Annotated in this window: 57 protein-coding genes and 4 pseudogenes (2 of these 61 cut by a window edge); 33 read left to right on the top strand and 28 right to left on the bottom strand. The window is 66.5% G+C overall.

The window, feature by feature from the left end:
- Positions 1-957, bottom strand: partial view of an efflux RND transporter periplasmic adaptor subunit gene (locus MNOD_RS40575; RefSeq protein WP_012631413.1) — the 5' portion only. It extends 150 nt beyond the left edge of the window; the window shows 957 of its 1,107 coding nt (coding positions 1-957); the start codon lies at positions 955-957; its stop codon lies beyond the left edge, outside the window.
- 33 nt (positions 958-990) lie between these two features.
- On the bottom strand, positions 991-1,590 hold the full coding sequence (wrbA, locus tag MNOD_RS40570) for an NAD(P)H:quinone oxidoreductase (RefSeq protein ID WP_012631412.1): 600 nt from the start codon (positions 1,588-1,590) through the stop codon (positions 991-993).
- 107 nt (positions 1,591-1,697) lie between these two features.
- Here wrbA and MNOD_RS40565 point away from each other — a divergent pair, with 107 nt between their 5' ends.
- The gene (locus MNOD_RS40565) at positions 1,698-2,603 is read left to right on the top strand and encodes a LysR substrate-binding domain-containing protein (protein WP_012631411.1); all 906 of its coding nucleotides are present in this window, start codon (positions 1,698-1,700) and stop codon (positions 2,601-2,603) included.
- A 262-nt stretch (positions 2,604-2,865) separates the two neighbouring features.
- Here MNOD_RS40565 and MNOD_RS40560 read toward each other — a convergent pair whose 3' ends face one another.
- From MNOD_RS40560 to MNOD_RS50920, 7 genes and pseudogenes are all read right to left on the bottom strand, one after another.
- Positions 2,866-3,831, bottom strand: coding sequence for a DUF6925 family protein (locus tag MNOD_RS40560; RefSeq protein ID WP_012631409.1), 966 nt, complete (start codon positions 3,829-3,831; stop codon positions 2,866-2,868).
- The gene (locus MNOD_RS40555) at positions 3,809-4,624 is read right to left on the bottom strand and encodes an ABC transporter ATP-binding protein (RefSeq protein ID WP_012631408.1); all 816 of its coding nucleotides are present in this window, start codon (positions 4,622-4,624) and stop codon (positions 3,809-3,811) included. The genes MNOD_RS40560 and MNOD_RS40555 overlap by 23 nt, the downstream gene beginning before the upstream one ends.
- Positions 4,621-5,667 (bottom strand): FecCD family ABC transporter permease, encoded by a 1,047-nt coding sequence (locus tag MNOD_RS40550; RefSeq protein ID WP_012631407.1) that lies wholly within the window; start codon positions 5,665-5,667, stop codon positions 4,621-4,623. Before MNOD_RS40550 ends, MNOD_RS40555 begins: the two co-directional genes overlap by 4 nt.
- A pseudogene (locus MNOD_RS40545) lies at positions 5,664-6,511 on the bottom strand (ABC transporter substrate-binding protein). Before MNOD_RS40545 ends, MNOD_RS40550 begins: the two are co-directional and overlap by 4 nt.
- 8 nt (positions 6,512-6,519) lie before the next feature.
- A complete protein-coding gene (locus tag MNOD_RS40540) occupies positions 6,520-7,065 on the bottom strand; it encodes a TonB-dependent receptor domain-containing protein (RefSeq protein WP_043754111.1) in 546 nt (181 codons plus the stop codon).
- Positions 7,066-7,325: 260 nt separating this feature from the next.
- Positions 7,326-7,739 (bottom strand): hypothetical protein, encoded by a 414-nt coding sequence (locus MNOD_RS40535; RefSeq protein ID WP_012631406.1) that lies wholly within the window; start codon positions 7,737-7,739, stop codon positions 7,326-7,328.
- Positions 7,739-8,029, bottom strand: a pseudogene (locus MNOD_RS50920) (HNH endonuclease); the annotation flags it as partial. The pseudogene MNOD_RS50920 and the gene MNOD_RS40535, both read right to left, overlap by 1 nt.
- 122 nt (positions 8,030-8,151) lie before the next feature.
- On the opposite strand from MNOD_RS50920, the gene MNOD_RS40525 reads away from it, so the two are divergent.
- The 7 genes from MNOD_RS40525 (at position 8,152) to MNOD_RS40495 (ending at position 12,504) form a co-directional block, all read left to right on the top strand.
- Positions 8,152-9,246: a helicase-related protein gene (locus MNOD_RS40525; RefSeq protein WP_198157703.1), complete on the top strand. Its 1,095-nt coding sequence runs from the start codon at positions 8,152-8,154 to the stop codon at positions 9,244-9,246.
- Positions 9,243-10,178 (top strand): DNA-methyltransferase, encoded by a 936-nt coding sequence (locus MNOD_RS40520; RefSeq protein WP_012631405.1) that lies wholly within the window; start codon positions 9,243-9,245, stop codon positions 10,176-10,178. Before MNOD_RS40525 ends, MNOD_RS40520 begins: the two co-directional genes overlap by 4 nt.
- 5 nt (positions 10,179-10,183) lie before the next feature.
- Entirely contained in the window at positions 10,184-10,432 is a 249-nt protein-coding gene (locus tag MNOD_RS40515; protein ID WP_012631404.1) for a hypothetical protein, read from the top strand.
- Positions 10,429-10,884 (top strand): HNH endonuclease, encoded by a 456-nt coding sequence (locus tag MNOD_RS40510; protein WP_012631403.1) that lies wholly within the window; start codon positions 10,429-10,431, stop codon positions 10,882-10,884. The genes MNOD_RS40515 and MNOD_RS40510 overlap by 4 nt, the downstream gene beginning before the upstream one ends.
- Entirely contained in the window at positions 10,881-11,489 is a 609-nt protein-coding gene (locus MNOD_RS40505; protein WP_012631402.1) for a DUF1376 domain-containing protein, read from the top strand. Before MNOD_RS40510 ends, MNOD_RS40505 begins: the two co-directional genes overlap by 4 nt.
- A 64-nt stretch (positions 11,490-11,553) precedes the next feature.
- Positions 11,554-12,006 (top strand): Ros/MucR family transcriptional regulator, encoded by a 453-nt coding sequence (locus MNOD_RS40500; RefSeq protein WP_012631401.1) that lies wholly within the window; start codon positions 11,554-11,556, stop codon positions 12,004-12,006.
- 72 nt (positions 12,007-12,078) lie between these two features.
- A complete protein-coding gene (locus MNOD_RS40495; protein ID WP_012631379.1) occupies positions 12,079-12,504 on the top strand; it encodes a hypothetical protein in 426 nt (141 codons plus the stop codon).
- Positions 12,505-12,956: 452 nt separating this feature from the next.
- Here the strand turns inward: MNOD_RS40495 and MNOD_RS40485 are convergent, their stop codons facing one another.
- The 11 genes from MNOD_RS40485 to MNOD_RS40435 all read right to left on the bottom strand — a co-directional run bounded on the left by MNOD_RS40485 (position 12,957) and on the right by MNOD_RS40435 (position 25,144).
- Complete coding sequence (locus MNOD_RS40485) at positions 12,957-13,157, bottom strand: hypothetical protein (RefSeq protein WP_012631400.1); 201 nt, start codon at positions 13,155-13,157, stop codon at positions 12,957-12,959.
- A 400-nt stretch (positions 13,158-13,557) separates the two neighbouring features.
- Entirely contained in the window at positions 13,558-14,838 is a 1,281-nt protein-coding gene (locus MNOD_RS40480) for an IS66-like element ISMno2 family transposase (RefSeq protein ID WP_012631399.1), read from the bottom strand.
- Between the two features lie 173 nt (positions 14,839-15,011).
- On the bottom strand, positions 15,012-15,302 hold the full coding sequence (locus MNOD_RS40475; protein WP_012631398.1) for a hypothetical protein: 291 nt from the start codon (positions 15,300-15,302) through the stop codon (positions 15,012-15,014).
- Between the two features lie 195 nt (positions 15,303-15,497).
- Positions 15,498-17,045: a class I adenylate-forming enzyme family protein gene (locus MNOD_RS40470; protein ID WP_012631396.1), complete on the bottom strand. Its 1,548-nt coding sequence runs from the start codon at positions 17,043-17,045 to the stop codon at positions 15,498-15,500.
- Between the two features lie 5 nt (positions 17,046-17,050).
- On the bottom strand, positions 17,051-18,235 hold the full coding sequence (locus MNOD_RS40465) for an extracellular solute-binding protein (RefSeq protein ID WP_012631395.1): 1,185 nt from the start codon (positions 18,233-18,235) through the stop codon (positions 17,051-17,053).
- A 19-nt stretch (positions 18,236-18,254) separates the two neighbouring features.
- Positions 18,255-19,445, bottom strand: a complete 1,191-nt coding sequence (locus MNOD_RS40460) for a CaiB/BaiF CoA transferase family protein (RefSeq protein WP_012631394.1) — start codon at positions 19,443-19,445, stop codon at positions 18,255-18,257.
- Positions 19,442-19,894 (bottom strand): MaoC family dehydratase, encoded by a 453-nt coding sequence (locus MNOD_RS40455; protein ID WP_012631393.1) that lies wholly within the window; start codon positions 19,892-19,894, stop codon positions 19,442-19,444. The genes MNOD_RS40460 and MNOD_RS40455 overlap by 4 nt, the downstream gene beginning before the upstream one ends.
- 215 nt (positions 19,895-20,109) lie before the next feature.
- A complete protein-coding gene (locus MNOD_RS40450) occupies positions 20,110-21,426 on the bottom strand; it encodes an MFS transporter (protein ID WP_244424882.1) in 1,317 nt (438 codons plus the stop codon).
- Positions 21,427-21,528: 102 nt separating this feature from the next.
- Positions 21,529-22,728, bottom strand: a complete 1,200-nt coding sequence (locus MNOD_RS40445) for a four-carbon acid sugar kinase family protein (RefSeq protein WP_012631391.1) — start codon at positions 22,726-22,728, stop codon at positions 21,529-21,531.
- Complete coding sequence (gene pdxA, locus MNOD_RS40440) at positions 22,725-23,735, bottom strand: 4-hydroxythreonine-4-phosphate dehydrogenase PdxA (protein WP_012631390.1); 1,011 nt, start codon at positions 23,733-23,735, stop codon at positions 22,725-22,727. The genes MNOD_RS40445 and pdxA overlap by 4 nt, the downstream gene beginning before the upstream one ends.
- On the bottom strand, positions 23,732-25,144 hold the full coding sequence (locus MNOD_RS40435; RefSeq protein WP_012631389.1) for an FAD-binding oxidoreductase: 1,413 nt from the start codon (positions 25,142-25,144) through the stop codon (positions 23,732-23,734). Before MNOD_RS40435 ends, pdxA begins: the two co-directional genes overlap by 4 nt.
- A gap of 120 nt (positions 25,145-25,264) precedes the next feature.
- Here MNOD_RS40435 and MNOD_RS40430 point away from each other — a divergent pair, with 120 nt between their 5' ends.
- From MNOD_RS40430 to MNOD_RS45430, 5 genes are all read left to right on the top strand, one after another.
- Positions 25,265-26,083: a DeoR/GlpR family DNA-binding transcription regulator gene (locus MNOD_RS40430; RefSeq protein WP_050783643.1), complete on the top strand. Its 819-nt coding sequence runs from the start codon at positions 25,265-25,267 to the stop codon at positions 26,081-26,083.
- 449 nt (positions 26,084-26,532) lie between these two features.
- On the top strand, positions 26,533-26,748 hold the full coding sequence (locus tag MNOD_RS40425) for a hypothetical protein (RefSeq protein ID WP_012631387.1): 216 nt from the start codon (positions 26,533-26,535) through the stop codon (positions 26,746-26,748).
- Between the two features lie 381 nt (positions 26,749-27,129).
- Complete coding sequence (locus MNOD_RS47770) at positions 27,130-27,270, top strand: hypothetical protein (RefSeq protein ID WP_012631386.1); 141 nt, start codon at positions 27,130-27,132, stop codon at positions 27,268-27,270.
- An 863-nt stretch (positions 27,271-28,133) separates the two neighbouring features.
- On the top strand, positions 28,134-28,382 hold the full coding sequence (locus tag MNOD_RS40420; protein WP_012631385.1) for a hypothetical protein: 249 nt from the start codon (positions 28,134-28,136) through the stop codon (positions 28,380-28,382).
- 28 nt (positions 28,383-28,410) lie between these two features.
- Positions 28,411-28,557 (top strand): zinc ribbon domain-containing protein, encoded by a 147-nt coding sequence (locus tag MNOD_RS45430; RefSeq protein WP_083786758.1) that lies wholly within the window; start codon positions 28,411-28,413, stop codon positions 28,555-28,557.
- Positions 28,558-28,844: 287 nt separating this feature from the next.
- Here the strand turns inward: MNOD_RS45430 and MNOD_RS45425 are convergent, their stop codons facing one another.
- Positions 28,845-30,023, bottom strand: coding sequence for a tetratricopeptide repeat protein (locus MNOD_RS45425; RefSeq protein ID WP_012631384.1), 1,179 nt, complete (start codon positions 30,021-30,023; stop codon positions 28,845-28,847).
- A gap of 603 nt (positions 30,024-30,626) precedes the next feature.
- On the opposite strand from MNOD_RS45425, the gene MNOD_RS40415 reads away from it, so the two are divergent.
- The 9 genes and pseudogenes from MNOD_RS40415 to MNOD_RS40385 all read left to right on the top strand — a co-directional run bounded on the left by MNOD_RS40415 (position 30,627) and on the right by MNOD_RS40385 (position 39,390).
- Positions 30,627-31,508: a DMT family transporter gene (locus tag MNOD_RS40415; protein WP_043754314.1), complete on the top strand. Its 882-nt coding sequence runs from the start codon at positions 30,627-30,629 to the stop codon at positions 31,506-31,508.
- A gap of 311 nt (positions 31,509-31,819) precedes the next feature.
- Positions 31,820-31,975 (top strand): hypothetical protein, encoded by a 156-nt coding sequence (locus MNOD_RS47765; RefSeq protein ID WP_157091850.1) that lies wholly within the window; start codon positions 31,820-31,822, stop codon positions 31,973-31,975.
- A gap of 87 nt (positions 31,976-32,062) precedes the next feature.
- Positions 32,063-34,014: pseudogene (locus tag MNOD_RS40410) on the top strand (FAD-binding monooxygenase).
- 16 nt (positions 34,015-34,030) lie between these two features.
- Complete coding sequence (locus MNOD_RS40405; RefSeq protein ID WP_012631381.1) at positions 34,031-34,933, top strand: alpha/beta hydrolase; 903 nt, start codon at positions 34,031-34,033, stop codon at positions 34,931-34,933.
- Between the two features lie 432 nt (positions 34,934-35,365).
- Positions 35,366-36,241, top strand: a complete 876-nt coding sequence (locus tag MNOD_RS40400; RefSeq protein WP_012631380.1) for a bifunctional helix-turn-helix transcriptional regulator/GNAT family N-acetyltransferase — start codon at positions 35,366-35,368, stop codon at positions 36,239-36,241.
- 229 nt (positions 36,242-36,470) lie between these two features.
- Positions 36,471-36,755 (top strand): MucR family transcriptional regulator, encoded by a 285-nt coding sequence (locus tag MNOD_RS45420; RefSeq protein ID WP_425277534.1) that lies wholly within the window; start codon positions 36,471-36,473, stop codon positions 36,753-36,755.
- Positions 36,756-36,827: 72 nt separating this feature from the next.
- On the top strand, positions 36,828-37,253 hold the full coding sequence (locus MNOD_RS40395) for a hypothetical protein (RefSeq protein ID WP_012631379.1): 426 nt from the start codon (positions 36,828-36,830) through the stop codon (positions 37,251-37,253).
- Between the two features lie 801 nt (positions 37,254-38,054).
- Positions 38,055-38,258 carry a hypothetical protein gene (locus MNOD_RS45415; RefSeq protein WP_083786753.1) on the top strand — a complete coding sequence of 68 codons (204 nt, stop codon included), beginning with the start codon at positions 38,055-38,057 and terminating at the stop codon, positions 38,256-38,258.
- A 448-nt stretch (positions 38,259-38,706) separates the two neighbouring features.
- Positions 38,707-39,390, top strand: a complete 684-nt coding sequence (locus MNOD_RS40385) for a TerC family protein (protein ID WP_012631378.1) — start codon at positions 38,707-38,709, stop codon at positions 39,388-39,390.
- A 286-nt stretch (positions 39,391-39,676) separates the two neighbouring features.
- Here the strand turns inward: MNOD_RS40385 and MNOD_RS48580 are convergent, their stop codons facing one another.
- A complete protein-coding gene (locus MNOD_RS48580) occupies positions 39,677-39,832 on the bottom strand; it encodes a hypothetical protein (RefSeq protein ID WP_012631377.1) in 156 nt (51 codons plus the stop codon).
- Positions 39,829-40,335, bottom strand: a complete 507-nt coding sequence (locus MNOD_RS47760) for a hypothetical protein (RefSeq protein ID WP_157091849.1) — start codon at positions 40,333-40,335, stop codon at positions 39,829-39,831. The genes MNOD_RS48580 and MNOD_RS47760 overlap by 4 nt, the downstream gene beginning before the upstream one ends.
- A 305-nt stretch (positions 40,336-40,640) precedes the next feature.
- On the opposite strand from MNOD_RS47760, the gene MNOD_RS40375 reads away from it, so the two are divergent.
- Positions 40,641-41,294 carry a phytochelatin synthase family protein gene (locus MNOD_RS40375; RefSeq protein ID WP_012631374.1) on the top strand — a complete coding sequence of 218 codons (654 nt, stop codon included), beginning with the start codon at positions 40,641-40,643 and terminating at the stop codon, positions 41,292-41,294.
- 548 nt (positions 41,295-41,842) lie between these two features.
- Here the strand turns inward: MNOD_RS40375 and MNOD_RS40365 are convergent.
- On the bottom strand, positions 41,843-42,478 hold the full coding sequence (locus tag MNOD_RS40365) for a DUF938 domain-containing protein (protein WP_012631372.1): 636 nt from the start codon (positions 42,476-42,478) through the stop codon (positions 41,843-41,845).
- Between the two features lie 217 nt (positions 42,479-42,695).
- Here MNOD_RS40365 and MNOD_RS45405 point away from each other — a divergent pair.
- Positions 42,696-44,340 (top strand): annotated as a pseudogene (locus tag MNOD_RS45405) (ISL3 family transposase).
- A gap of 441 nt (positions 44,341-44,781) precedes the next feature.
- Here MNOD_RS45405 and MNOD_RS40350 read toward each other — a convergent pair.
- The 3 genes from MNOD_RS40350 to MNOD_RS40340 form a co-directional block, all read right to left on the bottom strand.
- Positions 44,782-45,063 carry a hypothetical protein gene (locus MNOD_RS40350; protein ID WP_012631371.1) on the bottom strand — a complete coding sequence of 94 codons (282 nt, stop codon included), beginning with the start codon at positions 45,061-45,063 and terminating at the stop codon, positions 44,782-44,784.
- Between the two features lie 44 nt (positions 45,064-45,107).
- The gene (locus MNOD_RS40345) at positions 45,108-45,701 is read right to left on the bottom strand and encodes a hypothetical protein (protein WP_015932755.1); all 594 of its coding nucleotides are present in this window, start codon (positions 45,699-45,701) and stop codon (positions 45,108-45,110) included.
- 120 nt (positions 45,702-45,821) lie between these two features.
- The gene (locus MNOD_RS40340; protein ID WP_012631369.1) at positions 45,822-46,172 is read right to left on the bottom strand and encodes a phasin family protein; all 351 of its coding nucleotides are present in this window, start codon (positions 46,170-46,172) and stop codon (positions 45,822-45,824) included.
- 1,238 nt (positions 46,173-47,410) lie between these two features.
- Here MNOD_RS40340 and MNOD_RS40335 point away from each other — a divergent pair.
- Complete coding sequence (locus tag MNOD_RS40335) at positions 47,411-48,859, top strand: DUF1254 domain-containing protein (RefSeq protein ID WP_012631368.1); 1,449 nt, start codon at positions 47,411-47,413, stop codon at positions 48,857-48,859.
- Positions 48,860-49,079: 220 nt separating this feature from the next.
- On the opposite strand, the gene MNOD_RS40330 is transcribed toward MNOD_RS40335, so the two are convergent.
- Positions 49,080-50,414: an IS1182-like element ISMno8 family transposase gene (locus tag MNOD_RS40330; RefSeq protein WP_012631188.1), complete on the bottom strand. Its 1,335-nt coding sequence runs from the start codon at positions 50,412-50,414 to the stop codon at positions 49,080-49,082.
- Between the two features lie 552 nt (positions 50,415-50,966).
- On the opposite strand from MNOD_RS40330, the gene MNOD_RS40325 reads away from it, so the two are divergent.
- The 8 genes from MNOD_RS40325 to MNOD_RS40285 all read left to right on the top strand — a co-directional run.
- Positions 50,967-51,626: a hypothetical protein gene (locus MNOD_RS40325; RefSeq protein ID WP_012631367.1), complete on the top strand. Its 660-nt coding sequence runs from the start codon at positions 50,967-50,969 to the stop codon at positions 51,624-51,626.
- 329 nt (positions 51,627-51,955) lie between these two features.
- Positions 51,956-52,126 carry a MucR family transcriptional regulator gene (locus tag MNOD_RS42495; RefSeq protein WP_012631366.1) on the top strand — a complete coding sequence of 57 codons (171 nt, stop codon included), beginning with the start codon at positions 51,956-51,958 and terminating at the stop codon, positions 52,124-52,126.
- A 303-nt stretch (positions 52,127-52,429) separates the two neighbouring features.
- Positions 52,430-53,391, top strand: a protein-coding gene (locus MNOD_RS45395) for an IS630-like element ISMno11 family transposase (protein WP_076611772.1) whose coding sequence is annotated in 2 segments (ribosomal slippage) — positions 52,430-52,769 and positions 52,769-53,391 — 963 coding nt in all. Because the reading frame shifts where the segments join, the coding sequence is not laid out codon by codon here.
- A 41-nt stretch (positions 53,392-53,432) separates the two neighbouring features.
- On the top strand, positions 53,433-53,777 hold the full coding sequence (gene nusG, locus MNOD_RS40305; RefSeq protein WP_050783642.1) for a transcription termination/antitermination protein NusG: 345 nt from the start codon (positions 53,433-53,435) through the stop codon (positions 53,775-53,777).
- A gap of 226 nt (positions 53,778-54,003) precedes the next feature.
- Positions 54,004-54,156, top strand: coding sequence for a hypothetical protein (locus MNOD_RS47755; RefSeq protein WP_012631362.1), 153 nt, complete (start codon positions 54,004-54,006; stop codon positions 54,154-54,156).
- A 104-nt stretch (positions 54,157-54,260) separates the two neighbouring features.
- Positions 54,261-54,983, top strand: a complete 723-nt coding sequence (locus tag MNOD_RS50470; RefSeq protein ID WP_341874510.1) for an HNH endonuclease — start codon at positions 54,261-54,263, stop codon at positions 54,981-54,983.
- Positions 54,984-55,077: 94 nt separating this feature from the next.
- Complete coding sequence (locus MNOD_RS40290; protein WP_012631360.1) at positions 55,078-55,350, top strand: hypothetical protein; 273 nt, start codon at positions 55,078-55,080, stop codon at positions 55,348-55,350.
- On the top strand, positions 55,350-55,548 hold the 5' portion of the coding sequence (locus tag MNOD_RS40285; protein ID WP_425277533.1) for a ubiquitination-like system serine protease family protein. 17 nt of this gene lie beyond the right edge of the window; 199 of the gene's 216 nt are visible here — the first part of the coding sequence; its start codon is at positions 55,350-55,352; the stop codon falls past the right edge of the window. Before MNOD_RS40290 ends, MNOD_RS40285 begins: the two co-directional genes overlap by 1 nt.

Raw genomic sequence — 55,548 nt, 5'->3', positions numbered from 1 at the left:
CCGTCCCGTGGTGACGGAGACCTGCGCGACGTGGCCATGGCCGTCCGCGTCGAGGTCGCGCACCACGAAGGCCGTGTCGGTGGCTGCGCTCGCCACGATGGCGGTCTCCGGCACGGTGACCACGCCGCGCTCGGGCGCGAAGCGCAGCGTCGCCGTGACCGAGGCGCCCGGGCGCAGCGAGCGGTCCCGATTGTCGAGACGGGCGCGCAGGCGGATGTTGCGGGTCCCGGGATCGATCTGGGGCTCGATCGTGTCGAGGCGCGCCAGGACGGTCCGGCCTCCCGCTGCGTCGCTCGCCACCTCCACGGCCTGCCCCTCGCGCAGGTCGGCGAGGTATCGCTGCGGGACCGCGAAATCGACGTAGAGTGCATCGAGCGCGGTGAGCGTCACGATCGGATCGCCGGCCCGCAGGTAATGGCCGGGATCCGTGCGCCGCAGGCCGAGTTCGCCGGCGAAGGGCGCGCGCACCACCCGTTGCGCGAGGGCGGCCTCGGCGGCCTGCCGCTGAGCGACGGCCTGGTCGAGGCCCGCCTGGCGGCGGTCGACCTCCGCCTGCGCCGTGGCCTCCCGCTGCAGCAGCGCGCGCGCCCGATCGAGCTGCAGCCGTGCCAGCGTTTCCTCGGCGCGGCTCCGGTTCAGCTCCGCCTGCTGCGGATCCCGGAACAGGTCGAGGATCGGGGCGCCGGCCTCGACCCGTGCGCCCTCCTGGAAGTGGATCGCGACCACGCGCCCATCGACTTCGGGCGACAGGGTCACCTGCTGGACCGCCCGGAGCGACGCGACGGCGGTGACGCCGCGGCCGAGGGGCGTGTCGGAGACCCGGCTCGTCTCGACGGCGAGCGGCTTGACCGGCTGGTCCGGGTCCGGGCGAGCCGGCGCGCCGCCCGTCCCGGCGAGCAGCAGGGCGCCCGGCGTCGCGACCGCGAGGCCGAGCAGGATCCGTGAGGTGCGTCTCATGGCGGAAGCTCCTTCGGCGCGACGCCGGCCCGCTCACCCGAATAGGCGTGCGGCGGTCTCAGCCACCAGGCGGCCCTGGAAGTGGGCTCCCTCGATCTCGGTGGCGCTCGGCCAGCGGCTGCCGTCGCCGCCCGTGATCGTGGTGGCGCCGTAGGGGCTCGCGCCGCTCACCGCCTCGATGCCGAGCTGGCCCTGGAAACTGTAGGGCAGCCCGACCACGACGAGCCCGAGATGAAGCAGGTTGGTGATCAGGGAGAACAGGGTCGTCTCCTGGCCGCCATGCTGGGTCGCGGTCGCCGTGAAGGCGGCGCCGACCCGGCCGTTGAGGGCGCCGCGCGCCCACAGGCCGCCGGTCTGGTCGAGGAAATTCGCCATCTGGGCCGAAACGCGGCCGTAGCGGGTGCCGCAGCCGATGATGATCGCGTCGTAGTCCGGCAACTCCTCGACACTCGCCAGGGGCGCGGCCTGGTCGAGCTTGTAGCCGGCCTGCCGGGCGACCGCATCGGGCACCGTTTCCGGGACGCGGCGCAGCGCCACCGTGGCCCCCGCTTCGCGTGCGCCCGCCGCGACGGCCTGCGCCATCGCCTCCACATGGCCGTAGGCCGAATGATACAGGACGAGAACCTTGGGCAACCGAGCCTCCTCCGGGGGGTTACGTCGGTGCCCGAAATCTACGCGCGCCGGATCTTGCCGGGAGGCAGCCGGAATGGCACGGGTCGTTCCAGAATTGGGACGTGACCGTGCGGAACCTGACGGATCTCTACTACTTCGCCAAGGTGGCCGAGCATGGCGGCTTCTCGGCCGCCAGTCGGGTGCTCGACCAGCCGAAATCGACGCTGAGCCGCCGCATCGCAGCGCTGGAACGCGACCTCGGGGTCCGGCTGATCCAGCGCACCAACAACCGCTTCGCGCTGACGGAGATCGGCAGCGCCTATGTGGCGCATTGCCAGGCGATGATCGCCGAGGCGCAGGCGGCGCAGCAGGTCGTGGAGAACTGGCGCGCTGAGCCGACCGGGACGCTGCGCGTCAGCTGCCCGATCGCGCTCGCCCAGGCCCGCGTCTCCGAGATCGTCGCGCGCTTCATGATCGCCCATCCGGGCGTTTCCGTCCGCTTCATCGCCACGAACCGGACGGTCGACCTGATCGAGGAGGGCATCGACGTGGCGTTGCGGGTGCGCTTCCCGCCGCTCGAAGAATCGGATCTCGTCATGCGGGTGCTGTCGGACAGCACCCAGGCGATCGTGGGGGCGCCGGCCCTCCTCGACCGCCTCGGCCGTCCCTCCGCCCCGGAGGCTCTGGCGGGTATGGATGCGCTCGACCTGATCCGCCAGGACCGGAACCATGTCTGGCACCTGACGCACCAGGACGGGCGCAGCGTCGCGATTCCCTTTGCGCCGCGCCTTGTGTCGGACGACATGCTCACCCTGCGCCAGGCCGCCCGGGAGGGGGTCGGGGTCGTCCGCCTGCCCACCTATCTGGTGCAGGCGGCCCTGGACAAGGGCGACCTCGAAGCCGTGCTTCCGGCCTGGACGCCGCGCAGCGGCATCATCCACGCCGTCCTGCCGTCCCGTCGCGGTCTCGCGCGGGCCACGCGCCTGTTCGTCGACAGCCTGGTCGAGGGTTTCAGGCAGCCCGCACGCAGATAGGGGGACCGTGATCCCGGCCGAGGCCGTGCGGGTTCGCCCGAGCCGGACGGTCCCGCGCCGCAGCATCGTGATGCGGCGCTCCAGCGCGCTCCCCGCCGCAGTGGATGCCGGTTCGGCGCAAGGGAGCGCGAAAAATCAAAGACTGAAGAGCCGTACCCGTTTCAACCGAAACGGGCACGGCTCTAGCGCGACCACCTCTGCCTCCTCGTTCGCCTTCGCGCTCACGGCGGCCAGGCGCTGCCCGTATCCACCCGCGACACAGTCAGGCGTGCACATCCGTCGCCTCGTCCTCATCCTCGCCGGTTCCGGCCTCGATGGTCTCCCCTCGCAGGTAGCGCGCCTGCGCCTCGGCCACGCGCCTCACCGCTTGCACATGGCGGATCGACACCGTGCCGGCGGATGTCGGGGCCGCTCCCCGCTTGATGGCGAGAAGCTCCGGGTCGCCCCAGCGGTCGAGCAGGACCTGGAAAGCTTCGTGCCGGGATGCGTCGAAGGCGATGCGTTGGCCCATCATGTCCTTGTACGGATGGGCTGGGTGGATGCCCGCGCAGGGGACCCAACCCGTTGGAATCGGGGTCGTCGCCGCATGCGTACGTCCGCTCCGCAGGAGCTTCGGCAGTACGTGCGTATGGGGCCCCTCAGGGCTGGTGCCGCCGGGCCCGGGGATCGGGGCATAGACTTCGACACGGCCGATGCGAGCGAGAAACACCCGGTGCGGGCTCATCGCCACGAGATGCGGCCCAATCGGGTTGCCTGGATCGAACAGAGGCCGTCCCGCGCCCGCCCGCAGGCATGCGATGGCGTCCGGGTCTCGGGTGCGCACGCAGGCATCCACCGCGAGCAGGTCGAGACCGAGGTCAAACAGCACCCCGTCCCGGTCCTGTTCCCGGGCCGCGTTACGGTCCGGACCAAGTTCCGTCACCACGCCGCGCCGGCTCATGGCGCAGGCATCCTCCGGCAGGCAGAGGGCAACGGCGTGGTTCCAGCCCGAGGCGACGGCGGTCTCGTAGGCAACCGGCCGCAGGTCGGGACACGCGGTCAGGGCGATGGCGCCTCGGGTGGTCGCCATGCCCATCCGCTCGTCCGGCAGAGCCATGACCGGTTCGTCCGGATCGCGCATGAACTCCGCAATGGCGCCGAAGCTGCCGAGGCTCCATGCGGTGCCGGGATCGGCCAGCGCCTCCCGCAGGAGCGCGGCAACCTCCTCATGGCGGGATGATTGCGCCATCGCTCTCCTCCTTGACCGCCCCTGAACGTGCCCAGGGCAGGATGTATCTCGTTCCGTCCGGGGCTCGTCCCCGGCGTGCCGTCACGCCGAACACCTCGGCGAGCAGCGCGTCCGTCAGTGCCTCTTCCGGATGGCCGTCCGCGACGAGCCGGCCGCCCTTCAGCACGACGATGCGGTCGCAGAAGCGGGCTGCGAGCCCGAGGTCGTGCAGGACGGCGACCACGCCGGCGCCGTCGCGCGCGACAGCCCGGAGCAGGGCCATGGCGTCGAGCTGGTGCGCCGGGTCCAGGGCCGTGACCGGCTCATCGGCCAGCAGCCACTCGGCCTCGACCGCGAGCGCCCGGGCGAGCAGCGCGCGCATGCGCTCGCCCGAGGACAGGGTCGGCTCGGGCCGGTCAGCGAGATGCTCGACGTCGGTGCGCACCATCGCGCGCGCGATGGCGACCTCGTCGGCATCGGTGAGAGGCGCGAAGGCGCGGCGATGCGGCAGCCGGCCGAGTGCCACGATCTCGCGCACCGTCATCGGCCACCCGACCCCCGCTCCTTGGAACAGGGCCGCAACACGACGGGCGCGCTCGTCACGGCACATGCCGGACGTGCTGCGTCCCTCGAGGGTGACGCTGCCCTCCGTCGGGGCGACCAGCGCCGCCAGGACGCGCAGGAGCGTGGTCTTGCCGGCGCCGTTCGGGCCGACCAACCCGACGAAACGGCCTCGTTCCAGAGCAATGCTGACGTCGGAGAGAACCGTCCGGCCGTCGAGCGTCACGCGGATGTCCCGTGCGGCCAGGCTCATGCCCGGCTCCCGCGGTTGCGCAGGAGCAGGACGATCAGGAAAGGCGCGCCGACGAGCGCCGTCACGACCCCGAGCTTGAGTTCGGGCCGGGTGGCGAGCAGCCGCACACCGATGTCCGCGGACAGGACCAGCGCCGCGCCCGCCAGCCCGCTCGGCCACAGGCATGCGCCGGGACGCGCCCCGACCAGCGGACGCATGAGATGGGGCACGACGAGGCCGACGAAGCCGATGGCGCCGCTGACCGCGACCCCGCTGCCGACCGCGAGGGCCGCACCCGTGACCAGGCGCAGGCGTGCGGAGACGAGACCGACACCGAGACTCGCCGCAGTGTCCTCGCCGAGCGCGAGGGCATCGAGGGCCGATGCCGTCGAGAGCATCAACCCCCAGCCGATGGCCATCAACGGCAGGCAGAGGAGGACGTGATCCATGCTGCGGTCGGCGAGCGAGCCCATGAGCCAGAATACGATCTCGAGCGCCGCGTAGGGGTTCGGCGACAGGTTGAGCGCGAGCGCGGTCAGGGCGCCGGCAAGGCTCGACAGGCCGACGCCGGCCAGGATGAGGCCGAGCGTGCTGCTGCCGCGCGCCGCGAGGAGGTTGAGGAGGAGCGCCGCACCGGCCGCACCCGCGATGCCCCCGAGCGGCAGGGCAAGGCTGAGGGAGGCGGCGAACCCACCGTAGAAGACGACCACGGCGCCGAGCGCAGCGGCCGACGAGATGCCGAGGATGCCGGGGTCGGCGAGTGGGTTGCGCAGGTAGCCCTGCATCACCGCCCCCGTGAGGCCGAGGCTGAACCCGACGACGCCCCCGAGCAGGGCGCGCGGGATGCGCAGCTCCCACAGCACCAGGGCCGGGAGCGTGGTTCTGCCCGCGAGGAGGTCCGCGAAGGCTGCCTGGACGTCGAAGGGCGCGTACCCGATGGCGATGGAGGCGAGCGTCAGGGCGACGACCGTGACGGCGAGGAGAACGACGACGGTCCGGCCGGCCGCCGACGTGCCGAACCGCCGCGATGCGGAGCGAGCGAGGGTCGGGACGGCCGCATTCATGGGAGGGGCGCCATCTCGTTCGCCGCCTTGGCAAGCCGCGCCACGACCTCGGCGACCTGAGGGCCAGGGCAGGTCCAGAAGCGGTTCGGGATCGCGACCGTTCGGCCGTCACGGCTCAGGGCCCGGAAGACGGGATGGTGCAGGAGCGTGTCGGCGAGCGAGGGCGCCCTGGGCTCGCTCTCGTCGACGACGATCAGGTCCGCGCCCGCGAGCGCCGCGGCTTCGAGCGGCACCTGCCCGAAGCGGTCGCGGCCGAGCTCGGCCGCGACGTTGACGAGGCCGGCGGCACGGATGAGCGCGTCGCCAGGCTGCCCGGAGCGACCGTGAAGGCGTTCGGGCGCATCACCAGAACCCTCAAGGGACGAGTGGAGGGGGTAACGGCGGCGAGCTTCGCGTCGAGTTCCGCGACCATCGCCGCGCCCCGCTCGGACCGACCCAATGCCGCCGCCATGTGCCGGATCTGCGTGCGCACGCCGTCGAGGTCGGCCGGCGCGCCGAGTTCGAGCACCGGGAAGCCGACGCGCTTCAGCATGCCGACGGTCGTGCGCGTGGTGAAGGCACCCGCAATGACGAGATCGGGACGGAGCGCGACGATCTCCTCCGTGAGGCCGCGCGTCACCGGTACGCCGGCGGCCTCGGCCGCGACCGTCGAGCCGCGCGGGTCCCGAGCGAGATAGCTGACGGCCGAGACCTGTGCGCGGTCGGCGAGCCGGAGGACGAGTTCATCCGCGCACAGGTTCATCGAGACCACGCGTGCCGGCACCTCCGCCGTGCCGGCGGCGCGAGCCGCCGCAGGCACGGCGGTCAGCAGGACCGAGAGAATGAGAGCGCCTCGCAACGGCATCGGCATCCTCAGAACGAGGTCAGGCGTACGCCACCGTAGACGGCGAGCCCCGGGCCGAGGAACCCGGTTGGGTTCTGGTAGCGCTGATCGAACAGGTTATCGATGCGCGCGAACAAGGTCGTCGTTTCCGAGCACGCGTAGTTGGCCGACAGGTTGACAAGGGTGAGGCTGGGGTTCTTCAGCCGCGTCACCGAAAAGTCCCGGTTGCCATCGACGAACGAGCCGATGGAGATCAGCGTGCCGGTGAGCGTCAGGTTCGGCAGTGGCGTCCAGATGCCGGTGAGGCTGACCTTATGACGGGGACGCCGCAGCAGCTCCTGATTCGCGACTTCGTCCTTGGTCACGGTGTTGGTGTAGTCGACCCGGGCGCTCAGCGTATCGGTGAGCTTGACCGAGACGAAGCTCTCCGCGCCGTAGGCGACGGCTCGGCCGACATTCACGTTGGTCGCGTAGGTCGGGAGGTAGGCCGTCTGGATCAGGTTGCGGAAATCGGTCTCGAAATAGGTCGCCCCAACGAGCACACGCTCGCCCAGCTTGCGCTCAAGATCCGGCAAAGTCTTTTTCCTTCAGAGATTTACGACTTGGCCGCCTTGTCAGTTCGGGACTTTATTCGGGAGTTCGTGCGACGGGAAGCAGTATCGGCGGCGGTCTCGACCATCGCTTGCCGCAGGTCGTCCAGGTCCGCGTGAGCATACTTCTCCGTCACGCTCAGGTGCGGGTCAGCGTGAAGCGGTAGGCTCCGCAGCGCGAGATGTCCGCGCTGCGCTTGATCATGTCGGCGAAGGCAACGCCGAACAGGTCCTTGGCCCGGAGGTCAGCGAGCATCGGACGTCTCCGGTGGCTCGCCGTAAGCCTCGACTGTGCGCCGCAGGGCTTGCGTGCTGATGCTGCGACGGAACCCGACGACGATGACCTCGCCGATCTCGCCCTCCATGCCCGCGATCAGGGCGTAGCGGGCGTACTCCACGAAGGGCTTTAGCGCCTCGCGCAGGCGGACGATCTCGTCCACTCGGTCGCCCAGATCGCACAGCACCTCCTGGTGCTCCGTTCTGAGTGCGGCGAATGCCGCCTCCGTCGCTGCGACGAGCTTCTTGTGCTCGGCGACGGTCAGTTGGCCTTGCCGGGCGGCCTCCACCGAGAGCCGAGTATGGTGGATCGGGCAGCGGCCGAGCCAGAGCCAGAAGAGGGTCTTCCAGCCTCGGAGAGTGTGGGGCCAGCGGTAGCGCATCAGCGGTGCTCCGACACGTACAGGGACCGCCGCGGCGGCAGGGATTTCACGAGGGGCGTGGTGGCGCGGTGCGCGGGGCGCCCAGCGGGCATGGGCCGCCCGCCGGCGAGCGGTCGTGCGTGCGGGTCACGGATGCCGTTGTGGGCGTCAGCTTGCCGCTTCGCCTTGTCGATGTGCGCCCGGTCCCGCTTCGTCTTGGCGGTATGGCAATCGGTGCAGAGCACCTGAGCATTGGCCAGGATCGACGGGCCGCCGAGGGCATCCGGTAGGATGTGGTCAACCTGGAAGCGGCCGGGCTGGAGTTCGCAGGGGCAACGCTCTCCGGTTGTCCGCCGCCGTCGAGCGCGGCAAGGGCTTCGAGCCTGCCGATTCGCGCTCCGGCTACCTCCCGCTCCGCCGCGAGGCGTGAGCCATGCGCTCCATCACGCTTTTCCCGATCCGCCGGCCACCACCTGGCCCTGCCGGCGGCGCGCCCGGGCCGGCCACCCGCCCCATCCAGTCCCGGCCCGGGCGCAATCCTGATCGCGTCGCCGACAGCGGTGATGCCCCGGAGCCTGCTGCCCCCAGCAGGCGGTTCAGCGCCACGCCCTATCGGCTCTGCTGTACGGCGACGCCGGCTCCGAACGACCACACCGAGCTCGGCCAGCACAGCGAATTCCTCGGTGTGCTGCGCCCGCCGGAGATGCTGTCCCGCTGGTTCATCGCCGACCAAGTCAACGCGGGCCGCTACCGGCTGAAGAAACCCGCCGTTCGACCTTTCTGGGACTGGGTTGCCTCGTGGGCCCGGTGCGTCTCCCTGCCGTCCGACCTCGGCTTCTCGGACGAGGGCTTCAGGATGCCCGAGCTGGTGGTCCGCCGGCACATCGTCCAGGCGGACCGCTCCGTTGATGCCGGCGAGGAGAAGAGCGGGCAGGGGCGCCTGTTCCGCATCCCGAGCGCCTCGGCGACCTCGATCCACCAGGAGAAGCGCCTCACCGAGGACGAGCGGGCGCTGCGCGTCGCCGAGCTGGTGCGCGCCGAGCCGGCCGAGGCGTGGATCTGCTGGGTTGAGACGGACTACGACGCCGACGCGTTGCGCGAGGCCTTGCCGGAGGCCGTCGAAGTTCGCGGCAGCCACCACATCGACCTGAAGGAGGAGCGGCTGGCCGCCTTCTCCTCCGGCCAGATCCGCATCCTGATCACCAAGCCGAGCATCGCGGGATTCGGGCTGAACTGGCAGCACTGCGCCCGCATGGCCTTCATGGGCCTCTCGTTCTCCTACGAGTCCTTCTATCAGGCCGTGCGCCGCTGCTGGCGCTTCCGACAGACGCGGAACGTGCATGCCCATGTGGTCTGTGCCGACACCGAGGCGTCGATCTGGGACGTCGTGAACCGGAAGTCGGGCGACCACTCAGCGATGAAGGCCGAGATGGCCGCCGCCATGGCGCGCGCCGCCCGCTCGCACCGCGTCCTCGAAACCTACGATCCGCAGCAAGGGGCACGCCTGCCGGCGTGGATGGTGCCGTGACCGCCAACGTCTTCGCCTCGCACATCAGCCAGCGCTTTGCCGCCTACCACGTCGACACGGTCGAATTCACAAAAGAGATGCCGGACGACTGCGTCGATTTTTCCGTGTACTCGCCGCCGTTCTCCTCTCTGTACATCTACAGCGAGAGCGAGCGCGACATGGGCAATGTCGGCTCGGATGATGAGTTCCAGGCCCACTATCGCTATCTCGTGAAGGAGCTTTTCAGGATTACGAAGCCCGGACGCCTGACTGCGATCCACGTCAAGGATCTGGTCTACTACTCGAACGCCAGCGAGCGCGGTGACCGCGGCATCCGGGATTTCACGGGTGCCTGCATCCGCACTCACGTGCAGGAGGGCTGGAGCTTCCACCGTCGCATCACCATCGACCGCTGCCCGGTCCGGGAGATGCAGAAGACGAAGAGCGATCGGCTCCTCTACAAGAACTTCCGCACCGATGCGGCGCGCACAGGCGGAGGCCTGCCCGAATACATCGTCGTGTTCCGCAAATGGGCCGATGGCATGGATGCCGTGCCGCCCGTGCTGCACGATCCGGCCGAGCACCCGCTGGAGAGCTGGCAGGACCTCGCCCAGCCGATCTGGATGACGAGCGGGATCTGGTACGACACCGACGAGACCGACGTGCTGAACGTCCGGGTGGCGCGGGACGCGGAGGCCGAGAAGCACCTCTGCCCGATGCCGCTGGACCTCACCGAGCGGCTGGTGCGCCAGTACACCAACCCGGATGAGACAGTCTATTCACCGTTCATGGGCATCGGCTCTGAAGGCTATCAGAGCTTGTTGCAGGGGCGCCGCTTCATTGGAACCGAACTCAAGCAGTCCTACTACACGCAGGCGGTGCGCTATCTTACGGAGGCCGAGCAGCGCGGCACCACCGCGACCCTGTTCACGCACATGGCCGCCGCCGAGTAGCGGCCATGAATGCGCCGTCGCATCCCACCATCCAGCAGCAGATCGACGAGGTGCTGTGCTGCGCCTTGTCGATCGAGGCGGCTGTCCGCGCCTGGGAGCAGGCCCCAGAGAAGCGCCGCGCCGTCGAGACCGGCTGTTGCCGGTCCAAGATCGAGCCGCTCCGCGCTGCGGTCCGCACGCTCGAACTCGTCCGCGACAACGCTGACGAGTTCCGGGCCGCCATCATCGCCAAGCGGGGGAGGGATGCTGCGTGAGCAAGGTCTCTCGCCGGCAGCTTGCGCTGCTCGCATCTTGCCCGCAGTGCGGTGCACGCCGCGGCATGGCGTGCCAGGGTGTGCGGGGAAATCGGAAGGCTCCGCATCAAGCGCGACTGAAGAACCTGCTCGCACGCGCGACGAAGGAAGCCGGCCACCTCGGCGACGAGGTGCCTCCAGCCCGCATGAAGCGGCAGGGCTTCTACTGGTCCGACGAGTGGCGTGCCGTTCGGTATCAGGCGCTCAAGCTGCACGGCGGGGCCTGCCAGTGCTGCGGCGCTCGCGGCACGAAGCGCGCCCCCCTGCACGTCGACCATATCAAGCCCCGATCGCGCTATCCGCACCTCGCGCTGGAGATCTCGAACCTCCAGGTGCTCTGCGAGGACTGCAACCTCGGCAAGGGCGCGAGCGACGACACGGATTGGCGTCCGGCTCCGGCGAGGCTGCAATGAGCGCATATCCGAGCCTGCCACTCTTCACCGACGCCTTCATCGCCGACACGGGCCATCTCTCGGCTGCGGAGACCGGCGCATACCTGATGCTGCTCATGGTGGCCTGGCGATCGCCTGGCTGTAGTCTGCCGGTCCTCGCCACGCAGGCTGTTGGCGAGGGCGGTCGCACCCTCGCCAAGGGGCTCTACCTCTCCGTTCTCGCCCGCTATCCCGCTTGGGCGATCGAGCAGGCCTGCAATCGGTTCGCTCAAGGCTTCGCGGGCGATCGGAAGTTCATGCCCTCGCCCGGCGATCTGGCGCACGAGGTGCGGCGGCTGATTGAGCCGCAGGTTGCCGAGCGTGCGCGCCTGAGCCGCGTGCTCGATGCCGAGGTCATCCCCGATCCCGATCCAACCATGGCCGAGAAGGCCCGCAAGGCCGCGGCCGACCTCGCGGCGCGGCTGGCGATGCCGGGCGAGGAGCGACCGACACCGGAGGCCGAGGCTGAAGCCGCCACGAACCATCTCGAGCAGCTGAAGGCCCAGGGCCTCGGCGGCCTGAAACTCTCCGAGGCAACGGTGGCCAAGATGCTCGGCCGGCCGGCGCAGCACGCTGAGCCGGCCTAACCCCATCCCGTTTCCACGGGCTCACCCCGAGGCTCAAGCGCCTCTCTCACAACAGGACAACACCATGTCCGACACCACGACCTCCCCGTTGCCCACCCAGGACCTAGTCAGCCTGACCGCCGGCATCGTCGGCGCCTACGTCGCCCACACCGCCGTTCCCCCTGCAGAGCTGCCCGACCTCATCGCCTCGGTGCACGGCGCACTCGCGAGTCTCGGCCAGCCCTCCGAGCCCGAGACGCCCGTCCTCGTCCCGTCGGTGCCGATCAAGCGGACCGTCACGCCGGACGCGATCATCAGCCTGGAGGACGGCAAGCCCTACAAGTCGCTGAAGCGCCACCTGCGCACCCACGGGCTCACGCCCGAGCGGTACCGGGCCAAGTGGGGCCTTCCGCTCGATTATCCGATGGTCGCGGCGAACTACGCGGCGCAACGCTCCGAGCTGGCCAAGAACTCTGGGCTGGGCCGCAAGGGTGCAGCTGGGCGCAGCGGCGGCCGTTCGCAGGCGAAGGCGCGCTGAGGAGCCCTAAGCAGTGTGAGCCTGCAGGGGAGCCCTGGAGCGAACGGCAGAGGCGGCGAGGAGCCGAGCGAGGTGGCAGAGCCCCCTGAGCCTGCTGATCCGCTCCCTGCGTGGACCGCCAAGGACATCGAGCGGTGGGTCATCATCCCGATGCGGCTCCTGCGGGAATCCGCGGTCGCCACCAGGCCCGGCAATGCGCTGCGCTCTACCGACCTGGAGCAGCCGAGCGCCAGCTTCGACATTCTGGCGTTTGCCCACACGGTGCTGACCGACAAGGACGAGTTCCTGGCGCTGACGACTTACGCGCGCATCCGGGCGGCCGGCGGGGACGCGGAGGCCTCGATTGCGGAGTGGTGCCGTGAGAAGGGTTGGCAAGAGCGCACCTTTCACCGACGGCGCGTGCGGGCTTGTGAGCGGCTCGCCGCGGCAAAGAACGCGGCGAGCTTGGCCGAAGGCGAAAATCGGTCTGGGTTCGGAACTCGACCAGCTAGACGGTGAGAGGCGGCTGTCGGTGACTCTCTGCCTTTCCTACCCGCTGCTGCATTCCTCATCCTGCCGCCCGACAGCGTGGTCCTGGCTCAGGATGAGAGAACCGCGGCAGAGAACAGCGGCCGCGACGAAGAGCTCGACAGCGAGCCCCTGTTTGGCTTCACCGAAGGCTCCGACATGGGCGAGCCCGGCGAGAAGGAACCGGAGCTCCTGGCGCAATCGGCTGTCCGTGGTGATGCCCACGGGCAGGTGTCAGACGAGGACCGGTGGCCCCCTCCGGCTGACCGGCCCCCGTCCCTTTGCGAGGAGTCTCGCTGGCGGCGCGGGGACGTGCGGGGGAGACACCCGCGCCGACCGCCGGTAACTCGCCGGCCGACCAATCAGTTCCGATGGATCGCGCAGGAGGCCACCAGCGGCCGATCGTGCCTGTCGAGTCCCCGCCCCCGGCACCGCCGGCCCCCTCAAACGCCGCCTGCGACTCTCCTGCGGCCCGGGGCGGGCGTCCAGGCGCATCGGATCGCGCGGGCGGACTTGCGCTCGGCGGTCACCTCGACGCGGAGCAACTCCTCCGTCGACCGGCGGAGTTCAGCCGCCTGACGGTTCCACTCCGTGATCGTCTCTTCGACCTGCCGCAGCACCTCGGCGAGGTTGGGGTCCTTCATGACCGGTTGCCATCAATCGTTGGGGCACAAGGCCCACGAGTCGACGTCCGGTTGCTCGTCTGGTTCCGCTGCGCCGGCCGACGGTCACCTCTGCCGCGTCCTCAACAAGCGATCGACAAGCTTGAGCACGGCGCGCCATAATGCTCCCGATAACGCGGATGAGCAGATAATAATCGCTTTTTTAAGGCGAGGTCAGGTTCTATAGAATAAATCTATAATCTAAGTGCTTATAAGACAGACGATGGGACGATATTATTGCAGATTGCGAAGAAGAATGTGACTCCAGCGAGGAGAGCGGTTGGAACGGCTATCAGGGGCTGAAAACAAGAAAAGCCCGCCACAGTAAACCGGGCGGGCGAAGGCAGCTCGTAGGTAATTACCCACGCCCGTGGCGGTAGGATCAGGCGCGGATGATGTTGAGGATAGTGGCGAAGGTGCCGGCCCCCGAGAGGCGGGCCGTGTCGACGACGGTGCGCACGTCCGCCTCACCCGCGGCCGCCCACATGGCCCGATAGCCGTTCGTCACCTTCCGCTGCACCACTGCCGGGCGCAGCGCGCGCTCGCAAGCGTTGTTGGTGACCGCCACGCGGCCGGGATGGTCGAGGAAGACCAGGAGCTGGTCGCGGGCTCGGCCGATCTTGGCTTGCAGAGCGCGGGTCAGATCGCAGCGGCTTGGTGCAGCGAGGATGGCGGACAGCTGCCGATCCAGGGCCCGGCGCTTGGCCGAGAGCGTCGAGGCGGCCAGGTCGGTGACGCGCTCGGCCAGGCTGAACACGCTTCCCAGCCAGAGTTGTAGGCGCAGCGGCACGGGGTCGTCGCTGACCTCGACCGCGTAGGCGACGTCACGGGCCAAATGCGCCAGGCAGGTCTGGTGATGCTCACCGTGGCCCTGCTGGGCGGTGTAGCGGTCCGACAGCCACACGGACGGCCGGTGTCCGTCCATCATCGCGTGCACCACCGCGGCGGCCCGCGTCGAGGCCGCGTGATGAACGACCGCTGCGTCCGAGCGGAACACCCAATGATACGAGTTGCTGCCCTCGATGCGCACGCCGGTCTCATCCGAGGCGACTACCGCGGCCCGGCGCAGCGCCGAGACCGCAGCTTCGCGATCGGCACGGAACTGCCTCTGGGCCCGACGCAGCAGGTTCATCAGCCCGCCCTGGCTCAAGGTGAGCCCGAACAGGTCCGACAACGCGGCCTGCAGCCGCTCGTAGGACAGAGCCTGGAAGGTCTTCAGATACACCGCCACCGCGTGCAGGCGCGGGCCGAACGGCGTGCCGCGTGCGGCCTGCGGCACTGGAGCGACGACGCGCGTGCCACAAGCCGGGCAGCGGACGGCGAGCCGTTGATGCTGGGTGACCATCGGTGCCACCGCGGGCAAGTCGATCTGCTCGCACACGCTGACGATCTCGGCCGGCAGATCCGGAGCCAGAACACCTCCGCAGCAGGGGCAGTGACCCGGGCGGTGAGCGACGATCTCGTCGGGATCGGGGCTGAGCGTTCGGCTATGTCCCTCGTGACCCGGCTTGGCGCCGCCGGGCTTGGCCTGCTCGCGCCGCTCCTTGCGGTCGGTCGAGGGCGGCTTGGACGAGGTGCGCGAGGTCTTCTCGGGGCGCTGCAGCCGCAGCACCAGCTCGATCAGCTCCTGCTTGCTCAGGCGTTCCAGCTCGCTGCGGCCCATCCCACGAGGGAATCAGCCAAATCGCCTCCCGGCAAGAGGCGCGGCGAACTCCCTCTAGCGGCCTCGCTTGTGGGTCACGCCGCGCTCGCGCGCACCCCGTGGGTAATTACGCTCGTAGACAAGTGGCACTAGAAGTACACGCCTCAGGCGGCGAGGCAATCCTGCCGTTTGGACTAGGCCGGCGCGGTTTGCATGTTGCACAGCACCAGCTCATTCACCCAGTTCAGGGCACGCTGGATGTGAGCGCCCGTCGTCGCCGGAAATGCGCCCGCCCGCGTGAGGCCGGCCCCATTCGCATAAGAGCGGCGTATGGAATCGGCCTTGGCCACGTAGAGGACTGACCGTCCATCGAGCACGCCGACCTGCGCCGTCTCGCTGGCCTCCTGCATCACGGCCTTGGCCGTCGAGACAGCGATGTCGCCGAAGTCGAGCTGCCTCTCGAAGGCGCTCCCCTGGACCAGCACCTGAGGCCCAAGCGCGACGTCGCCGTTCTCGAAGAACCCGGATGGCCCTGTGAGTGGAGAGCGTGTGGACGATCTCGTAGGTCGCGCTCCGCGGCAGGTCGAGCGCCTACGCGATCTCGTCGACCCGCATATAGCCGCCGCGCTCGGCGAGGAGCGCCAGGCTTCGCAGGCCGCGATCGAGCGCCGGGACCAGCCTCATGGCGCGTAGGCTCCGGCCAGATAGAGCTCGCGCAGGCGGCGCTTGTCGACCTTTCCCGTGCTGATGCGCGGCAGGGCAGGGACGAAGCGGATCTCGGTCGGCTTCTTGTAGGCGGCAAGATGATCGCGGCAGGCCGCGAGGAGCTGATCCGCTCCGACCTGCGCCCCGGCCTCGCGCACGACGACGGCCACGACGGTCTCGATCCAGCGCGCGTGGGGCGCGCCGATCACCGCGGCCTCCGCGACGCCGGGCACGGCCGCGATCACCCGCTCGACCTCGGCGGGATAAACGTTGAACCCGCCGGTGATGATGACGTCCCGCCTTCGCCCGACGATCTCGATGCGTCCCGAAGGGTCCTGCCGTCCGAGGTCGCCGCTCGCGTACCAGCCTTCCGCATCGAGAACCTCGCGGGTCTGATCGGGATTGTTCCAGTACCCGATCATGACGTTCGGGCCGCGGACGCGGATCTCGCCGACCTCTCCCGGAGGTGCGCAAACCTCCACGGCAGCGCCCGGGACGGGCGACCCGGCGCTCGACAGGCGCGCGCGCTCCCCATCGCCGGCCCGATGCTCGGTCGTCGCGAGCGCCGTCACGGGGATCAGGGCCTCGCTCATCCCGTAGACCTGGAGGAGCGTGTCTCCGAGAACGGCTCGGGCCCGCACTAGGGCATCCGCCGCGATGCTCGATCCGCCGTAAGGCAGCACCTTCAGGCTCGGGAGGAGCGGCCCCTCGTCCCGCCCGGCGATTAGGTCGAGCACCATGGTGGGAACCAAGGGCATGCAGGTCGCCCCAATCTGCCGCGCAACCGCGACGGCGCGCGCGGGATCGAACCGGCGCAGGGTCGCGATGGCGGCGCCGTTCGCCGCGTAGGCGGACGCGACCGAACCGCTGAAGTGGCTCATCGGGGCGACATGGAGAAGAACGTCGCCCGGCCCGATTGGCGGGAGGATGGAGGCCATGCGCGTCGCCATCGCGTGCCAGTTGCGATGCGTGTTCATGGCGCCCTTCGGTCGTCCCGTCGTGCCGGACGTGTACATCAGGGACGCGAGGTCGTCAGGGCCGATCGCCGGCAGGGCCGGCGCGGTGGCCTCCGCCATCAGTGCGTCGAGGGAGAGGGTGGCAGCGGGGTGCGGCTCGGCACTCACGACGGTCGCCTCGCATCTCAGGGCACCCGCGACCGCCGCCTCGCAGATCACCACTGCCGCCTCGCAATCCGCCGCGATGAAATCGATCTCCTCGGGATGCAGGCGGGGGCTCAGCGCGACGCGGACGAAGCCCCACAGGGCGAGCGCGCGCTCGATCACGACCGTCTCGGGCCGGTTGTCCAGTGCGATCACCACGCGCGCCCCGCGCGTCACGCCAAGGCCAGAGAGCCGGCCCGCGCAGCGACTCGCGGCGCCCAGGACGTCCGCGTAGGACCAGGCGCCCTCCGGCCTCACGACGGCGACCTGCCCAGCGAAGTTCGCGTGCGCGGCCAGAAGAAGGGCCGCCCAAGTCTCCAGATGGGACGAGGCCTCTGGTCGGCCCGGCGCTTCCTCTGCCATGCTCGTCAGACGTCCCGTTCGCGGATCTCGCTCCACAGCGCATTCATAGCAGCGATCATCTCGTCGTCCGATGCGCCCTGCCGCAGGAGGCGGTGCAGCACCTCCCCGCCTTCGCGCTGGAAGGCGGGGTAGCCCGGGAGGCGGGGCCGTACGAAGGACGCATCGAGGGAGGCAAGGGTCGGCGCAAAGAAGTTCGGGCAGATCGTGTTGACCCGCTCGTCGATCCAGGCTTCCCGATGGGCAGGCTGGCCGCCCGCTTCCGTGTAGAGGCCGCGCTGCGTTCCGCTGGCGGCGACGAAGCGCAGCACGGCGGCCGCGGCTTCGAGGTCGCGACACTGCCGGGAAACGCACAGGCCGACGCCGCCCAGCATCCCACCGATCACCGCCCCGTCCATCGACGGCACGCCGCAGAAGCCGAGCGGCCGCTCGTAGGAGGAGGGCCGCGCGTAGTTGGAGTAGCCGAAGGCGATCGGCGTGTAGACCACGTCGTCGTTCCCGACCATGTGGTCGAAGATCTGGATGGGGTCGCTGTCCCACGACATGGGATGCAGCGCGTCGAGGAGCGAGCGCAGGAGCGCGAGCGCCGCCCGTGCCGTCTCCGGGTCGAAACCGTCGTCTCGCCACCAGCGCGGGCGCAGGTCGGCCTGGGTGCTCCGGTCCGCGGCGACCGCATGGCAGATCGTGCCGAAGGCGAGCAGGACGTGCGTCGGATTGGCCGGCATCGCCACCGACCTCCCGGCCGGCAGCGCGTCCACGAGCGCCCGGACCTCCGCCCAGCTCCGCGGCACCGCGCGGCCGAGATCGGCCAAGAGGTCCGCCCGGAAGGCCGCGACCTGTGCCGCCGCATCGACCGGGATCGCCCAGAGCCGGTCCTTCCAGAGGTAGCTCTGGAAGCTCGGACCGACGGAGCTTGCCCGCAGCTCATCGACAAATGCCTCGCCCACGATGCCGTCGACCGGATGGAGGGCGCCCTGCCGGAACGCGTCGCCCAGGAAGGGGTGGTCGATCGCGATGAGGTCGTACTGCGTGGCGAGGTGCTGGATCGAGGCTTCCTCGAACCCCTGGAGGGAGCGGGCATCCCAGGTCACCGCCACGCCGCGGTCGCGCAACGGCGGCACGCAGGCCACGAGCGGATCGAGGCCCCGGGGATGGCTCCAAGTCATCCCCCGGAGCGAGGGTTGCTGCGCCATGATCGGTTGCCCCCGCTTCTCAACCCTGCGGCTTGCGGCCAGCGAGCGCCTGCCGCACGACCGCGTCATGCTGGCCGATCGTCGGCACGGGAAGCCGGTTCGCGCCGTGGACCCCGCTTATGCGGAAAGGCAGGCCGACCGCCTGGACCTGCTTGCCGCCGGGCGCATCGATCGCCTCGACGTAGCCGTTGGCCTCGACCTGCGGATGGCGCACCATCTCGGCGACGGACTGGACAGGCGCGACCCACATGCCCTTCTCGGTCAGCTCGGCGATCCACTCGTCCGACGTCCGGGTGCGCAGCTTCTCGACCAGGATCGCGTTGATCTCGTCGCGGCGCAGGAACCACTCGTCATCGGTGCACGCGACGAGCGACGGATCGAGCGCGAAGATCTCGGCGAGCTTCGCGCGCGGCGTCATCGACATCGCCATGAAGCCGTCCCGCGTCTGGTAGACGCCGTAGGGCGCATCGGTCCACGGGGCCGCGATGCCCGAGGAACTGCGCTCCCACGTCAGGTCGGTGTTCATGGAGACGAGGGCCTCCTGGCACTGGATCATGAGGGAGGTCCCCAGGAGGCTCGCCTCGATCTGGCGCGGCGTGCCGTTCTCCCGCGCGTCGAGGACCGCCGACGCGATCGCGAAGCTCAGGAGGAATCCCGTGGAGGCGTCGAGGATCGGCGCCGCGACCGGGACGGGCGGACCGTTCCCCGGGCCGCTGTTGGCGGCGAGCCCGCTCATCGACTGGAGCAGCATGTCCTGCCCGGGCCGCTTTACGAGCGGCCCCTCGGCCCCGAAGCCCGAGCCGGACGCGTAGACCAGACGCGGATTGTGCTTCACCAGGTCGTCGTAGCCGAAGCCGAGCTTGTCCATCACGCCGGGGCGGAAGTTCTCGACCACGACGTCGCAGGACTTCACGAGATCGAACAGGAAGCTCCGGTCGGCCTCGTCGTTGAGGTCGGCCGTGACCGCCAGCTTGTTGCGGTTCATTGCCAGGAAGTAGGGGGACTCGCCGTGGAGCCGGCGGCCGCGCGGCATGTAGCTGCGTTCCCACTCCCCGTTGACGGGCCGTTCGACCTTGATCACCACGGCCCCGAGGTCGCCGAGCAACTGCGTGGCGACCGGGCCCATCATCATCTGGGTGAAGTCGAGGACGGTGACGTTCCGAAGCGGACCCTTGCCACGGTACTCACTGAGGAATTCGGTCGTGCTCATGCGGCGCTCCGGCGATCGACGGCGAGGATGTGAAGGCAGCTGAAGACCGTCGCGCCGTCCTGGTTGAGGCCCGTGTACTGCTTGGTGACGAGGCCGATCTCGGGCCTGCGGTGCGGCTTGAGGTCGACTACCTCCGAGCGCGCCACCAGCGTGTCGCCGGCCCGCAAGGGACCAGGAAAGCGCATCTTCTCGTAGCCGTACGAGATCGCCCGCATGTTGTACTCCACGTTGAGCCCGGTCACGAGTGCGAAGGTCAGCACGCCGTGCACCAGGCGGCCGCCGTAGCGGGCGTCGGCGAAGGTGCGGTCGATGTGCGCGGGATGGAAGTCCAGCGTCAGACCCGCGAACATGTTGATATCCGCTTGGTCGATCGTGCGGCGACGCTCCACGTCCCGCTCACCCAGCGTGTAGTCCTCGAAGAATCGTTCGACGGTCTGCCAGCCTGGCATGGCTCTGGTCCTTCTAGGAGACGAATAGGGCGAACGGCTTGTGTCGCCGATCGGTCGGCGCTTCGACCCTGGACCCCACGTCGCGGAGGTGGCCGAGGCGTTCGGCCACGGTGAGAGGCGGATCGTGGAGCGCCAGCTTGCCCCGCCGCGGAGGTGATTACCTCCGGGGGCAGGCACCGCTCGACGACCCGCAGGCTCGGCGTGGTCGCGCCTCTTCAGGCCTCCGTGAGCGACCGCGCGCGGCCCCAGACCCCGACGGCCACGACGCCGACGATGCAGATCGCGGCCGACAGGCCGAAGGTCAGGACCCAGGACTTCGTCTGGTCCACGATGACGCCGACGATCAGCGGCGCGAGGATTCCCGACGTGTTGGCGATCAGGTGAACGAAGCCCACGACGCCGCCGAGCTTCTCGCCGGGAATCGTGTCGGAGATCATCAGGAAGTACTGGGCGCCCGTCAGGTAGAGCAGGAAGATCACGCCCGACATGAGCAGCACCGCCGCCGTGATCGTCTCGACGTAGCCGACGCCCGCGAGGAGCGCTGCCGTACCGACGAGCCCGACCAGGATGACGCCGCGCCGCGCCGCCGCCGGACGGCCGGTCCGCGCCGCGATCCAGTCCGTGAGCACGCCGCCCAGCATGTAGCCCAGCACGCCGAGCGCCCAGGGAAGCGCGCCCACGATCGCGACCTCCTTGATGTTCACGCCGCGCGCTTCCACGAGGTAGACCGGAAACCACGACAGGAAGGTGTAGAGCACCCAGGCGTAGCCGAAGAAGGCGATCGACGTCGCGAGAACGTGCGGCTGGCGAATATAGTAGCCTACCGAGTGTGGGGCGCCACCCGGCGACGCCGGGCTCTGGGCGACAACTGCGGCGTCGGCCTTCATCTCGTCCACTTCGGCCTGGCCGGCCCAGGGATGCTGCCCGGGCGTGTCGCGCACGATGACGAACCAGCCGATCGTCATCAGGATGCCGATGACACCCAGGACGATGAAGGGCAGGCGCCAGTCGCCATTGTAGGCGATGAGGCCGGCCACGAGCGGCGTCCCGATCAGGCCGCCGAGCGGCGTGGAGCCCTGCGAGATCCCGACCGCCAGCCCCATCTGCTTCTGCGGAAACCAGTTCCTCATCGTCTTGATGGTGACGGAGCCCTGCGGACCCTCGCCGAGGCCGAAGAGCAGCCGAATGATCAGGAAGCTGACGTAACCGGCTCCGGCTGCGGTCAGCCCCGTGAAGATGCTCCACCAACCCACGGCGGCGCCCATCACGGCGCGTGGTCCGTACTTATCGGCGAGCCAACCGCCGACGAAGCAGAACGGCGCGTACCCCACGAAGAAGATGCTTGAGATCAAGCCGAATTCGGTCTTGGTCAGGTTGAATTCATGGATGATTGAGGCGCCCGCCACTCCGAGAGCCGACCGGTCCGCGTAGTTCAGGATCAGGACGCCGGCGGTAATGGCGAGAACAGCCCAGCGGATTCTCATCACGCCGGTCGACGCCGTGCTGACGGCCAGCTTGCCTGGTGATGCCATTGTCTTCCCCTCCCTTATTGTCTGATATTTCAGACAGTTTTCAACATTTCAGACAAGTTGAAGTGGTAATGCCGTCCAACTGTCAAGATTGGTTCCGCCTCGTCAGCTCATCCGACGATCCCTCACGAAGCGCCGCGCGACACACAGGGCATCGTCGGTCCCGAAGGAACCGGGTTTGGTGACGCAGCGCAGCCCGTCGTGGCTCCCTCCCAGGATGCGGGCGACAGGCACGCCGGGCAGCAGCTCGCTGCCTGACAGGACGAGTCCATGCGCTCCCATGAGGACGAGGAGGGTGTCGGCCGTCGAGCCACCGGAGACGATGAGACCGGACACGAGCCCGAGGAGCGGTTCGGCGCAACGCGCGATCCTCTCCTCCATCGCCGACGCGGCCGCGCGGGTCGGTGGCGCAAGCAGGCGGGCGGCCGATGGCCCGAGAGTGTCCGGGCGCGCGCACAGCACCACGTCGCGGCCGGCGGACAAGGCGCGGCGGGCCTCCTCCGACGTTGACGGGGCATCGACGGACAGGAGCGTACATTCGCCCTCCTCACGAAGGGCGAGCACCTGACGGTGCGTCGCCTCGCTGAGCGAGCCGGCGATAACGAGCACGGGCATGCCCGCGTTGCGACCGAGGAGGCGAGCGATCGAGGCGCCCATCCCGTAGGTGCCGAAGAAAAGCCGCACGTCGGCGGCAATTGCCGCCGAGACAGTCCGGTCGAGATCCGATTGCGTCTCGCAGTCCGCGATCGTGATGCGGCCGGACCACTCGCCCGTCTTGATCTCGCCAGCCCGAACGGTATCGAGGTCGAGATGCCGCAACGGCCGTCCGCAGGCCAGGAAGAAGCTCCCGACCTCGTCGGTGGCGAGGGACGCTCCCGGATCGAGCGCGGCGATGACGTCCAGTAGCGGCCTACCGTCGACCAGTTGGCGGCCCGCGCGCGTCGTCCTTCCCGTCGGGGGCGAGGCCGTCACGACCAGCGCGCTGTCCGCGCCGGCGGCCGCCATTGTGGCGGCCGCCTCGACGGCGATCGGCCCGCGTAGCAGGCTGTCCAGCTTCTTGAACAGGTAGGCCGGCTGCAGGGTCACCGCTCGCGTCAGGGCGTCGCGCGTGATCGCATCCGCCTCCTCAGGAGAGCGGTTGCGCGTATCCGTGGTCACGACGATGATCTCGGGGCCGTACCTCACGGCGGCGTCGACCTCGGAGACCCGCGCGACCAGGGTCGCGAGCCCCTGGCGCGCGAACTCGGCGCCGACGCTGTTGCCGCCCGACAGATCGTCGGCAAGAACGGCGACCTTGATGCTCATCGCGCCCGCGCCGCACGACTGGCGGCCAGCTCGGCCGCCAGCACCACCGCGCGCTGCATGACGTTCGCGCGCCCGATGCCCTTCCAGGCGATATCGTAGGCCGTGCCGTGACCGGCTGTCGTGCGGATGATCGGCGTGCCGGAAATCACCGTGACGTAGCCGTAGCGCTTCAGCGGGATCACGCCCTGATCGTGATACATGCCGATCACGCCGTCATAGGCACCGCGGTCCGCCCGGTCGTAGACGCTGTCCGCCGGGCCGGGGCCTTCGATGCGGATGCCTTCGGCGCGCAGGCGCTCGAGCACCGGAATCACGTGCTCGATCTCTTCGCGACCGAACAGGCCACCGTCGCCGGCGTGTGGGTTCAGGCCGGCCACGCCGATCAATGGGTCATCAATGCCCCACAGCTCCTTCAGCGAGGCCACCGCCTTGCGGATCACGAGTTCGATGCGCGGCTGGGTCACGAGTGCGATCGCCTGAGAGAGCGATACGTGCGAGGAGACGAGGAAGACCCGCATCTTCCCCCCGGTCAGGATCGTGAACGGGTCCGTCGACCGGCTCTCCTCGGCGAAGATCTCGGTCTGACCTGGGTAGATCTCGCCGGCCGCGTGCATCGCCTCCTTGTTGGTCGGCGCCGAGGCGACGGCGTCGATCTCGCCCGAGAGGGCCATCCGCGCGGCGCGGCGGATGTACTCGACGAAGGCGCGCCCGCAAGCCGCGCTGATGCGTCCGGGCTCGAAGTCTGAGCGGGCGATGTTGCGAAGGTCCAGGACGTCGATCGTGCCGTCGCGGAATTCTGCCTCCGCGACGGAGGAGACCGCACGGATCTCGCACGGCAGGCCGGTCAGCGCGACGGCGTCCCGCATGATGCCGGCGTCGCCGATGACGATCGCGTGGCAGGCCTCGCGGACCTCCGGCTCGACGAGGGCTCGGACGACGATCTCCGGGCCGATGCCGGCGGCATCGCCCATCGTCACCCCGATGACGGGTTTTACGGCGGCGCTCACTGAACGGCCCCGTTCAGCGCGAGCTTGCCCGGATTGAGGATGCCCTCGGGGTCGAGGGCCGCCTTCACGAGCTGAAGCAGGCGATGGCCACCGTCGAGCTCCTGCGGGAGGAAGGGCGCACGCTGGCGGCCCACGCCGTGGTGATGGGCGAGGCTGCCGCCGAAGGCGAGCGCCTTCCGCATCACCCGGTCCCAGACCTGCCGGTACTGCTCTAGCACCGACGCGGTGTCGGCGCCTTCAAGCAGGACGATGACGTAGAGCGCACCGCCCGTCGAGTAGAAGTGGCTGTAGTGGCTCATCACGGTCGCGCAGTAGGGCGCCACCTCGGCCGTGATGGCCGCGTGGGCCTCCGCGAGCGTGCTCCAGGGCAGCGCGATCTCGATCGCGTCCGCCATGCGGCGCGGCCCTTCGTTGCCGGCCGTGAGCCAGTTCGCGTCGAATCGGTGCGCCTCCCACGCATTCCCGATGTCGGGGCCGAGCGAGATGCCGCCTTCTGCCTTCGCGATGGCCGCGAAGGCGGCCTGCTCCGCCGCCGCCACGCCGGACAGACCCTCGAAGCCCGCGATCAGCAGGGGCGGACCCGAGTCGCGTCCCACGCGGCGATACAGGTTTGCGGCCTCGGTCTCATCGTAGAGGCGCAGCACGGCCGGGCGCAGATGTGCCGCGTAGGCCTTGCGGACCGCCTCGACGCCTGCCGCGACGGAGGGGAACTGGTAGCCCTCGAAGATGCGTCGCTCGGCGCGCGGGAAGACCCGCAGCGTCGCCTGCGTGATCACCCCCAGCGTGCCTTCCGCACCGATGAAGAGCTGCTGCAGCGCCGGGCCGGACGAGTTGCGCGGCGTGTTGCGGAAGGCCGTGACCGACCCGTCCGCTCCGACGACGCGAAGCGCCAGGACCAGTTCTTCGATACCGCCGTACTTGTTGGAGAACGTTCCGGTCGAGCGCGTCGAGATCAGGCCGCCGATGCTCGCCAGATGCAGAGACTGCGGATAGTGGCCGAGCGTGAAGCCGCGCTCGTTCAGCCAGTTCTCGAGCTCGCCCCCGAGACAGCCTGGCTCGACCGTCACGAAGCCGTCCGTCGCATTGAAGGCGACGATGCGGCTCATGCCGCGCATGTCGATCACGACCGAACCGCTGTCGGGGACGGCCGCGCCGACCACGCCCGAGCCGGCCCCGTAGGTCACCAGCTTCGTGCCGGTGTCCCGACAGGCCGCGACGACGGCGATGCAGTCCTCCTCGCCGGTCGCGAAGACGACCGCATCGGGACGATGCCGGTCGAGCTCCTCGTCCGTCCACTTGGCCGCGCGCGGCCACCAATCGCGCGCGTGCGCCGTGCGGTCGGCCGCGTCCGCCGAGATCCTGAGGCTCGGCCGGGATGAGGCCAGGGCCTGGCTGAACGTCACCGTCATCGCTCTTCGCTCATGTTGGTATTTGTTCGTTTTTGTTCGTTTGTGTTATAACGCTGATCGGCCAGACGTTGTCAACCCTCCGATCGCCCAGGGCGGTGGAAGGACGGCCCGGGACGTGAGATGAGGCTATCGGCCGCGATCGGCCGCATGGAGGGACCGACCTTGCTGCGCGACGTGCGGCTGAATGGGATCGTCGATGCTCTACGCGACGGAAGGGTCCGCTCGACCGCGGAGCTGGCCCTTCAGTTCGGCGTCTCGGAGATGACCCTGCGGCGCGACCTCGACCACCTCGGCCGACGCGGCCTCGTCCGGCGCGTGCACGGCGGCGCCAGAGCGGCCGCCGGCGCCGATCCGGGGTACCACCGACGTGCCGAGGAGAATGCGGCCGCGAAGCACCGAGTCGGCCAAGCCGCAGCCCAGCTCGTGACACCGGGATCCTGCGTCTACCTTGACGCGGGGACGACGGCGCGGGAGGTCGGCCGCGCGATCGCGGAGCGGGCGCGCGCAGAAGGGCTGACGGCCCGGATCGTGACGCATGCCGTGAACATCGGCGCGGAGCTCGCCGGGATCGTCGGCCTCTCCGTTCATCAGCTCGGTGGCGAGGTCGATCCCGGCACCCTGGCGGCGACCGGCCCCGCGCTCGTCACCGAGCTACGCGGCCTCAACTTCGACCTCTACTTCATGGGTGTCACCGGCATTGATCCAGAGCGCGGTATGACGAACAGCACCCCGGTTGGGCTCGAGGTGAAGCGAGCGGCCATGAGCCGGGCTCGCGAGACCTGGGTGGTAGCGGATGTTAGCAAATGGCGCCAAGTCAGCGCCTACTACATCGCCTCGATGGACGCGATCACGGGGCTTGTAACCGATGCGGCACAAAACAGCAGGCCGCACTTGGAGATTGAGCGGGCTTCGCTAAAGCTCAAAGTCCTATCATCCTAGAGCGATATCCGATAGGTCGCGCTATAGGTGGCGAAACAGTTGCGTCATTCGGCTGGGCAAAAGCGGGTCAACACCTGTCCGTTGAAATGCCTAGAGGTTCGCTCGTCCGCGCTTTGCGTGGAATGGTATCAGCGACGCAGGGGTGCCGGGCTGCGCGGTTGTTCCAATTAAATCAATTCATTCCAAGCACCCGTGTCCGCTTTCCGGTCTCGGTCGTCCGAAAGCAGACCGACTGCTCTCGGCCACCATCAATCATTCGAGGCAATGAAATTGAAGTGCCCGAAAGCGAACGCTCTCAGAGTCCGCAACTGGTCAAGAGCACCGGTTGGCCCGGCCCGCCTCGAGGCTCGACGGCGGGTCGGAAGCAGATGCACCTGCGGTCACTCTGATCGCCGGTCGACCTGGAGCAGCCGAGCGCGAGCATCGACATCCTGGCGTTTGCCCACACCGTGCTGACCGCCAAGGACGAGCTCCTGGCGCTGAAGACTTACGCACGGATCCGAGCGGCTGGCGGGGACGCGGAGGCCTCGATTGCGGAGTGGTGCCGGCTTAAGGGCTGGCAGGAGAGCACCTTCCACCGGCGGCGGGTGCGGGCGTGCGAGAAGCTTGCTGTTGCGAAGAATGCCGCCGACCGCGCGCAGGGCCGCTGCGCACCCGAGGCGTGATCTCTTCCCTGGTGTGGGTGGCAGCCAATCACGGCTCCTCGTCCAACCGGAATGGCCGAGATGCGCCACGTGCCGACCTTCGATAGGTGCCGTCGGAAGGTACCGTCGGAATGGCCGCTCGTCACCCGACAGTGGACCTCTCGAAGCCCCTTCGGACATGCCCGCTGGCCCTCTTCCGGTTCGCATAAGGGTCGGTATGGGACGAGAAGAGCCCGCCATGGCAGGACCGGGCGGGCTAGAAGTTCTGGTTCGATAGGATCGACCCGATTCAGAGGAACACGCCTGCCGGCGCAGCGCTCTAAACTTTGCTAGGCGAGCGCCGTCTGCGCTCCGAGATTGCGCTGGAACGTTTCAGGAAGGTTGTCGTGAAGGAGAGCAGGGATGTCTGAGGCAGAAAGCCCGGTTATCAACCAGACCGGCCCCATTGTGGATGCTCTTTCTGCATCAGTCATTCCACTGGGTGCTGTTATAAATCTGCTTATCAAGCACAATGCAATACCTAAAGAGGAGCTGACTCAATAGTTAAGAAATCTGATCCGTTTCGTGGATACGATGCTGCCTCATTCTCCGGTGGTGAAGACGGCATGGGAGGGTCTTTAAGCCAGGCCGAAGAGGCCAGTCCTGACGAGAGAGAGTAGACGGGAGGCTTACACCCCGCCGGCTACATCGCATTCACCCTGGTCGATGGCACGACGCTGATCACGCCCGTGACGTGAACGGATCGAGCGCATCTGCCGTGAGTCACGGCGGATCGGCTCATGTCGCGAATGTGAAGATCAATGATGTGCTCCGGCCGCAAGCGCGACCACTACAGTTGCAGGCGGTGTTTTCGTTGGGCGTTCAGGGCGGTGGCCTCACGGGGCTGACGTCACACAGATCGGGCGAAAAAGCCGCCTGCAGCTGTAAAGCTAGACCCCTCCCAAGCCGTGCAAGAGCAGCTTCAAGCGCCGATTCTGGCTCGCCTCGGACCTTCTCGCCCAGAATCAGACCGGTTCCCGGTGAGCTTTGCTTATGGGCGACCTGAGCCGTTGGCATGGCTCTGGACGGCGCGGGGAGGCTTACAGGCGGGCGCAGCGGCGCGGGAGTGCATCCGCCGGCGAACTGGCGCCGGGGCTCCACGGGCCCGCCGTGCCCGCGCGTTGGCCGCAGCGAAGACGGGCGAACAGTCGGAGCCGACGCGGCGTTGCTGAAGAAGGTGCAGACGTTGCTGCAGGCACGGGAGCCGCCGTATAGGTCTGCCTCAAAAATTCCTAATCACGCGTACTCTGGTGTGAGACTGCTCACAATAATTCATGATAGATACTTGCATTGCGCCTCTGCAATCACCAACTAAATTTCGCCAACGCGGCATGCGTGTACCACCAGCGCCCGTGCAAGGAGCCTCTATGTTTGTGCGCCTTCTCGCTCTGCCGGCCTGTGCCGGTCTGCTTGCCGCCGTCACACCCCTGCAGGCGCGTCCCCTGATTGAGACCTACGCTCCGACCGCTTGCTTCACCTGCGGGTACAATCAGCGCGCAGAGCCGCTGGTGGTGTCGGGCCCTTACGGTGCGCGCGAGAGTGTGCGGCCCAGTGGGCGTCAGCGCTTCACTCGGTTCGACATCGAAGCGCTGCGTCTGATGACCCGCATGCGCTGACAGAGGCGGGGGTCGCCGGCCGTCTGATCTGAGCTACAAGCTGGAAGAGCGTGGCGGTTACCTGCTGACCGTCGATCCCCGGCACACATCGCAGACTTGTACGAACTGCGGTGTTGTTGAGGCTGCGATCCAATGCTCACACTCTCAATTCGAGTGCGTATCGTGTGGTCACTAAAGTGAATGTCGGCCTCAACGCGGCACTCGCCATCCTTCACCGCGGACAGTCCGCGGGCGTGGAGCGGGGCGTGCCTCCCGCGTCGAAGCGCGAAACAAAGGGTCGCAAGACCCCGAAAACCTCGTCTGCGGACGAGGCGCAGCTAACCCGGGTACACATGAGCGGACCCGGAAAGCACCTGCGCCCTCAAGCGCTTGCGGGTTAAAGTTTGTCCCTACGTGCGTGGGCGAAGGCTGCTACACTGATACATTTGATTTGAGGTATACTCGATTGGATAGACGTGGCTGCTACGGCCGCCGGCGCTGCTCTTGAGAGCGGGTCAGAGCCGCCTGCGCATCGGCACGCGCCTTCAGAAAGTTGTCGTTCTTCTCCAGTTCCGGTTTAAGCCGGACAGCCTCAGCAAAGTCGGTAAGAGATCGTCTAGGTTCATTTTTATTGAGGTATGCCAACCCACGATTAAAATAGGCCAGTGCGTACTTGGGATCGATCCTGATAGCCTCGCTATAATCCACCGCTGCCCGGTCGTATTCAGTTTTGTCGTAGTAAATACCACCACGAATGAAATAGCTATTTGCGTGTTTAGGCTTTATGCGAATGGCATTATTACAATCTGTTATTGCTAGATCGTAATTGTTCTTGTTCTGGTAGATGAGAGCGCGATTGATGTAGGCTATTTCATGGTTTAGATCGAGTAGTATTACATTCTTGTAGTCTATTAATGCTTTATCTATATCTCCTATGATGTCGTTGAGATTTGCTCGATTAATATAGGCGCTTGTGTAACTTGGATCAATTCGGATAGCTTCATCATAGTCTGATATTGCTCGATCATACTCACCCTTGCCAAAGTAGGCGAGACCACGATTGTTGTAGGCGCTCTTATGATTAGGTTCTATCCGAATGGCATTGCCGTAGTCTGCTATTGCTAGATCGTAATTCCCCATGTTGTAGTAGATGAGACCACGGTTGAAATAAGCCGATACGAGCTCAGGGTTGATCCGGATTGCCTCATTGTAATCTGCGATTGCACGATCGTACTCATGTTTGTTTTGATAGATGTAGCCACGGTTGTCGTAGGCATCTGTGTACTCGGGATCAATTCTGATGGCCATACTGTAATCGGCAATTGCCCGATCATACTCGCCCTTGCTAACGTAAACATTTCCACGATAATTGTAGGCGATCGCGTATTTAGGGTCGATCCGAATAGCTTTATTGTAGTCAGCCATTGCCTGATCGTACTCACGCCTACTTTCATACACGCTTCCACGTCCCAAGTAGGCCAGCGCGAGACCGGGTTCGATCCGAATAGCTTCATTGTAGTCCGCTATTGCCTGCTCGTACTCACGATTACCGTAGTAGGTGATCCCCCGGTTGAGATAGCCAGCCGCATCCAAAGCTTGAACAGCTGATGTTGTCAGCGCTAGCAAGGCTAATGATGACGTCAATACATAAATCTGCTGCATGGTACCGACCTGACTGGTATTTTGTACCAGGCCGGAAACGAACCCATTGCAAGTGGTTGGCTGTCTCACGGACCCTGGGGTCAGTCTAACTGAGAGCTTTAAGTTCGGCCATAGCCTCAGGCTGGATTGTGTCCCCTGCAGTGATGTAGCTAGACAGTAGCAAAGAAGTCCGCCGGCGTGTCCCAAACTCTGAAACAGGCCGCAGAACGGAGCTGAGCTGCCCCGGTTACATGCTTTGTTCATTGAAGCGAAGCCGGAGCAATGAGCGGGCAGCTGGTTCTGCTCACGCACGATCCATGCGCCGGGCCAGGTTGAACGAGCGAGAGCCCTCGACCTGCGGCATCACTCTCTTTAGCGATCTACAGAAATCCGCCCCCGAGGGGCCTGTCGCAAACGCGAACGCGTCGGTGTTCACGGGTCGTCAGGCATACCTGCCCAGCTTGCCGCCTTCGCCCGGGAGCCCCGCGTTGAGGTCCGATTTCGATTTCTGAGGCAGGCCACAAACACTGGCTCGTGGGCACCTGAGTGGTTCGCATTAGGCGGGGTGCACAGCCGTGCTAGAGGATCTCCGTCGTGCAGACAAACTCACGCTGGGAGTGTCAGTTGAAAGCCCCCCTCAGCGCCCGATGGATCGGCTTTCTCTGCCTGGCTGCAACCGCACTTGGCTGGGCCCTGAACTGGCCTGCCATGAAGTTCCTGCTGCGCGAGTGGCCACCCCTGTTCGCACGCGGCGTCGCCGGAGCGGCCGCCGCATTTCTCTTGACCGGCGTTGCCGTGCTGTATGGCGAGAGCCTCAAGGCTCCTCGGCACGTCATTCCCCGGCTGCTCTTCGCCGCCTTCACCAATGTCTTCGCCTGGATGGGCTTCTCCACCCTCTGCATGAAGTGGCTCGATGTCGGCGAAGGCGCCCTCCTCGTTTACACGATGCCGATCTGGGCGACGCTCTTGGCCTGGCCTATCCTGGGCAGCCGGCCAACACGCCGCGGCACTGGCGCCCTCCTGCTCGGCATGGCGGGCGTGAGCGTCCTCTTGAGCGCACGGGGGTTCAACCTGGATACGGGCAAGCTCCTGGGTATCGGCTTTGCCTTTAGCGCCGCTGTGCTTTTCGCGCTCGGGACAGTCCTGAACTGCACGCCTCTCCCGCTGCCGCCAATCACAGCCGTGGCGTGGCAGGTCGGGCTCGGCTGTCTGCCAATGATCTTGATTGGCCTTGTGTTCGAGCGGCCGAACCTCGGCGGTCTGAACTCGGCCGGATGGTCGGTTCTGGCCTACATGACGCTCGTCCCGATGGGCCTCTGCTATCTCGCGTGGTTCGCGACTCTGCGCCGGCTTCCACCCGCCGTCGCCTCAACCGGGATGCTTCTCGTGCCATTGATCGGAGTGCTGTCAGCTGCGGTGATCTTGGGAGAGCCGCTCGGCCCCCGTCAGTTCGTGTCCCTCGCCCTCACGCTTGGCGGCGTGACCTTGGCTCTCCAGACCTCCTGATTCCTCGAACGCGTGATCCTTACATGTCTAGAAAACAACCGATTCCTGACAGTTCAGGAGGCCGCCCCCGCTGACATGCTTGACGCGAGAGCCCCGCGTAGCGGCGGATGCCAGGAAACCGTGTCAGGAAATCAAATGTCTGGAAAACGCTTGCTTCCGGAGATTCCTTACACGTGGCACGAAGGGCCGCTTTGGGTCAGAAAACTAAACCGCTTCCGCGGTAGGGCGTTTTGCAAGCAGTTGGCGTGATCGGCCCGGCGCGGCCTGTCCGAAGATCGCGGGGTCCCCCTGGTCTCGGACAGGAGCCCCTCATGAGCAACCAACCCGTCAGCCCGCTGCGCCGTCGCATGATCGAGGATACGACCATCCGGCTTCGGCACCAAGACGCAAGCCGATTACATCCGTGCCGTCAGGATGTTGCGCCCGATCCGCGTCGTCAGGATCGACACGGCAAATTTGTTGATTAGCATAGCCAGCAGCAACGATCAGCGTATTGGACCTGACGCATCGCACAGCAGATTCCCGGCCTAGCCACAAACCGAGAGATTGCGCCCATGCAATTCCACCTCAACGGCTACAAGCCCGGAGATCCAGGCATTTCCGAGCCGGCGCGTCAGGATAATGCGATGCAACCAGGGGGCGGTCTGCCCGAGCACGTGGACGTTCTCATCATAGGCTGCGGACCGACAGGTCTGACGCTCGCGACGCAACTCGCCGCCTTTCCCGACATCACGACCCGGATCGTTGACCAAAAGCCGGGCAGGCTCCTCGTCGGCCAGGCCGACGGGATCGCGTGCCGGACAATGGAGATGTTCGAGGCGTTCGGCTTCAGCGAGCGCGTCCTTAAGGAAGCCTACTGGGTTAACGAGACGTGCTTCTGGAACCCCGACGACAGTCAACGGACCACGATCGTCCGCACCGGCCGGATCCAGGACACCGAGGATGGCTTGTCCGAATTCCCGCACGTCATCATGAACCAGGCGCGGGTGCATGATTTTTATCTTGACGTCATGCGCAACTCTCCCAGCCGACTGGAGCCGAGCTACGCGCGCAGCTTCTTGGATCTCAGCATTGCGCCCCTTGGGCTGGGTTGCTCGGGTGAACCGAATGGCTCTTCCCGTTACCCTGTAACGGTCAGGCTGGAGCGGCTCGACGACGCGCACAGGGGCGAGGTGGAAACTGTACGCGCGCGGTGCGTGGTCGGGTGCGACGGAGCCCACAACAGCGTGCGTAAGGCGCTTGGACGTGCGGTTCACGGCGACTCCGCCAATCAAGCCTGGGGCGTCATGGAGGTCCTGGCGCTTACGGACTTCCCCGACATCCGCCTCAAGACGGCCATCCACTCAGCGAACGAAGGCAGCCTTCTCATCATCCCTCGCGAGGGCGGCTACCTGGTTCGGATGTACATCGAACTCGACAAGCTCAATGCGAACGAGCGCGTGGCGGATCGCGCCATCACGGTCGACCATCTGATCGCGGCGGCGCAGCGCATCCTGCACCCCTACACCCTCGAGGTGAAGGAAGTCGCGTGGTGGTCAGTCTACGAGATCGGCCAGCGGCCCTGTGACAAGTTCGACGACGTGCCGGAGGAGGACATCGATCGGCGCTGTCCCAGCGTGTTCATCGCCGGCGATGCGTGTCACACCCACAGCCCCAAGGCCGGACAGGGCATGAACGTCTCGATGCAGGATGCGTTCAACCTTGGCTGGAAGCTCGCCGCCGTCATCCGCGGGCACTGCTCGGCAGGCATCCTCCACACCTACTCGGCGGAACGCCGCGCGGTCGCCCAGGAACTCATCGACTTCGACCGCAAGTTCGCGCGAATGTTCGGCGCCGCGCCTAAGCGCCCCGGTGAGGCTGGGGGCGACGGCGTGGATCCGGCCGAGTTCCAGAGATACTTCCTCAAGCAAAGCCGCTTCACGGCGGGGACGGAGACCTGCTACGCCCCCTCGCTCATCTCCGCCGAGCCTACCTACCAGCGCCTGGCCGAGGGTCTGGTGATCGGCATGCGCTTCCACTCGGCGCCGGTGATCCGTCTGGCGGATGCCAGGCCGCTCCAGCTGGGTCATACAGTCAAGGCCGACGGTCGCTGGCGTCTGTTTCTCTTCGCCGACGCGGAGGAGCCCGATGCCCCGTCATCGAAGTTGCGTGCGCTGTGCACGTTCCTGGCCGAGGCCCCGGGCGCTCCCGTCCGGCGCTGCACGCCGGCCGGCGCCGACATCGATTCCGTCATTGACGTGCGGCGATCTTCCAGCAGGGCCATCGCCAACTGGCCCCTGGTGCGATGCCGCCCCTTCTCCGGCCCCGGAAGGGCCACTACGGCCTCGTCGATTACGAGAAGGTGTTCTGTCCCGACTTCAAAGCTGGCGACATTTTCGAGACGCGCGGCATCGTGCGGGCGACCGGCTGCATCGTCGTCGTGCGACCGGACCAGTATGTCGCGCATGTCCTGCCGCTCGATGCTCATACCGAGCTGCCGGCTTTCTTCGACAGGTTCATGACGTGAGCGACGAGGCAGTGCGATGACGGTTTCCGAAATCGATGCCATTCGGCACCTTCTGCTCGCGCAGCCGCGGCCGACGGACCCCGCCGCACGACGGGAGCGGATGAACAGCTTCGGCCGACGCTACGCGCTCCCCGCGGACGTGAGCGTCACCGCTGCCGACGCAGGAGGCGTCCCAGCTGAGTGGACCGTCACTCCGGGTGCGGACCCTAATCGCGTCCTCATCTTCCTCCACGGCGGGGGCTACATGGCAGGCTCCCTCGACAGTCATCGCCACGTGGTCGCGCAGGCCGGACGTGAGGCCCAGGCGCGCACGCTCGCGCTCGATTATCGTCTCACACCCGAGCACCCGTTTCCCGCTGCCCTCGACGACGCTCTCGCGGGCTACCGCTTCGTCATAGAGCGCGGGGTTGCGCCCCGTCGCATCGTTCTATCCGGCGAGAGCGCAGGCGGGGGTCTTGCCCTCGCGACGTTGCTCCGTCTGCGCGAAGCTGGGGAGCCCTTGCCAGGGTGCGTGTGGCTCAGCTCACCCTGGGTTGACCTTACCTTGAGCGGTGACAGCCTGATCACCAAAGCGGCAGTCGATCCACTGATCCAGAAGCCCTACCTTGCTGAACTGGCGCGCGCCTACCTGAACAGCGCTGATCCGCACGATCCCCTGATCTCGCCTCTTTACGCTGACCTACGCGGCCTTCCCCCTATGCTGATCCAGGTCGGCTCTTCTGAAACACTCCTCGATGACGCTGTGCGCCTCGCAGGAGCGGCTGGAGGCGCGGACGTTAGCGTCACGCTCCGGATCTGGCCTGAGATGATCCACGCCTGGCACCTCTTCTACCCACAGCTTGCAGCAGGTCGAGCAGCCCTGGCTGAGGTAGGCAGGTTTGTGGATACTTGCATCAATTATGCCGGCGAGCGAAGATAATAATCCGCCTCGAACTGCACCTTGGCACAGACTGGGGCCCGCGTGGGGCTCCAGCCATTGGTCGCTTGTTTTCGGAAACCGTGTCAGGAAATCAAAAGTCCGAAAAATACTTGCAACCGGACGTTCGCCTCGCGAGCCGCGAGGGGCCGCTTTGGATCACGAGTTAGCGTTCAGCATTCGGTCAGTACTGCGGCCTTGCTGTACGCTGTTCCTGCCGCCGCACGCCAGCTCCCACGACGCTGCCAGACTGTCGGTTCTCAGCACGTCGCCAGCAACCATCAGGCGGAATGCGGGTTTGGTTTAGCGCGCAGCTTCAGAAGCGGTTTTCGCTGAGCAGGATGAGTCTCCCAGGATAAGGAATTTTGGGCCACGAGCGCCGCTGCCTGCTGACAGCCTTTGACACTGCATTTTGTCTGACTAAAGTCAGATACCATGCCGCTCGATCCCGTTGCCCGATTTCGCCGTTTTAGCCGCGCGGTCACCCTGGAGGTCGGCGCGCTCGACACCTCGTTCCTTGGTCGCGGCCGTCCGCTCGGCGCGGCCCGGGTGTTGAACGCGATCGGCCAGGGACGGTCGGACGTGGCCGACCTCCGTGATTGTCTTCGGCTGGACTCGGGCCTGATGAGCCGTTTGCTCAGGAGATTGGAGGATGAAGGTCTCGTGAGGATCGAGCCACACCCCGACGATGCACGTCGTCGTATGGCCATCCTCACCGACGCAGGCCAGCGCGAATTCCAGATCTACGAGGATCTTTCAAATGCACAAGCCTCATCCATCTTGAGCAAGCATCCTGATCAAGAATTGCTCCTGTCCGCGATGGATATCGTCGCTTCCGCGTTGGGGCGCGACCGAATTAAATTGGATGAGGTCGATCCGCGAAGCGATGCGGCGCGCTACTGCCTCCAGGAATATTACGCTGAACTCGCGCAGCGGTTCGCGAAGGGATTCGACGTTTCTCTCTCGCGCGATCCGGACGCCGCCGACATGATCCGCCCTCGAGGAACGTTTGTTGTCGCCCTATCGGATGGTCTTCCGCTCGGCTGTGTCGGCCTGAAGGGGACGGGGGGCGATACCGCGGAGATCAAAAGGCTTTGGGTGTCATCCTGCGCACGCGGCCTTGGAATCGCCCGACGCCTGATGGCTGCCGCCGAAGACACTGCACGCGCATTGTCCATCAAGACACTTCGTCTGGATACCAATAGCGCACTGCCCGAAGCTGTACGCCTCTATTGCCAGTCAGGCTGGGTGGAGATCGACCGCTTTAATGATGATCCTTATCCGGATCGTTTCTTCGAGAAGAAGCTCTGATCAGTCCTGATCTGCTGTTTTTGTGAGTGACATCTGAAGATATTCGAGTCGAGTAATGCGCGGTCTCGGGCGAGGCGAGGCTGACCATGGCGGTCATGCGCAGGTGCTCGGCGCGCGGTAGGCGACCACGGCGCCGAGCATGGCGAGCCATCTGTTCGGGCGCGATTGACAGCGTTATCGACGGCACGGGAACCGTACGGACAGCACCATAACACCGGGACCTAAGCCGTTGACCGCTCCCGCGATGACTTTGGAGACCAGGCCAACCTCCATTCTTTCATCTGCCAAGCGGCACCGGCAGGCGCTTGATCGCAGACAGAAGCTTCTCACGCGCCATCGGGCGCGGGGCGCATCGCCCGAGCGGTACCGGGCCAAGTGGGGCCTTCCGCTCGATTATCCGATGGTCGCGGCGAACTACGCGGCGCAACGCTCCGAGCTGGCCAAGAACTCTGGGCTGGGCCGCAAGGGTGCAGCTGGGCGCAGCGGCGGCCGTTCGCAGGCGAAGGCGCGCTGAGGAGCCCTAAGCAGTGTGAGCCTGCAGGGGAGCCCTGGAGCGAACGGCAGAGGCGGCGAGGAGCCGAGCGAGGTGGCAGAGCCCCCTGAGCCTGCTGATCCGCTCCCTGCGTGGACCGCCAAGGACATCGAGCGGTGGGTCATCATCCCGATGCGGCTCCTGCGGGAATCCGCGGTCGCCACCAGGCCCGGCAATGCGCTGCGCTCTACCGACCTGGAGCAGCCGAGCGCCAGCTTCGACATTCTGGCGTTTGCCCACACGGTGCTGACCGACAAGGACGAGTTCCTGGCGCTGACGACTTACGCGCGCATCCGGGCGGCCGGCGGGGACGCGGAGGCCTCGATTGCGGAGTGGTGCCGTGAGAAGGGTTGGCAAGAGCGCACCTTTCACCGACGGCGCGTGCGGGCTTGTGAGCGGCTCGCCGCGGCAAAGAACGCGGCGAGCTTGGCCGAAGGCGAAAATCGGTCTGGGTTCGGAACTCGACCAGCTAGACGGTGAGAGGCGGCTGTCGGTGACTCTCTGCCTTTCCTACCCGCTGCTGCATTCCTCATCCTGCCGCCCGACAGCGTGGTCCTGGCTCAGGATGAGAGAACCGCGGCAGAGAACAGCGGCCGCGACGAAGAGCTCGACAGCGAGCCCCTGTTTGGCTTCACCGAAGGCTCCGACATGGGCGAGCCCGGCGAGAAGGAACCGGAGCTCCTGGCGCAATCGGCTGTCCGTGGTGATGCCCACGGGCAGGTGTCAGACGAGGACCGGTGGCCCCCTCCGGCTGACCGGCCCCCGTCCCTTTGCGAGGAGTCTCGCTGGCGGCGCGGGGACGTGCGGGGGAGACACCCGCGCCGACCGATCGCGATGTTACTCCCGGCTCCTCGTCGCGCGCCAGTAGCTCGCCGGCCGACCAGTCAACTCGGATTGATCGCGCGCTTGCCCTGATGCCGCGCCGGCACGCCGCAGACGAGGACCGGTGCCCCCTCCGGCGCACCGGCCCCCGCCCCCTCGCGAGAACGCGTCCGTACCCTCCTGCGATTGTTCGGACCCGGCGGGCAAACCGTGTCATGGCGGTCCTGGACACCGACAGGTAGGAGCATCACTAAACATTTCGATAAGCGTAGCTGCATCCGATGTCGCTGCGTGAGCAGCCAAGCTTATGACTTTATAATTGTCGCTCGCAGGGCGAAACATTGCGTTCACCCCGAACAAATATGCAGCCTCCATTTCAAGGATGACTAAACTTGCGAAGCGCATTATCATGGGCTGCACATTCGGTGCGTAATTTTTAGGAGCTGGGAGGGATCCCGCATGTCTGGTCATTCAGTACATTGCAAAATGGATGGGAGGACTTATTCCGGCATCTTCAAGGTTGATCGTGGCGTTATGACGGTTACTACATCATATGGGAAAAAATCGGCGCCGGTTGATAAGTCACAGTACGTTGTAATGGCCCAAAAACTTCTTGAAGACCTTGTAAGGCAGGAGAAGGCCAGGAAGGGTTCAACGCTGTGAAGCAGCCTACGTGTGTGCAGGGCTCAAAAAGTGGATGGCTGCTGCGCTCCGGAGACGCATCAGAGTCGAAGCCGTCCGGTAGTTTTTCAAAGATCGAGCATAGTTTGTCTATGATCTTGAAGTAAATCTCACGCTAATCGAGATCGTGTTTCATAGCTACAAGAACGATCGCGGCCACCGACTGCGTGGTCAGCCGCTCCGTGCCCCGCACGCGCCCTGAACGCGACACCGGCGGGGTATGGCGACCATCTCGGTGTGGCTCCTGTTCATCGTCATCGCGTAACCGCGATGCCGCCCGTCTCCAGGGCCTTCAGGAGCAAACGTCGCCTCCAGCGCGCCCGTGGATCTTTCGATCCGCACCCGTGCGGCTGCCGACGAGCACGAGGTTCTCCTGAGACATGGTGCACGACATTTCCGAGCGCGGCCGTCTTATCCCGGGGCTTTCGTCATGAGTGAACTTCTGACTGCCGAAGCGCTGTCGGCCCTCTTCGAGGTCATCATGATCGACTTGGTCCTAGCCGGCGACAACGCGATCGTGATCGGCCTGGCAGCGGCAGGCCTGCCGCGGGAGCAGCGGAACAAGGCAATCCTGATCGGGATCGCGGCGGCCACGGTTCTGCGCATCGTCTTCGCAGGACTGGTCTCTCAGCTCCTTGCCATCGTGGGCCTGCTCCTGGCCGGCGGCATCCTGTTGCTGTGGGTCTGTTGGAAGATGTGGCGCGAGTCGCGGGCTGGCCACGTGGAGAAGGATCTTGAGGCCGATGAGGCTCTTGAAGATCGTGATCTCGGCCAAGACGGCCTGATCGCCGAACATGCTCCGCGCAAGACCTTCGGTCAGGCTGCCTGGCAGATCGTCGTGGCGGACGTGTCCATGTCGCTCGACAACGTGCTGGCCGTGGCGGGGGCCGCACGGGAGCACCCGGTCGCTCTCATCTTCGGCCTTGGCCTGTCGATCGCCCTGATGGGGATCGCCGCCAGCTTCATCGCGCGTCTGCTGCAGAAGTACCACTGGATTGGCTATATCGGCCTGGCCATCATCCTGTACGTGGCCCTCGATATGATCTACCGCGGATTCCTCGAGGTCTGGCCCGTGGTCAGCAGCGTTGTCGGAAGCGGCATTGATCTATCATAGATGACCTGCCACTGAGTTTTTCCTCCACGTTCAACTGGAGTCCGCTCCCCTGAATGGAAGCTTCGCGGCGCGGCGGCGAACTACGTAGGCCAGGAACGGCCGGCAGGTCCGGCACTGAGCTGATCGGTATCGGCGCCCCTTCGGTACTCGTCGCCAGGCGCACTGAGCCGGCCGGATCATCCCCCGCGCCGGCTTCTCTTTGTCTGCACTGGAACAGGGCGCCTACCATGAAGGTTGGCCACCCACGTATGATGTGTCTCCAGGCGAGCGAGCGCCCGGCAAGGTCCTACCCCTCCGCCGGGCGTTCGTGCGTCTGGCGGCGCCCCAGGATGCGCTCGGCGCACCACCCGACCACGGCGAAGGCGAACAGCGCCAGCCCGACATCGTGGTAGAGGACCGCGTGGTCCGCGCGGCCGAACAGCCACGAGAGTGTGTCGATCATAGTACAGACTTCTCAGGTCCGGGTTCGTCGGGCGCCATGACGGTGGCGTCCTGCTTGATCACCTCGACAACGCCGGTCGTGTCAGGGCCAAGCTTAGTCGCGCCGTCGCTGAACATGCGCGCGTTCATAATTGAGGTCAATGAGCCATGAAGCCTCCGTCGTTCGCCGAGCTGCAGAGGCAAGGCGAAGAGACGATCGCGGACTGGAGTCATCAAGCGGCTGAACTCCACCGGGCGGCTGAGGAGTTGCTCCACGGCAAGGTGATCGCCGCGCGCAAGATCATCCGCGCGATCCGATGCAACCTGACGTCCACCAAGGGCAGTAGTAGGCGTGCTGGCGGGCATTGAGAGTGCCGGAAGTGTCGGGGACTCCTCGGCCACGATCGGCCGCTGGCGGGCCTCCTCAAGCTTCACCTTCGCCAGCTTCGTCACGTCCTGTGTCATGGTGAGGACGGGACCAGCGAACGAGAGCACCCGCCGCGAGCCAGCGTTGTGCTTGATCATGAAGGCGCGCATGCCGGACGTGGCGAGCCAAGCGTCCTTGGTCAGGCATCCTTGGTTGAGAGGACGTTCGGATCATGGGCCGGCTCTGGGACGGGGGCGGCAAGCTGGGCGGGTATGCCTCACGGCGCGTGAACGCGCTCACGTTTGCGACAAGTGTGGACGGCCCCGATGGTGCAAGTGGAAAGCAATGCAGCACGGTCGGGTTCTGCACACGACGCCAATCGGTCCTAATCTCCGGTGCCGCGACTGCGCCCCCGATGTAAGCTGGTGATCCGGCCGTGTGCCCTGGTTGGCGAGAAGCCGCCATGAAGCTCAAGCTCATCGCCACTGCTTGCTTAGCTCTCGGCATCCCGGGAGCTATAGCGCTCGCGCCGATCTCACCACGGGTTTCACCAGAGGCCATCCAGTCGGCGGTCACGCGCTCCGGGCCGCTTCTTGATCGGGCCTGGCAGCTTCCCGTTGCAGCAAGCTTCCGGCGTGACCTGGTTTGGCAGTCCAACGTCTCTCTCTGCGGGCCGGCGAGTGTCGCCAGCGCTTTCCGCTCGCTGAACGAGCGTGCGGACACCGAGTCAGCTGTTCTCGCGGGTACCGGGCGTTGCTGGACCGGGTTCTGCGTGCTCGGATTGACTCTCGACCAATTGGCCGATGTTGCGCGCACGCATACGAAGCGGAAGGTCATCGTTCTTCGTGATCTTAGCGCTGACGAGTTCCGTGAGCACATGCGCCGCGCCAATGACTCGGGGCGTCGCTACATCATCAACTTCAGCCGCGCGTCCATCTTCGGCGGAGGCGCGGGCCACCACTCGCCGGTTGGCGGCTATATGGAGGCCGAGGACCTCGTTTTCGTCCTGGATGTGAACCGCAACTACCAGCCATGGCTCATTGAGCGGCCGCGCCTTTACTCGGCTATGGACACCCTGGATGGCGACAAGAAACGCGGCCTTCTCCTAATTGAGTGACATCGCTTGATTGCCTCTGGTGTGAGCCGGTTTAACATGCTTGATTTCCAAACACGCAAACCGAACAGGTTATAAACACTACGGTTGTGCCCAACGGAACCCGTGCCGCAGCAGTGGTCTGCTTTCCTGTGTGCCGCTGAGCAGGCTCAGGGTGAGGGGAGCCGCCGCGACTGCCAGGAGCAGGGCACGGTCCTGCTCCGGGATCTTCGGTGTCCCGAGCGCGAGCGCGGCCAGGCAGGCCGCATGGATGGCCGCAGGCGGTTGTGCTGCCGGAAGCTCATCCACGGCCGGAGAACCGGCGGCGGGTAGTTGGTGGTCAGCAGAGCGCTGCCCTCCAGGCCGTTAGGGCCAGGAGGCCCGGAAACGCCAGCATGTCGAACCGGCGATGGGCCTGGGCCGAGATCGGTTTCGGAATCCTGAACTCCATGGTGACCCTCCGCTGCCGCAGGCTAATCCTTTGGGGTGACGGACTGGGCTTCGGCGATACACCTGTCCGCACAGGTATACCCCAACAGACACGATTTGAAGGATAGAAGCTAGCCGCTGACTTACCGTGAGTATACCAAGCTAAAGTTGTTGGCTGGCATCGGGATGCGGTCCAAGAGGGTCAAACCCTGCGCGAGTGCCGCCGCGGAGACCGCCTCCACATCCCGGACTCCCCAAGCGGGATCCCGCGCCCGCAGATCCGCGTCGAAGGCTGCATTGCTCGGAGCAGTGTGCACCCCAGCTACTCTGAACGGACCATAGAGGTACAGCAGCCCGCCTTCTGGCAGGACGCGGCCAGCTCCCGCCATCAATCCCTCTGTTGCGGCCCACGGGGCAATGTGGACCATGTTGATGGCAAGCACCGCATCCGCGCGCGCTACAGGCCAACGCTCTTCGCGCACGTCAAGCGGCATGGGCGACAGGATATTCGGCACGCCAGAAGCTTGCGCATGTGCCGCGATGCTCCTGAGCGCTTTCGGGTCTGCATCACTCGGTTGCCATTGCAGATCGGGCAGTGCAGATGCGAAGTGCACGACGTGTTCGCCTGACCCGCTTGCCACTTCCAAGATTAAGCCGGTGGGCGGGAGCACGCGCCGTAGGACGTCGAGAATAACCTCCCTGTTTCGAGCTACGGCCGGTGCGAACAGAGCGTCGCCGGATGAACCGGTCTGGCCCAAGACAGCGTCCCATTCCAGCATGGCGCACCTCTCGGCAAGCATGGGCTCCCATGAGGTAAGCTGAGAAAGGACCAGGGCCAAGCAGAGCCATAGCGCAACTGCAACCTGCGCCGCAGGCTTTTGTCCGCAGGGGTATACTGATCGGCCCCCATGAGGTGGTTCATCGCCGAGTTTGGTGGATCTGGGAGGGTGACGGCGAGCTTCTGGTCGATGCCGGCACCGATCCGCAGATCAGGGCATGACCCTGCTCTGCCATCTTCCCGGCTGCCGCCTGCTTCGTGTGGGGCGTGACGGCCAAAACGCCCTCAGCGTCGCCGCAGAAGGCGAACGCGATCAGGCCCGCTGCCCAGCCTGTCGGACGCTTAGCTCGGCTGTCCATAGCCGCTGTCAACGACGGCCCGCCGATCTGCCCGCCAGCGGCAAGATCGTGCGATTGCACCTGACGATCCGACGCTTCTACTGCCATGCCCCCGGTTGCCCGCGTCGCACGTTCGCCGAACGCTTCACGCACCTGCTCGGCCGCGACGCTTCCCGCACCCGCCGGCTCGCACAGGCCCAGGTGCGAACCGGGGTCGCGCTCGGCGGCCAGCCTGCCGCCCGGCTGCTCTCGCATCTGGTCATGCCAACCACCGCCACGACCCTGCTGCGAACGATCCGGGCTCTGCCGCTGCCGTCCGCAGGTCAACCGCAGGTCGTCGGGGTCGACGACTGGGCCCTGCGCAAGGGCCGGACCTACGCGACGATCGTGATCGATCTCGAGCGCCATCGCCCCGTCGACCTGCTGCCGGATCGTTCGGCCGCGACGCTGGCCACCTGGCTTCGGCACGAGCCACAGATCCACCTCGTGGCGCGCGACCGCTCGACCGAGTACGCCCGGGGCACCACGATGGGAGCGCCGGCCGCCCCGCAGGTCGCCGACCGCTGGCATCTGCTGCTCAACACGCGGCAGATGCTCGAGCGCTGGCTCGCCCGGGTCCACCCGCGCCTGAGGCAGATGCCGCTGACGGCACTCCCAGCTTCCTCGCTCCGCCGGACGACGGCCTAGCCGCGTGCCCCCGCTGAGGTGTTCACCCGGGCTGCAGCCGTCGGGCGATGGGAGGCCCTCTACGATGATGTCCGTCGCCGGCGCGCCGCGGGTCAGGCGCTCCGGCGCATCAATCGCGAGGCCGGTCTGGCCCGCGCCACCGTGCGCAAGTACGCCTTCGCCGAGCACTTCCCGCGTCATGGCCTGCGCGGGCCGGGGCCGAGCATCCTCGATCCCTATCTCGATCACCTGTCCGCCCGCCTCGGTGAGGGCTGCGAGAAGGCCATGCAGCTCTGGCGCGAGCTTCGCGATCTCGGTTATCCCGGTACCCCGAAGCAGGTGCGACGCTGGCTGAGCGAACGGCGCACGCGCCCGGCCAAGACCACGATCCGGCGCTGGCAAACACCGCCGGCTGCAGCGATGATCGCGCCATCGCCACGGCCGCCCCTCCCTTCGCCTAAGCAGCTGTCGCGGCATCTCCTGCGCGAGCCCGACGAGCTCGATCCCGGGGCCGTGGCCGTGGTGGCGCGGGTGCTTCAGGACGGCGAGACTGCCAAAGTCGTCGGTCTTGCTCGCCGGTTCTGCCGGATCGTCCGCTGCGGCGGCAAGGGTGCGGAGCCCGCCGCCCTCGCGGCCTTCGACACGTGGCTAGCCGAAGCGCAGCTGCGGCGTACGCGTGGTCGAGAGTTTCGCCGCCAGCCTCGCTCAGGATCAAGACGCCGTGCGAGCCGGGCTGGAACTGCCGTGGAGCCGCGGACAGGCGGAAGGCCAAGTCAACCGCCTGAAGCTGCTGAAGCGGACCATGTACGGGCGAGCCAAGCTCGACCTCCTTCGACGCCCCTTCCTCCTCGCAGCCTGATCCACCAAACTCGCCGATGAACCACTCACAGGGGGGGGCGGATCATCGGGGCCGAGGTCGCTTACGAACTGGGTTCTGACGGCGTGCGGTGCACGATCACCCTGCCGGTTTCGACACGGTCGGCGGGCAAGCCCGCCGGCACCTGCTGCGGCGTAGCGGACTGCTATGCTGCGGCGGAACCGAACTCTTCAAGCCTAAGCTGACGACCAAGTAAAATCATCACGCGCTCTAGGTTGCGTTGCGCTAGAGCGCGATCCAGATCACGCAGCACATGGCACTTGATGAGCGCTCTAGCGGATGGCTTCATGATACACCCTTGTGAACCAGCTTTAGTGCGGACTGCGGGTAATCCTCTGGGACTTGAGCTTCTCGGTGGACGCCACGAACAGCCTGCCACCCGACCATCTCACCTCGGCGCACTAACGAGCTGTGGCGCATCGCTCACGACCAAGCTTGCGGGTGCAGATCAGAAGTGGTTGCCGTAGATAATCTCTGCGTGTTTGCAGCCACATGTTCGCGATAGCGGACAATGACGGCTTCGAACCCCTTGCCCACCACCAGCATGCCGGCTGCTTCAAAGGCGGCACTCACCTTCTCGCTCACCATGAGCTGAGCCTCGAGCCAGGCTTCCAAGCCGCCCCGGGCCAGCTTCATGAGCCGCAGTTCAACAACCTTCTGCCCCTCTATCAGCAGCAACGTCGCTTCAAGGCAAGATATGAGCACGGCACGTCTCAGTCAGAGCAATGTATCAGGTCAGCCGTTGGCGTTTATGCCAGCGTGATTCCATCCGCTACAATTTCACTCAGTACATTGCTGCTCGCCACAAGCGCACGGAGATACTCAGCATTGGACGCTAAAATCACATCGACCGGCGTCCGCGACTTGGATAGAACGCGACCGTAAGTAAGCTTGGCTTTAAGCTCGCTCTCAGCGTAGGAGAACCAGATCCTCTGCTGCGCACCTGCCTTCTCGAGAAGACGAGTAGCGATAGAGTACACGCTCGCCTGAGTGGCTGCAGGCTGGGGGGCGGCACTCACACCGGCAACCGCATGCTCGTTCGTGGCTGGCGCAGGAGCGGGTATTTCGCCCGAGATCTCTGGCGCGCTCACTTCGAGCGAGTGAACCGCGATCGGCTCTGGCTCCGCCGCGATGATCTCAGAAGCGCTCGCCGGCTCATCAGCCTCGGATTGCGCCGCTTCTGACATGAGAGCCTCAGGAGCCTCTTCCTGCGCGGGCAACGGCTCAGGGTCGTAGACGGGGACAGCTTCGAGCGACGTCTGCTCACCCTCGGTCGGCGGCAGAACAGCCTGCTCGTCACCAGCCTCGGTGATTTGCTCGCCAGGAGCCACTGCCTCGGTCATGGAGCTTCCCCGTTGGGCTGATGTTGAACGCCTACCGCGTCGCGCTGCCATGTCGCCGCTCTCTCACGTCAGAGGCGGGCCCGCGCCCGGGAGGCGCGGGCTCTCGCCAGTCGCACCAGGTTACGCGGCCTTGGCGACCGAATAGATTTCCTTGGCCTGAGCCTGGAACGTGTCGAACTGAGCACGGAGGTACTCCGCCCGGATCTGACCGGCCTCCTGCAGATCGCGGGCGCGGATGATCTTATGGGCGACCGCGAAGGCAGCGTCGGCGTTCTGCTCGGCGAAGTCGAGGCTGCGGGCGTAAGCGACGCTAACCGGCAGCTGGGAGGCCTTGAACGAGGACTGGACGGTCTCGTTGAGCTTGCGGGTGTTCTGGAAGAAGGCCGCGACGGCCTGCTGGGCTTGCGCGAGGCTCTTGTCGGCAAAGTCGCGCAGCTCGGCGGGGACCTCGAAGGGGTTCTGGCTCGTCATGGACGTTTCTCCACGGGGGTACGCACCGCCTTCTTGTGCGGCGCGGCATTAATGCTGCAATGCACAAGAGAGCACAACCCCGACTTCCGGTCTAGACCGAGGTGGCCTCGATCGCTGCGTGCGGCACGCGCGGCTCCCCCGGCCCCTTCGACAGGGATATGGCAATGTCCCTGCTCGGCTGGCTGATCCACGCTCGGGATTGAGCCATCAGAAAAAAAGGGCCGCCCTTGTGAGAGCGGCCCGAGTCTAGGGAGGAAACGCCCACGAAGGGCAAACCTCATGTGGGGACCGTCCTGGCGGCATGACGTGCGTAAGCGCACATGCAGGTCTCGGTGGGACACAAAACGCCCGGCCGGGGTTCGGGACTCCCCCCGTGAGACACGGATCGTGGTCTGGTGTTGAACAGGGCGCGGCTCCCGCAGCTGCCGGCCAGGCTTTCATCCAGACCCAACCGAGACACGCCACTTTCGTTAAGCCGCTAAACGACATGTATGGAAAAACGACGGGATACAGTTGGCGAATTCGATCAGGCCCGCCGCGGAGCCCGGGATGGGACCGGCCTCACGCCCGTGCAACGGCCGCGCCAGACGCCCGGCCGAAGAGCCACCCGAATTCGCCAACAGTATCCGACGGTTTTTCAGACACTTAAACCTGTAAGGATTGCGTGTCAGGAAATCAAATCCGGACGCCAGCGGTCTCCTGCCCGCCTGTCACGTCGGCGTCGCTCGCATAAGACCGGCTTACGGAACCGGCAGACGGCCAGCGTTTTCAGAACTCGAGAACTTTGGCGCGGGCGGTCGCTGTGTCTCAGGCCAGAATGGCTTCGCGCGTTAGGCCATGATCAGCCGGGCGTCCTGGTACCCGTCCTAGCGGGCGCGCCGAGCTGGCCGAAAAGCCCATTGACCAGACGCATGCCGGTGCCGCCGTGAGGCTTTTCCGTGAACCCCTTGCCGTTGTCCCACAGGGCCGGGCACGCCGCGCCATTCTGATAGGCGAGCAGCTCAAGGCCGACGACCCCTTGCTGCCTTCATGTTTGCTTGTCTCATCGGATCAAGTTGGATGGAGTGCTCTACGCTAAGCTGTTCGAAACATGCGTCGCGGCGCTAGTAGCTCGATAAGCGTGGGCCGGACCGATCAAGACGCGCCTCGTAGGCGGGCAAGGGTGGGCCCTCCGGTCATCGTGCCGGCGGAACCTGAGCCTTTGACCCAACCCGCATGAGGGGGCATCGGAGGCAGCTATGGGTGTCACCAGACGGATCTTCGCCACAGGCGCCGCTACGATACCGCTCATCGGCTCAGGCTTTCCGCGTGCCTCGGCCCAGAATGCGGCTCAGGACGCGCTCCTCATCGGCAACAACGCTGTGGCGGATCCGCTGGAGTTGGCAACGGACGCCTACATCTACGGCTACCCGCTCGTCACCATGGAGATGACCCGACGCGTCCTCACCAACGTGGTCGCGCCCGAAGGTAAAAGCGCCCCCATGGGCCAGTTCGCCAATTTGCGGGAATACCCAGACGCCAAATTCCGAGCCGTCACGGCCCCCAATGCGGACACGCTCTATTCCAGCGCCTTCCTCGACGTCGGCCGGGAACCTTATATCCTGAGCATCCCGAACGAGGACGGGCGCTACTTCCTCATGCCAATGCTCAGTGCCTGGACGAACGTCTTTTCCGTGCCGGGCAAGCGCACAACCGGAACTGGCCCGCAGACCTACTTCATTGCAGGACCTGGTTGGAGCGGCAGCGTCCCATCCGGCGCCAAGCTGATCCAAGCCCCAACCAGCCTAGTCTGGATCATCGGCCGAACGTACTGCACGGGTACGCCCGAGGACTACAAGACCGTCCACGCCCTGCAGGACCAGTACCGGCTCATCCCCGCGAGCGCGGCCGCAACGTCGTACACGCCGCCGGCAGGCCAGGTTGATCCAGGCATCGACACCAAGACGGCCGTGCGCGAGCAGGTCAACAATTTGGACGCGGCCACCTACTTCAACTTGCTCGCCGCGCTGATGAAGGATAACCCGCCAGCGCTCGCGGACGGGGTCGCGGTTGCCAAGATGGCCTCGCTCGGCATCGTGTCTGGGCGCACCTTTGATCCGAGAGGCCTGACACCATCCGTTCGGGAAGCGGTCGAGCAGGCACCGAAGCAGGCCATCTCCCGCATCATGGGACATATGAAGACAACGGGCCGACACATCAACGGCTGGACATTCACGACCGACGGCGGCGATTACGGCAAGGACTACCTGCAGCGCGCGTTGGTCACGGCGGTCGGGCTCGGCTGCAACCTGCCGCAGGACGCGGTTTACCCCCTGACCACCGTCGATGCTGCGGGCCGGCGGCTGGCCGGCACCTCGAAGTACGTGATGCGCTTCCCTGCCGGCGAGCTGCCGCCCGTCGATGGATTCTGGTCGCTGACAATGTATGACGCGAACTTCTTCTTCGTCGACAACCCGCTCAACCGCTATACGGTCAGCCCGCGCAACAACCTGCAGACCAATCCAGACGGCTCAGTCGATCTCTTCATCCAGACCGAGAGCCCCGGCCCGCAGCGGGAGTCGAACTGGCTACCAGCCCCGACTGGGCCTTTCATCCTGATGCTGCGCACCTACTGGCCGAAGGATGCGCTGCTGAACGGATCCTGGGCCCCTCCGCCGGTTACGCGCGGCGCCGGCGCGGCGCTCTAGCCGCCTGACTGCGCCATCAACAACTCGCCCGTTCCCGGTTTGGGCCGGGTGCCCAGCGCAGGCGCTGATGGTCCTGAACGCATTGAAGAGAGACAGGAGGCATGCATGCGCTTCATCGGCATTGCTGCGGTCGTCCCACTCCTAGGAGCCCGTCCGAGTAACGGGTTGATGCGTTGGGATTGAGGTTGAGATCTGGGCGGATGGATTCCGCGCCACAGGCTTAGCGCGCGGCCTGCGCCAGCTTCAGGAGGTTATGGGCGGTGCAGATCATCGCCCACTCGCCTCGGACCTGCTCAAGACCGCGCAGCAGGAACTGCCGAAAACCTCTGGCCTGCTTCATCTGCCCGAAGACCGGCTCGACCACCTGCTTTCTCAGGCGGTAGCGGCTCCGGCGCCCAGCCCGCTTCAGCCGCTGAGCCATCGCGCTCATCAGCGGCATCTTCGTCAGCTTGCGCCGTCCAGCCGCATGGGCCTCGCCGTGACGCGCTCGGCCGGGCGGCAGGTAGCCCCGGATCCGACGCGCCTGGAGCGCCGTCAGGTTCGCCTCGGTGGCAAAACCGGCATCGCCCGAGACCTCGCGCGGCTTGCGTCCGAGATGAGCAGAGACGTCGTCGATCAGCGGCACCAGGGCACGATAGTCGGCTGCGTTGGTCACGAGCCGCTGCGCCACGATCACCTGATGCGCCGCATCGACCGCGATCTGGCCATTGTAGCCCTGCACGAACCCGTCGCGGGTGGGCAGGATCCGGCTGTCCGGCTCGGTGAAGTTGCGCTGTGCCCGGTCGGGTGGGCCGCCGTCCTCGCCGCGCAGGGGCCGCCCCTGCCAACGCATGCCCGACGAGGCGCCCGGCCCGCTCTCGTCCTCAGGGGCGGGCGGATCGGCGGCCTCGGCTTCCAGGGCGGCCTTGGCGGCGCGGATCGCAGCAAGCCGCCGCTGCTTGTCGGCCATCCAGTCCGGCGTCTCGTCGCCGCGCCGATCCATTCCGTGCGCGCGGTCCTCAGCGGCATCCATCTCGGCAGCTTGGGCAAGCCACGCCTCGACCTCGGCCGCCAAGGCCGCTTCGGTCGTCTTCATCCGGCCGTAGCTCATCGCTTTGTGGCGCGAGGCATTGGCCTTCAGCTTGGTCCCGTCCACCGCCACATGAGCAAAGCCCACCAGCCCGGCCGCCTGGCACAGCCGCAGCACCTGCACGAACAGGTCCGACAGCGCCGCGAGATGACGCTTGCGGAACTCGGCGATGGTGCGGAAGTCGGGCCGGTTCAGGCCGGTCACCGCCATAACGTCGACCCGCTCCTCGCAGGCGCGGGCGAGTTGGCGCGAGGAGTACAGGCCGCGGCTGTAGCCGTAGAGCAGGAGCGCCACCATCATGCCGGGATGGTAGGGTGGATAGCCGCGCTCCTCGGTATAGGTGTCGAGGATGGCTGACAGATCGAGCGCCTCGCGCACCGTGTCGCGCACGAAATGCGCCATATGCCCGGGCGGCACGAACTCATGCAACGAGGGCGGCAGCAGCCAGCCTTGATCGACATCCCAGGAGCGAAACACCTTGGCCATGGGCCGAGTGAATCACCTCCGCGCCCCGCCGTCGAGACGCTTACTCGGACAGGCTCCTAGCCGTTCCTCACACTGCATCCGCGGACATCAAGCGTCACAAGGCTGTCCCGGAGACGTTTTGGGGCCAGTGGGTCCTGGCCGACCAATCGTGTATCAAAAATGATCAACCGGCCCTCTCGATCACCGCGTCGGCTTACACCCGCGCCGACTCGCGATGCACGATAGACTGGGTCGACGAAACCGCAGGACGAGCCGGCCCAATCTACTCCGCTCACATGCGATGCTCGACCGGCGAACAGCCGCAGCCGTCGATAGCGAACCTGATCCTCGTTTCGAGGGAGAACAACGTGGTCTCGCTGGGTCCGGACTTCAAAAGTCTCCAGAGCTATCAGCGCTGTCCAGCCGAGTGAGAGCCGAAGCCTCGCACAAGCGGCCGGAGTGACGGTCCCGGGCCGCGCCGCCGGCAGCCGGAGATCCAGAAGCCGAGAAACGAGATCCACGACAGCGCCCCCCCCGCTGCGCTTGCTCCCATCCTAACTCAGGAGGTAGCCCATGAGCCCCTTGCCGGAGCGAACTGAGTCCCTGACAGCACCGCCGACGGACCCCAGCGGCCCCATCGCGGGGCGGCCCGGGCATTCATTGGCTCGGCGCGCCATCGATGAGGCCGAGCGTTATCTCTGGTTTGCCCTCTACCTCATCGTCATCTTGGGGACGTTGATCCTCTTCAGCCTCAACATCTACGCCCGCATCGACCAGGATGTCCCGCGCTACCCGGGCTACCACTTCTACGCGCTCGGCCTGATCAACGCCCTCGTGTTTGCCAAGATCATGCTGATCGCCGAGGCGGCAGGCGTGGGCTCCAGGTTCATCGGGCGCCGCTTGGAGGCGGGACGGCTCGTCATGGTGATCCTCTATCGCGCGCTGGCATTCACCGTCGTCCTGGTCGCGGCCTATGTACTGGAGGCGGTGCTGGAGGGGGCATGGCATGGGAAGGCGGTGGGGCAGGTCCTCCCGGAGATCGCTGGTGGCCCGCTCGGCCTGGTCTCGCTCGCCTGGATCATGCTGGTGGCCCTGGTTCCCTATTTCGCTTACCGCGAGCTCGGTCGCGTGCTCGGCCACGCGAGGTTGCAGGCGATCATGCTGAAGCCCGGCGGGACCTTCCGGGATGGCGCCGATCCGCAGACTGCGTCCCAGTCCCGGTTCGCGGCCTGAGGCTGATATGAACCTGCGAGGGTAGGGTGCTCAGATGGGCGATCATGGCACTGTTCCCCAAGTCGTACCCTGCCGCGCGCATGCGTCACCTCGTGGGCGTGAGGAGAGGCACTCTCCACACGGGCCGATCTCGTGCTTGATCGAACGGGACCTTAACGAGGACAGGCAATGGTCGGGGTGCCCTCAGCCCTGCCGGATCAGGACTAGGGTGGAAGCACCGGGCCAGCTGAGGCGGGGGGCGTCCGCTGCGATACGACGAGCGTTGGCGCAGGCCGGGATCCCGTATCCGGCTCGAGGCTTGCCCGTCGCTGGTCGAGGGCGTGCCGCGCATGCGCCAGGGCCGTCGACGGGCGCGGGGCGCATCGCCCGAGCGGTACCGCGAGAAGTGGGGTCTGCCGCTCGCGTATCTGATGGCCGCGGCGGCCTACGCCGCCCAGCGCTCCGAGTTGGCGAAGCTGCACGGCCTCGGCCGGAGAGCTGCGGCGAAGACCGCCGCCTGACGGTGCCGGGGCGGCCGGAATGCGCCCAGCCGCCTCATCTCCCCCACGTTGAGCACCCTGGAGAGCATCGTAGGCACCGCCCCCGCTTACGACCCGTCCCTGACCTACTACGCCGCATCCGTGGCCGGTCACGGCGAGTATCGGGCCTGCGAGTGGCTGCAGAAGGCCGGCTTCGTCACCCTGGTTCCGAGCCGCACGGCTGTCGTGCGGCAAGCTTCTAGAGCGGGGTCCGAGCGGGTTGAAACCGTGGTGATGGCAACGCGTTGGCCGGTCCCCGGGGGGGCGGCTCAACGGAGGTGGCCCATGCCCTCAGCTTTGTCTGTCGACCTGCGCCAGCGCGTCGTCTCGGCCGTTGCAGAAGGCGCCTCCTGCCATCAGGCCGCCGCGCGCTTCGGGGTCAGCGTGGCCAGCGTCAGCCGCTGGTCCAGGCAGCAGGAGGGCCAGGGAGATGTCACGCCCAAGCCCATGGGCGGCGACCAGCGCTCGCAGCGCATCGAGGCTCATGCCGAGCTCATCCTGCAGACCTACCAAGCCCACCCGCAGAGCTTCCTGCATGAGCTCTGCGAGACGCTCCAGGAGCAAGGCGTTCCGGTCAGCCGCAGTAGCCTGTCGCGCTTCTTCGCCCGGCACCGCATCACGCGGAAAAAAGGGCGACGTACGCAGCTGAGCAGGAGCGGGAGGATGTAAAGGCGGCTCGTGAGGCGTGGTTTGCCGGCCAGCTTGAGCTGGATCCGGAGCGACTGGTGTTCCTGGATGAGACCGCCGCCACCACCAGCATGGTCCGCCGCTACGGCTGGGCCCCGCGCGGCGAGCGTTGCCGCCTCGCGGCACCCGCAGGGCACTGGAAAACCACCACTGTGATTGCCGGGCTGCGCACGAGCGGGCCTGACGCGATCGCTCTGCTGGACGGCCCTGTGACGGGCGAACGCTTCCGCGCCTACGTGACCGACACCCTGGTCCCCACCCTGAGACCCGGCGACACCGTGATCCTGGACAATCTGGGCGCTCACAAGGTGGCCGGCGTGCGCGAGGCGATCGCGGCAACCGGGGCCCGGCTGCTTTATCTTCCTCCGTACTCACCTGAGTTCAACCCGATTGAGCAGGCCTTCGCCAAGCTGAAAGCGCTGTTGCGCAGGGCGGCGGCCCGCAGTGTCAGTGAACTCTGGGCGGCGATCCACCAAGCCTTCAAATGCTTCTCGCCGGCTGAGTGCCGCAACTACTTCACAGCTGCTGGATACGAGGATGATGCTTACGCTTCAACCTGATCGGGAGCGGCTCTAGCGGCAAGCGGCTCGTGCGGCGTCCAGTGTTCCCTGGCTACGCCTTCGTTGGCAAGCGGCCGGAGCAATCCTGGCGGGACATCCTGCGGGTGCCTGGCGTCCGCGCGCTCGTCACGACAGGCGAGGCTCCGACCGAGCTGCCGCCGTGGATGATGAAGATGCTGATCGCAGCTGATGAGATGGCCGCGTACGACCGCCCGCGACCGCAGCTTGCGGTGGGCGACAAGGTGCAGATCCGCGACGAGCTCTGGGAGGGCCTGATCGGCGAGGTGATGCGCGCCCCGGAGGGTCGTCGCATTGCCGTGCTGCTGAAGGCATTCGGCAAGAAGCATGTCCTCAGCGTCGATGTTGACAGGCTGGCTGCCAAATGAGACCTTGCACCTGCGCACGGTCGTTGTTGCATTTTTGCAACCACGCCGTGCGGGTGCATTGGTCAGCAGCCCCGCGCGAGCGATCGTGACGGGGCTGTTTCGTGTGAGGCAGTCAGGTGACCACCAAGCCCGCCTCACCGTGGCAGGCCATCTCCGTCTGCACCGCAACCGTCGGGTCTGGTGCGGTTTGTCCGCAGGACGGCGTTGGGAAACGGGAGCCGGGGCAGTGGACGCTGAAGCTGGGGACCTCATCGACCGGATCTACGAGGCTGCGGTCCTGCCCGAGTTCTGGCCGAACGTCCTCTCGGATCTGGCGCGCTTTGGCGAAGGCGACGCGCCCTTCTCTTCACGACGGAGGGGAACGATTTTCGTTACGTGACCTCCCCGGGCTTCGAGCAAGGCACCGCAGAGTATGTTGCGGAAGGATGGCCGGCGCGGACGGATCGGGCCGCCAGGCTTTTCGCCAAGCAGCACTCAGGCTTCTTGACCGACCTCGACGTCTACACTCCTGCGGAAATCGAGGTAGAACCTGTCTTTCGCGATTTCCTGCGGCCCAGAGGGCTCGGCTGGGGCGTTGCCAGCGCCGTCACTGTGCCGAGTGGTGACCGCCTCATCTTCAACGTGGAGCGCGCTTTCGCTCGTGGCCCGGTGACCCGCGATGTCGTTGCGCGCCTGGATGCCTTGCGGCCCCATCTTGCGCGTGCCGCGACGATGTCGGCGCGCCTGCGCCTTCAGACCGTGCGGGCCGCCGCACAGGCTCTCGACGTGGTCGGGGTTCCGGCGGCGATCCTCGGGAGGCAGTTGCAGGTGCTCGCAGTCAATGCCGGCTGCGAGGCGCTGTTCGGCTACACGGTTCAGGAGGCGCGCCGCTTTGCCCTCACGCACCCGGAAGCCGACAACCCACGCACCGCCCGACCCATGCCCAAGACGGCGGATGCCGAGCTGCAGACCCCGGAGCACCGGGCCTGGCGTCTGGCCGTCCTGCAGCGGGCGGGCTGGTGCTGTGAGGATTGCGGCGCTCAGGGCGGCCGCGGCGGCGTCCGCCTCTTCGCCGATCACGTGATCGAGCGCCAGGACGGCGGTGCGCTCACGGATCCGAACAACGGCAGGTGTCTATGTGGATCCTGTCACACCAGGAAGACCGTGGCCGAGCGGGCGCGGCGGATGGCGGTGCGGAGCGCGGCGGCCGAGCCGGGCCGTGGCTGATCCCCCCGGGGGGCCGGTCGAGAGTTTGGCGGGTCAGGGGCGGTGAACCGCACAGGGTCTCATCCGGACAAAATTCCCTCCGAGCAAAACTAGGGTGAAGGCGGTGAGGCGCGGGCAGACCTACTACCTGGGCGATGGCATCAACAAGGTGCTCGCCACGGCCGCCGAGGTCGAGAAGGCGATCGCCAAGGCGAAGAGCCTCGGCAACGCGGCGCCGGCGCCCGCGCCGGTCGTGGTGCGGGTCGCGGAGCCTGTTGTGGTGGTCCCGGCGACCCCCGCGACCCCGGTGCCCCCGGCCGTACTGGCGACGACGGGCTTCGTGGCGCGGCTCGGCGGCTGGATCGATCGCGTCTTCGGGGCCGCCTGATGAAACGCGGCATCCTCCGCACCGTGGAGGGCGGCCGGCTTCTGTTCTGGTGCCCGGGGTGCGCGGGCGCCCACAGCATCCGCATCGGTGAGGGGGAGGGTCCGCGCTGGCAGTTCAACGGCAACTACGACTGTCCGACCTTCGCCCCCTCGATCTTCGTCAACCCGCCCGGCCCGTACTTCAACCCGGCTCCCTCGT

The organism is Methylobacterium nodulans ORS 2060, from assembly GCF_000022085.1.
Classification (GTDB): Bacteria; Pseudomonadota; Alphaproteobacteria; order Rhizobiales; family Beijerinckiaceae; genus Methylobacterium; species Methylobacterium nodulans.
Note: the sequence above shows the minus strand (reverse complement) of the source record. Positions and strands in the feature narration are given on the sequence as shown.

Bases quoted from the DNA above. Each gene is read 5' to 3' on its own strand.
- MNOD_RS40505 (WP_012631402.1), top strand. From the start codon at position 10,881: ATGAGCGCATATCCGAGCCTGCCACTCTTCACCGACGCCTTCATCGCC.
- MNOD_RS45415 (WP_083786753.1), top strand. From the start codon at position 38,055: ATGTCTGGTCATTCAGTACATTGCAAAATGGATGGGAGGACTTATTCC.
- MNOD_RS40515 (WP_012631404.1), top strand. From the start codon at position 10,184: ATGAATGCGCCGTCGCATCCCACCATCCAGCAGCAGATCGACGAGGTG.
- MNOD_RS48580 (WP_012631377.1), bottom strand. From the start codon at position 39,832: ATGATCGACACACTCTCGTGGCTGTTCGGCCGCGCGGACCACGCGGTC.
- MNOD_RS45425 (WP_012631384.1), bottom strand. From the start codon at position 30,023: ATGCAGCAGATTTATGTATTGACGTCATCATTAGCCTTGCTAGCGCTG.
- MNOD_RS40345 (WP_015932755.1), bottom strand. From the start codon at position 45,701: ATGACCGAGGCAGTGGCTCCTGGCGAGCAAATCACCGAGGCTGGTGAC.
- MNOD_RS40400 (WP_012631380.1), top strand. From the start codon at position 35,366: ATGCCGCTCGATCCCGTTGCCCGATTTCGCCGTTTTAGCCGCGCGGTC.
- MNOD_RS47760 (WP_157091849.1), bottom strand. From the start codon at position 40,335: ATGATCAAGCACAACGCTGGCTCGCGGCGGGTGCTCTCGTTCGCTGGT.
- MNOD_RS42495 (WP_012631366.1), top strand. From the start codon at position 51,956: ATGCGCCAGGGCCGTCGACGGGCGCGGGGCGCATCGCCCGAGCGGTAC.
- MNOD_RS40430 (WP_050783643.1), top strand. From the start codon at position 25,265: ATGAGGCTATCGGCCGCGATCGGCCGCATGGAGGGACCGACCTTGCTG.
- MNOD_RS40365 (WP_012631372.1), bottom strand. From the start codon at position 42,478: ATGCTGGAATGGGACGCTGTCTTGGGCCAGACCGGTTCATCCGGCGAC.
- MNOD_RS40485 (WP_012631400.1), bottom strand. From the start codon at position 13,157: ATGAAGGACCCCAACCTCGCCGAGGTGCTGCGGCAGGTCGAAGAGACG.
- MNOD_RS40525 (WP_198157703.1), top strand. From the start codon at position 8,152: ATGCGCTCCATCACGCTTTTCCCGATCCGCCGGCCACCACCTGGCCCT.
- MNOD_RS40480 (WP_012631399.1), bottom strand. From the start codon at position 14,838: ATGGGCCGCAGCGAGCTGGAACGCCTGAGCAAGCAGGAGCTGATCGAG.
- MNOD_RS40340 (WP_012631369.1), bottom strand. From the start codon at position 46,172: ATGACGAGCCAGAACCCCTTCGAGGTCCCCGCCGAGCTGCGCGACTTT.
- MNOD_RS40535 (WP_012631406.1), bottom strand. From the start codon at position 7,739: ATGCGCTACCGCTGGCCCCACACTCTCCGAGGCTGGAAGACCCTCTTC.
- MNOD_RS40560 (WP_012631409.1), bottom strand. From the start codon at position 3,831: ATGGCGCAATCATCCCGCCATGAGGAGGTTGCCGCGCTCCTGCGGGAG.
- MNOD_RS40330 (WP_012631188.1), bottom strand. From the start codon at position 50,414: ATGGCCAAGGTGTTTCGCTCCTGGGATGTCGATCAAGGCTGGCTGCTG.
- MNOD_RS40460 (WP_012631394.1), bottom strand. From the start codon at position 19,445: ATGAGCACGACCGAATTCCTCAGTGAGTACCGTGGCAAGGGTCCGCTT.
- MNOD_RS40435 (WP_012631389.1), bottom strand. From the start codon at position 25,144: ATGACGGTGACGTTCAGCCAGGCCCTGGCCTCATCCCGGCCGAGCCTC.
- MNOD_RS47765 (WP_157091850.1), top strand. From the start codon at position 31,820: ATGAGCAACCAACCCGTCAGCCCGCTGCGCCGTCGCATGATCGAGGAT.
- MNOD_RS40375 (WP_012631374.1), top strand. From the start codon at position 40,641: ATGAAGCTCAAGCTCATCGCCACTGCTTGCTTAGCTCTCGGCATCCCG.
- MNOD_RS40555 (WP_012631408.1), bottom strand. From the start codon at position 4,624: ATGAGCCTGGCCGCACGGGACATCCGCGTGACGCTCGACGGCCGGACG.
- MNOD_RS40385 (WP_012631378.1), top strand. From the start codon at position 38,707: ATGAGTGAACTTCTGACTGCCGAAGCGCTGTCGGCCCTCTTCGAGGTC.
- MNOD_RS40455 (WP_012631393.1), bottom strand. From the start codon at position 19,894: ATGCCAGGCTGGCAGACCGTCGAACGATTCTTCGAGGACTACACGCTG.
- MNOD_RS40470 (WP_012631396.1), bottom strand. From the start codon at position 17,045: ATGGCAGAGGAAGCGCCGGGCCGACCAGAGGCCTCGTCCCATCTGGAG.
- MNOD_RS40465 (WP_012631395.1), bottom strand. From the start codon at position 18,235: ATGGCGCAGCAACCCTCGCTCCGGGGGATGACTTGGAGCCATCCCCGG.
- MNOD_RS40500 (WP_012631401.1), top strand. From the start codon at position 11,554: ATGTCCGACACCACGACCTCCCCGTTGCCCACCCAGGACCTAGTCAGC.
- MNOD_RS40550 (WP_012631407.1), bottom strand. From the start codon at position 5,667: ATGAATGCGGCCGTCCCGACCCTCGCTCGCTCCGCATCGCGGCGGTTC.
- MNOD_RS40325 (WP_012631367.1), top strand. From the start codon at position 50,967: ATGAGCCCCTTGCCGGAGCGAACTGAGTCCCTGACAGCACCGCCGACG.
- MNOD_RS40450 (WP_244424882.1), bottom strand. From the start codon at position 21,426: ATGGCATCACCAGGCAAGCTGGCCGTCAGCACGGCGTCGACCGGCGTG.
- MNOD_RS40445 (WP_012631391.1), bottom strand. From the start codon at position 22,728: ATGAGCATCAAGGTCGCCGTTCTTGCCGACGATCTGTCGGGCGGCAAC.
- MNOD_RS40405 (WP_012631381.1), top strand. From the start codon at position 34,031: ATGACGGTTTCCGAAATCGATGCCATTCGGCACCTTCTGCTCGCGCAG.
- MNOD_RS40335 (WP_012631368.1), top strand. From the start codon at position 47,411: ATGGGTGTCACCAGACGGATCTTCGCCACAGGCGCCGCTACGATACCG.
- MNOD_RS47770 (WP_012631386.1), top strand. From the start codon at position 27,130: ATGTCTGAGGCAGAAAGCCCGGTTATCAACCAGACCGGCCCCATTGTG.
- MNOD_RS40420 (WP_012631385.1), top strand. From the start codon at position 28,134: ATGTTTGTGCGCCTTCTCGCTCTGCCGGCCTGTGCCGGTCTGCTTGCC.